General features: G+C 32.8%; 71 protein-coding genes (1 of these 71 only partly in view). 61 read left to right on the forward strand and 10 right to left on the reverse strand.

Annotated features, from left to right (window positions below; translation table 11 throughout):
• On the forward strand, positions 1–1,823 hold the 3' portion of the coding sequence (htpG, locus tag Q0783_RS07755; RefSeq protein WP_298894335.1) for a molecular chaperone HtpG. The gene continues 67 nt to the left of window position 1, outside the view; only the last 1,823 of its 1,890 coding nucleotides appear in the window; its start codon lies beyond the left edge, outside the window; it ends in the stop codon at positions 1,821–1,823.
• Between the two features lie 83 nt (positions 1,824–1,906).
• Here htpG and Q0783_RS07760 read toward each other — a convergent pair whose 3' ends face one another.
• Positions 1,907–2,263, reverse strand: coding sequence for a hypothetical protein (locus Q0783_RS07760; RefSeq protein WP_230936365.1), 357 nt, complete (start codon positions 2,261–2,263; stop codon positions 1,907–1,909).
• 352 nt (positions 2,264–2,615) lie between these two features.
• Here Q0783_RS07760 and Q0783_RS07765 point away from each other — a divergent pair, with 352 nt between their 5' ends.
• Together Q0783_RS07765 and Q0783_RS07770 are read left to right on the forward strand one after the other, a co-directional pair.
• Entirely contained in the window at positions 2,616–3,200 is a 585-nt protein-coding gene (locus Q0783_RS07765) for a Crp/Fnr family transcriptional regulator (protein WP_298894336.1), read from the forward strand.
• A gap of 186 nt (positions 3,201–3,386) precedes the next feature.
• Complete coding sequence (locus Q0783_RS07770) at positions 3,387–4,568, forward strand: NAD-dependent epimerase/dehydratase family protein (RefSeq protein ID WP_298894337.1); 1,182 nt, start codon at positions 3,387–3,389, stop codon at positions 4,566–4,568.
• 79 nt (positions 4,569–4,647) lie between these two features.
• On the opposite strand, the gene Q0783_RS07775 is transcribed toward Q0783_RS07770, so the two are convergent.
• The gene (locus Q0783_RS07775; protein ID WP_298894338.1) at positions 4,648–5,031 is read right to left on the reverse strand and encodes a hypothetical protein; all 384 of its coding nucleotides are present in this window, start codon (positions 5,029–5,031) and stop codon (positions 4,648–4,650) included.
• A 120-nt stretch (positions 5,032–5,151) separates the two neighbouring features.
• Here Q0783_RS07775 and Q0783_RS07780 point away from each other — a divergent pair, with 120 nt between their 5' ends.
• The 12 genes from Q0783_RS07780 to Q0783_RS07835 all read left to right on the forward strand — a co-directional run bounded on the left by Q0783_RS07780 (position 5,152) and on the right by Q0783_RS07835 (position 13,206).
• Entirely contained in the window at positions 5,152–5,829 is a 678-nt protein-coding gene (locus Q0783_RS07780) for an RNA polymerase sigma factor (protein WP_298894339.1), read from the forward strand.
• Positions 5,830–5,908: 79 nt separating this feature from the next.
• A complete protein-coding gene (locus tag Q0783_RS07785) occupies positions 5,909–6,286 on the forward strand; it encodes a VOC family protein (RefSeq protein ID WP_298894340.1) in 378 nt (125 codons plus the stop codon).
• A gap of 73 nt (positions 6,287–6,359) precedes the next feature.
• Positions 6,360–7,052, forward strand: coding sequence for a YafY family protein (locus Q0783_RS07790; protein WP_298894341.1), 693 nt, complete (start codon positions 6,360–6,362; stop codon positions 7,050–7,052).
• A 67-nt stretch (positions 7,053–7,119) separates the two neighbouring features.
• Positions 7,120–7,479: a DoxX family protein gene (locus Q0783_RS07795; RefSeq protein ID WP_298894342.1), complete on the forward strand. Its 360-nt coding sequence runs from the start codon at positions 7,120–7,122 to the stop codon at positions 7,477–7,479.
• A gap of 65 nt (positions 7,480–7,544) precedes the next feature.
• Positions 7,545–8,315, forward strand: coding sequence for a hypothetical protein (locus Q0783_RS07800; RefSeq protein ID WP_298894343.1), 771 nt, complete (start codon positions 7,545–7,547; stop codon positions 8,313–8,315).
• A gap of 8 nt (positions 8,316–8,323) precedes the next feature.
• Positions 8,324–8,851 carry a nuclear transport factor 2 family protein gene (locus Q0783_RS07805; protein WP_298894344.1) on the forward strand — a complete coding sequence of 176 codons (528 nt, stop codon included), beginning with the start codon at positions 8,324–8,326 and terminating at the stop codon, positions 8,849–8,851.
• A gap of 5 nt (positions 8,852–8,856) precedes the next feature.
• Entirely contained in the window at positions 8,857–9,489 is a 633-nt protein-coding gene (locus tag Q0783_RS07810; protein WP_298894345.1) for an MOSC domain-containing protein, read from the forward strand.
• Positions 9,490–9,594: 105 nt separating this feature from the next.
• Positions 9,595–10,830: a DEAD/DEAH box helicase gene (locus tag Q0783_RS07815; RefSeq protein ID WP_298894346.1), complete on the forward strand. Its 1,236-nt coding sequence runs from the start codon at positions 9,595–9,597 to the stop codon at positions 10,828–10,830.
• A gap of 12 nt (positions 10,831–10,842) precedes the next feature.
• The gene (locus Q0783_RS07820; protein ID WP_298894347.1) at positions 10,843–11,898 is read left to right on the forward strand and encodes an AraC family transcriptional regulator; all 1,056 of its coding nucleotides are present in this window, start codon (positions 10,843–10,845) and stop codon (positions 11,896–11,898) included.
• 75 nt (positions 11,899–11,973) lie between these two features.
• Entirely contained in the window at positions 11,974–12,327 is a 354-nt protein-coding gene (locus tag Q0783_RS07825) for a hypothetical protein (RefSeq protein ID WP_230936352.1), read from the forward strand.
• A 28-nt stretch (positions 12,328–12,355) separates the two neighbouring features.
• A complete protein-coding gene (locus tag Q0783_RS07830) occupies positions 12,356–12,820 on the forward strand; it encodes a YHS domain-containing (seleno)protein (protein WP_298758233.1) in 465 nt (154 codons plus the stop codon).
• A 29-nt stretch (positions 12,821–12,849) separates the two neighbouring features.
• The gene (locus Q0783_RS07835) at positions 12,850–13,206 is read left to right on the forward strand and encodes a hypothetical protein (RefSeq protein WP_298758236.1); all 357 of its coding nucleotides are present in this window, start codon (positions 12,850–12,852) and stop codon (positions 13,204–13,206) included.
• A 70-nt stretch (positions 13,207–13,276) separates the two neighbouring features.
• Here Q0783_RS07835 and Q0783_RS07840 read toward each other — a convergent pair whose 3' ends face one another.
• Genes Q0783_RS07840 through Q0783_RS07855 form a run of 4 tightly spaced genes read right to left on the reverse strand, consistent with a single transcriptional unit; the run spans position 13,277 to position 16,137 of the window.
• The gene (locus tag Q0783_RS07840; RefSeq protein ID WP_298894348.1) at positions 13,277–13,894 is read right to left on the reverse strand and encodes a hypothetical protein; all 618 of its coding nucleotides are present in this window, start codon (positions 13,892–13,894) and stop codon (positions 13,277–13,279) included.
• 6 nt (positions 13,895–13,900) lie between these two features.
• Positions 13,901–15,079 (reverse strand): hypothetical protein, encoded by a 1,179-nt coding sequence (locus Q0783_RS07845; protein ID WP_298894349.1) that lies wholly within the window; start codon positions 15,077–15,079, stop codon positions 13,901–13,903.
• On the reverse strand, positions 15,060–15,605 hold the full coding sequence (locus Q0783_RS07850) for a hypothetical protein (protein ID WP_298894350.1): 546 nt from the start codon (positions 15,603–15,605) through the stop codon (positions 15,060–15,062). Before Q0783_RS07850 ends, Q0783_RS07845 begins: the two co-directional genes overlap by 20 nt.
• Positions 15,589–16,137, reverse strand: a complete 549-nt coding sequence (locus tag Q0783_RS07855) for an RNA polymerase sigma factor (protein ID WP_298894351.1) — start codon at positions 16,135–16,137, stop codon at positions 15,589–15,591. Before Q0783_RS07855 ends, Q0783_RS07850 begins: the two co-directional genes overlap by 17 nt.
• Positions 16,138–16,247: 110 nt before the next feature.
• Between Q0783_RS07855 and Q0783_RS07860 the strand changes: the two genes are divergently transcribed.
• Complete coding sequence (locus Q0783_RS07860; protein WP_298894352.1) at positions 16,248–17,567, forward strand: hypothetical protein; 1,320 nt, start codon at positions 16,248–16,250, stop codon at positions 17,565–17,567.
• On the opposite strand, the gene Q0783_RS07865 is transcribed toward Q0783_RS07860, so the two are convergent.
• Together Q0783_RS07865 and Q0783_RS07870 are read right to left on the reverse strand one after the other, a co-directional pair.
• Positions 17,564–17,977 (reverse strand): hypothetical protein, encoded by a 414-nt coding sequence (locus Q0783_RS07865; RefSeq protein ID WP_298894353.1) that lies wholly within the window; start codon positions 17,975–17,977, stop codon positions 17,564–17,566. The two genes, Q0783_RS07860 and Q0783_RS07865, sit on opposite strands and share 4 nt — an antisense overlap.
• Positions 17,958–18,548, reverse strand: a complete 591-nt coding sequence (locus Q0783_RS07870; RefSeq protein WP_298894354.1) for a sigma-70 family RNA polymerase sigma factor — start codon at positions 18,546–18,548, stop codon at positions 17,958–17,960. Before Q0783_RS07870 ends, Q0783_RS07865 begins: the two co-directional genes overlap by 20 nt.
• Before the next feature lie 140 nt (positions 18,549–18,688).
• Here Q0783_RS07870 and Q0783_RS07875 point away from each other — a divergent pair, with 140 nt between their 5' ends.
• The 5 genes from Q0783_RS07875 (at position 18,689) to Q0783_RS07895 (ending at position 21,808) form a co-directional block, all read left to right on the forward strand.
• On the forward strand, positions 18,689–19,033 hold the full coding sequence (locus tag Q0783_RS07875; protein ID WP_298894355.1) for a DUF6249 domain-containing protein: 345 nt from the start codon (positions 18,689–18,691) through the stop codon (positions 19,031–19,033).
• A gap of 115 nt (positions 19,034–19,148) precedes the next feature.
• Positions 19,149–20,129, forward strand: a complete 981-nt coding sequence (locus Q0783_RS07880; protein WP_298894357.1) for a hypothetical protein — start codon at positions 19,149–19,151, stop codon at positions 20,127–20,129.
• The gene (locus tag Q0783_RS07885; protein ID WP_298894358.1) at positions 20,122–20,475 is read left to right on the forward strand and encodes a MauE/DoxX family redox-associated membrane protein; all 354 of its coding nucleotides are present in this window, start codon (positions 20,122–20,124) and stop codon (positions 20,473–20,475) included. The genes Q0783_RS07880 and Q0783_RS07885 overlap by 8 nt, the downstream gene beginning before the upstream one ends.
• A 186-nt stretch (positions 20,476–20,661) precedes the next feature.
• Entirely contained in the window at positions 20,662–20,949 is a 288-nt protein-coding gene (locus Q0783_RS07890; protein ID WP_298894359.1) for a hypothetical protein, read from the forward strand.
• A gap of 154 nt (positions 20,950–21,103) precedes the next feature.
• Entirely contained in the window at positions 21,104–21,808 is a 705-nt protein-coding gene (locus tag Q0783_RS07895; protein ID WP_298894360.1) for a DUF2971 domain-containing protein, read from the forward strand.
• Positions 21,809–22,081: 273 nt separating this feature from the next.
• Here the strand turns inward: Q0783_RS07895 and Q0783_RS07900 are convergent, their stop codons facing one another.
• On the reverse strand, positions 22,082–22,990 hold the full coding sequence (locus tag Q0783_RS07900) for a phosphatase PAP2 family protein (protein WP_366915435.1): 909 nt from the start codon (positions 22,988–22,990) through the stop codon (positions 22,082–22,084).
• Between the two features lie 253 nt (positions 22,991–23,243).
• Here Q0783_RS07900 and Q0783_RS07905 point away from each other — a divergent pair, with 253 nt between their 5' ends.
• The 34 genes from Q0783_RS07905 (at position 23,244) to Q0783_RS08070 (ending at position 48,843) form a co-directional block, all read left to right on the forward strand.
• Positions 23,244–23,717, forward strand: a complete 474-nt coding sequence (locus tag Q0783_RS07905) for a hypothetical protein (protein ID WP_298894362.1) — start codon at positions 23,244–23,246, stop codon at positions 23,715–23,717.
• 168 nt (positions 23,718–23,885) lie between these two features.
• Positions 23,886–24,422 carry a GNAT family N-acetyltransferase gene (locus Q0783_RS07910; protein ID WP_298894363.1) on the forward strand — a complete coding sequence of 179 codons (537 nt, stop codon included), beginning with the start codon at positions 23,886–23,888 and terminating at the stop codon, positions 24,420–24,422.
• 91 nt (positions 24,423–24,513) lie between these two features.
• Positions 24,514–24,861, forward strand: a complete 348-nt coding sequence (locus tag Q0783_RS07915) for a hypothetical protein (RefSeq protein ID WP_298894364.1) — start codon at positions 24,514–24,516, stop codon at positions 24,859–24,861.
• 74 nt (positions 24,862–24,935) lie between these two features.
• Entirely contained in the window at positions 24,936–25,358 is a 423-nt protein-coding gene (locus tag Q0783_RS07920; RefSeq protein ID WP_298894365.1) for a VOC family protein, read from the forward strand.
• Between the two features lie 223 nt (positions 25,359–25,581).
• On the forward strand, positions 25,582–26,157 hold the full coding sequence (locus tag Q0783_RS07925) for a Crp/Fnr family transcriptional regulator (RefSeq protein WP_298894366.1): 576 nt from the start codon (positions 25,582–25,584) through the stop codon (positions 26,155–26,157).
• Between the two features lie 199 nt (positions 26,158–26,356).
• Positions 26,357–27,436, forward strand: a complete 1,080-nt coding sequence (locus Q0783_RS07930; RefSeq protein ID WP_298894367.1) for an alcohol dehydrogenase catalytic domain-containing protein — start codon at positions 26,357–26,359, stop codon at positions 27,434–27,436.
• An 82-nt stretch (positions 27,437–27,518) separates the two neighbouring features.
• Positions 27,519–27,908: a nuclear transport factor 2 family protein gene (locus Q0783_RS07935; protein WP_298894368.1), complete on the forward strand. Its 390-nt coding sequence runs from the start codon at positions 27,519–27,521 to the stop codon at positions 27,906–27,908.
• A 42-nt stretch (positions 27,909–27,950) separates the two neighbouring features.
• Positions 27,951–28,625 (forward strand): ZIP family metal transporter, encoded by a 675-nt coding sequence (locus Q0783_RS07940; RefSeq protein ID WP_298894369.1) that lies wholly within the window; start codon positions 27,951–27,953, stop codon positions 28,623–28,625.
• A gap of 284 nt (positions 28,626–28,909) precedes the next feature.
• Positions 28,910–30,388, forward strand: coding sequence for a serine hydrolase domain-containing protein (locus Q0783_RS07945; RefSeq protein WP_298894370.1), 1,479 nt, complete (start codon positions 28,910–28,912; stop codon positions 30,386–30,388).
• A 255-nt stretch (positions 30,389–30,643) separates the two neighbouring features.
• On the forward strand, positions 30,644–31,057 hold the full coding sequence (locus tag Q0783_RS07950) for a nuclear transport factor 2 family protein (RefSeq protein WP_298894371.1): 414 nt from the start codon (positions 30,644–30,646) through the stop codon (positions 31,055–31,057).
• A 144-nt stretch (positions 31,058–31,201) separates the two neighbouring features.
• Entirely contained in the window at positions 31,202–31,615 is a 414-nt protein-coding gene (locus Q0783_RS07955) for a VOC family protein (RefSeq protein WP_298894372.1), read from the forward strand.
• A 62-nt stretch (positions 31,616–31,677) separates the two neighbouring features.
• Positions 31,678–31,941: a DUF1905 domain-containing protein gene (locus tag Q0783_RS07960; protein ID WP_298894373.1), complete on the forward strand. Its 264-nt coding sequence runs from the start codon at positions 31,678–31,680 to the stop codon at positions 31,939–31,941.
• 146 nt (positions 31,942–32,087) lie between these two features.
• Entirely contained in the window at positions 32,088–32,477 is a 390-nt protein-coding gene (locus Q0783_RS07965) for a hypothetical protein (protein ID WP_298894374.1), read from the forward strand.
• A 159-nt stretch (positions 32,478–32,636) separates the two neighbouring features.
• The gene (locus tag Q0783_RS07970) at positions 32,637–33,245 is read left to right on the forward strand and encodes a hypothetical protein (RefSeq protein WP_298894375.1); all 609 of its coding nucleotides are present in this window, start codon (positions 32,637–32,639) and stop codon (positions 33,243–33,245) included.
• A 124-nt stretch (positions 33,246–33,369) separates the two neighbouring features.
• A complete protein-coding gene (locus Q0783_RS07975; RefSeq protein WP_298894376.1) occupies positions 33,370–33,813 on the forward strand; it encodes a GNAT family N-acetyltransferase in 444 nt (147 codons plus the stop codon).
• 158 nt (positions 33,814–33,971) lie between these two features.
• Positions 33,972–34,727 (forward strand): hypothetical protein, encoded by a 756-nt coding sequence (locus Q0783_RS07980; RefSeq protein ID WP_298894377.1) that lies wholly within the window; start codon positions 33,972–33,974, stop codon positions 34,725–34,727.
• A gap of 169 nt (positions 34,728–34,896) precedes the next feature.
• Positions 34,897–36,024: an alpha/beta hydrolase-fold protein gene (locus Q0783_RS07985; protein WP_298894378.1), complete on the forward strand. Its 1,128-nt coding sequence runs from the start codon at positions 34,897–34,899 to the stop codon at positions 36,022–36,024.
• A 148-nt stretch (positions 36,025–36,172) separates the two neighbouring features.
• Positions 36,173–37,027, forward strand: coding sequence for an AraC family transcriptional regulator (locus Q0783_RS07990; RefSeq protein ID WP_298894379.1), 855 nt, complete (start codon positions 36,173–36,175; stop codon positions 37,025–37,027).
• Positions 37,028–37,119: 92 nt separating this feature from the next.
• A complete protein-coding gene (locus Q0783_RS07995) occupies positions 37,120–37,524 on the forward strand; it encodes a DUF5367 family protein (RefSeq protein ID WP_298894380.1) in 405 nt (134 codons plus the stop codon).
• Between the two features lies 1 nt (position 37,525).
• A complete protein-coding gene (locus Q0783_RS08000) occupies positions 37,526–38,029 on the forward strand; it encodes a DUF1772 domain-containing protein (RefSeq protein ID WP_298894381.1) in 504 nt (167 codons plus the stop codon).
• A gap of 28 nt (positions 38,030–38,057) precedes the next feature.
• Positions 38,058–38,900, forward strand: coding sequence for an NmrA family NAD(P)-binding protein (locus tag Q0783_RS08005; RefSeq protein WP_298894382.1), 843 nt, complete (start codon positions 38,058–38,060; stop codon positions 38,898–38,900).
• Positions 38,901–39,117: 217 nt separating this feature from the next.
• A complete protein-coding gene (gene mltG, locus Q0783_RS08010; RefSeq protein WP_298894383.1) occupies positions 39,118–40,167 on the forward strand; it encodes an endolytic transglycosylase MltG in 1,050 nt (349 codons plus the stop codon).
• Positions 40,168–40,241: 74 nt separating this feature from the next.
• The gene (locus tag Q0783_RS08015; protein WP_298894384.1) at positions 40,242–40,559 is read left to right on the forward strand and encodes a hypothetical protein; all 318 of its coding nucleotides are present in this window, start codon (positions 40,242–40,244) and stop codon (positions 40,557–40,559) included.
• Positions 40,560–40,709: 150 nt separating this feature from the next.
• Positions 40,710–41,792, forward strand: coding sequence for a glycosyl hydrolase 53 family protein (locus tag Q0783_RS08020; protein ID WP_298894385.1), 1,083 nt, complete (start codon positions 40,710–40,712; stop codon positions 41,790–41,792).
• A gap of 144 nt (positions 41,793–41,936) precedes the next feature.
• Positions 41,937–42,815 (forward strand): formylglycine-generating enzyme family protein, encoded by an 879-nt coding sequence (locus Q0783_RS08025; protein ID WP_298758322.1) that lies wholly within the window; start codon positions 41,937–41,939, stop codon positions 42,813–42,815.
• Positions 42,812–43,456, forward strand: coding sequence for a hypothetical protein (locus tag Q0783_RS08030; protein WP_298894386.1), 645 nt, complete (start codon positions 42,812–42,814; stop codon positions 43,454–43,456). The genes Q0783_RS08025 and Q0783_RS08030 overlap by 4 nt, the downstream gene beginning before the upstream one ends.
• A gap of 196 nt (positions 43,457–43,652) precedes the next feature.
• Positions 43,653–44,030, forward strand: a complete 378-nt coding sequence (locus Q0783_RS08035; protein WP_298894387.1) for a DUF2200 domain-containing protein — start codon at positions 43,653–43,655, stop codon at positions 44,028–44,030.
• Between the two features lie 40 nt (positions 44,031–44,070).
• Positions 44,071–44,421, forward strand: a complete 351-nt coding sequence (locus Q0783_RS08040; RefSeq protein ID WP_298894388.1) for a VOC family protein — start codon at positions 44,071–44,073, stop codon at positions 44,419–44,421.
• Positions 44,422–44,442: 21 nt separating this feature from the next.
• Positions 44,443–44,967, forward strand: coding sequence for a GNAT family protein (locus tag Q0783_RS08045; protein ID WP_298894389.1), 525 nt, complete (start codon positions 44,443–44,445; stop codon positions 44,965–44,967).
• A 72-nt stretch (positions 44,968–45,039) separates the two neighbouring features.
• Positions 45,040–45,639, forward strand: coding sequence for a DUF6624 domain-containing protein (locus tag Q0783_RS08050; RefSeq protein WP_298894390.1), 600 nt, complete (start codon positions 45,040–45,042; stop codon positions 45,637–45,639).
• 88 nt (positions 45,640–45,727) lie between these two features.
• Positions 45,728–46,168, forward strand: a complete 441-nt coding sequence (locus Q0783_RS08055) for a MarR family transcriptional regulator (protein WP_298894391.1) — start codon at positions 45,728–45,730, stop codon at positions 46,166–46,168.
• A 4-nt stretch (positions 46,169–46,172) separates the two neighbouring features.
• A complete protein-coding gene (locus tag Q0783_RS08060) occupies positions 46,173–47,510 on the forward strand; it encodes a S41 family peptidase (RefSeq protein WP_298894392.1) in 1,338 nt (445 codons plus the stop codon).
• Positions 47,511–47,833: 323 nt separating this feature from the next.
• A complete protein-coding gene (locus Q0783_RS08065) occupies positions 47,834–48,289 on the forward strand; it encodes an ester cyclase (RefSeq protein ID WP_298894393.1) in 456 nt (151 codons plus the stop codon).
• Between the two features lie 47 nt (positions 48,290–48,336).
• Positions 48,337–48,843: a cupin domain-containing protein gene (locus tag Q0783_RS08070; RefSeq protein WP_298894394.1), complete on the forward strand. Its 507-nt coding sequence runs from the start codon at positions 48,337–48,339 to the stop codon at positions 48,841–48,843.
• Positions 48,844–48,849: 6 nt separating this feature from the next.
• Here the strand turns inward: Q0783_RS08070 and Q0783_RS08075 are convergent, their stop codons facing one another.
• Positions 48,850–50,328, reverse strand: a complete 1,479-nt coding sequence (locus Q0783_RS08075; protein WP_298894395.1) for an aminopeptidase P N-terminal domain-containing protein — start codon at positions 50,326–50,328, stop codon at positions 48,850–48,852.
• Positions 50,329–50,507: 179 nt separating this feature from the next.
• Here Q0783_RS08075 and gcvT point away from each other — a divergent pair, with 179 nt between their 5' ends.
• The 6 genes from gcvT (at position 50,508) to Q0783_RS08105 (ending at position 56,777) form a co-directional block, all read left to right on the forward strand.
• Positions 50,508–51,578, forward strand: coding sequence for a glycine cleavage system aminomethyltransferase GcvT (gene gcvT / locus Q0783_RS08080; RefSeq protein ID WP_298894396.1), 1,071 nt, complete (start codon positions 50,508–50,510; stop codon positions 51,576–51,578).
• A gap of 22 nt (positions 51,579–51,600) precedes the next feature.
• Positions 51,601–52,434, forward strand: a complete 834-nt coding sequence (locus Q0783_RS08085; protein ID WP_298894397.1) for a sugar nucleotide-binding protein — start codon at positions 51,601–51,603, stop codon at positions 52,432–52,434.
• Positions 52,435–52,549: 115 nt separating this feature from the next.
• Positions 52,550–52,840 (forward strand): 4a-hydroxytetrahydrobiopterin dehydratase, encoded by a 291-nt coding sequence (locus Q0783_RS08090; protein ID WP_298894398.1) that lies wholly within the window; start codon positions 52,550–52,552, stop codon positions 52,838–52,840.
• A gap of 47 nt (positions 52,841–52,887) precedes the next feature.
• A complete protein-coding gene (locus Q0783_RS08095) occupies positions 52,888–54,945 on the forward strand; it encodes a carboxy terminal-processing peptidase (RefSeq protein WP_298894399.1) in 2,058 nt (685 codons plus the stop codon).
• Between the two features lie 2 nt (positions 54,946–54,947).
• The gene (locus Q0783_RS08100; RefSeq protein ID WP_298894400.1) at positions 54,948–55,982 is read left to right on the forward strand and encodes a hypothetical protein; all 1,035 of its coding nucleotides are present in this window, start codon (positions 54,948–54,950) and stop codon (positions 55,980–55,982) included.
• 72 nt (positions 55,983–56,054) lie between these two features.
• Positions 56,055–56,777 (forward strand): YebC/PmpR family DNA-binding transcriptional regulator, encoded by a 723-nt coding sequence (locus Q0783_RS08105; protein ID WP_230936318.1) that lies wholly within the window; start codon positions 56,055–56,057, stop codon positions 56,775–56,777.
• Positions 56,778–56,821: the final 44 nt, after the last annotated feature.

The following is a 56,821-nucleotide window of genomic DNA, read 5'->3' on the forward strand; positions in this document are numbered from 1 at the left end:
GCGACCACGAAATCTTTTTACGTGAGTTGATAAGTAATGCTACAGATGCTACACTTAAGCTAAAACATCTCACCAGTATTGGTGATTCGAAAAGTGAATATGGGAATCCGCAAATTGAAGTTAAAATCGATAAGGATGCTAAAAAACTTCATATTATAGATCAAGGTTTAGGAATGACAGCAGAAGAGGTTGAGAAATACATCAACCAAGTAGCATTTTCTGGAGCCGAAGAATTCTTAGACAAGTATAAAGATGCTGCTAAGGACTCTGGAATTATTGGTCATTTCGGTCTCGGGTTCTACTCGGCCTTTATGGTTGCTGAAAAAGTAGAGATTATTACTAAGTCGCATAAAGATGAGCCTGCTGCACATTGGACTTGCGATGGATCTCCTGAATTTACTTTAGAGGAATCGGATAAAACCGAAAGAGGAACTGAGATCATCCTTCATATTGCCGAAGACTCTACAGAGTTTTTAGAAGAAGGTCGCATTGGTGAACTACTGTCAAAGTATAATAAGTTTATGCCTATTCCGATCAAATTTGGAATGAAAACTGAAACACTTCCAAAACCAGAAGATGCAAAAGAGGAAGACCCAGCGCCAACTCAAGAAGTAGACAACATCATCAATAATCCAAATCCAGCTTGGACAAAACAACCAACAGATTTAGAAGAAGATGATTACAAAAATTTCTACAGAGAGTTGTATCCAATGCAATTTGAAGAGCCTTTATTTAACATTCATCTTAATGTTGATTATCCGTTCAACTTAACAGGGATTTTATATTTCCCTAAAATGACTAACGATCTAAACATTCAAAAAGATCGTATTCAGTTATATCAAAATCAAGTATTTGTTACCGATAATGTTGAAGGTATCGTTCCTGAGTTTTTAACCATGCTTCGAGGTGTAATCGATTCACCAGACATTCCGTTAAATGTTTCTCGTAGTTATTTACAAGCTGATGGTGCAGTAAAGAAAATTTCATCATATATCACACGTAAAGTGGCAGATAAGCTGAAATCTTTATTCAATGCTAATCGTGAAGATTTCGAGAAGAAATGGGATGATATCAAAATCGTTATTGAATACGGAATGCTTTCCGAAGAAAAATTCTTTGATAAAGCCGATGCATTTGCTTTATATCCAACAGTTGATGGCACGTACTATACTTATGAAGAATTATATAATAAGATCAAAGCCAAACAAACCAATAAAGATGATAAATTGGTAATCTTATATGCGTCTGATACAGATGCACAACATTCTTACATTGAAGCTGCAAAAGCTAAAGGTTATGAAGTGTTATTATTAGATTCGCCAATTGTATCACATTTAATTCAGAAATTAGAAACGACAAAAGAGAATATTTCTTTTGCGCGTGTCGATGGAGATCATATAGATAACTTAATCAAGAAAGAAGACACGTCTATTTCAAAATTATCTGAGGAAGAAAAAACGAAATTGGATGAGTTATTAAAAGAAGTTATTCCAGCAGAAAAATTTTCTATACAATTAGAAGCAATGGACAGTGATGCTTCTCCATTTATCATTACACAACCCGAGTTTATGCGTCGTATGAAAGAGATGCAACAAACTGGCGGAGGCGGTGGTATGTTTGGTATGGGTAATATGCCAGAGATGTATAATCTTGTGGTCAATACCAACTCAGAATTAGTTGGTGACATACTTAATACCAAAACCAAAAAGAAACAAGAACGCTTGATTAATCAAAGTTTAGACTTAGCACGTTTATCTCAAGGATTACTTAAAGGTGAAGAATTGACAAACTTTATCAAGCGTAGCTATGATATGATTAAGTAAACTTTATGATTACTTAAAAATTTATAATTAAAAAAGCCAAAACATTCGTTTTGGCTTTTTCGTGCAAATACTCCAAAGTTATATTAACCAACTTTAGATTTAACATAGTCTTCAACTTGATCTGATGGTATTTCTTTTACATCAACTATAAAATCACCATTAGCACCAGAGATGACAATCTTTGGAGTAAACTGTCCTGGAAATGAGCCTTTAACTTTGTAAGGTGTTGTTCCTTGTCCTAATGGGCCAGTCCATCCCATAGAGTCTATTTTTAATCCTCCTACAAAGTGAGCATCTCGTGTTAAACTAAATCCATATGAATAGTTTTGTGCGTCACCTTCTACTTCAATAACAAAAATTCCAGGTGTACGTAAACCAGTCCATAAATACGTCGCTGTTGTCTTACTTGCATCAACAGGTTGTTTCTTATAAAATCCCATAATATAATATTTTAGAGTTACCTACTCTTTTCTGTTGGCTTTTCGGTTTGCGCCAGTATTACATGATAAAAGCATCAATGAATACAATTCAAATTTCTGGAATTAACACAATACCTTTTAGAGCGCAATCACCTCTTTTTTAAACAAGTACAAACACCTAGACTTTAAAAATATACGTGGTTAGTATTTGAAAACCGCTTGTCTTTTAATGAATAGACAATACGTATTAATCCTGTTTAAAAGAGTTTTTCTTGTTAATAATTGTCAATCATCCGATTTTTTTAGAGAATACCGAAGCTTAAGTCTATTTTCAAAAAGTTTACTTAACTTAATAATACCAATTAAACTCTAAATGCGCTCTGACAACTCTAAAATAAAGGAGATTTTTAAAGATCTTACATTTTCTAAAACAGAAATTAAGATTATAGAATCTGTATTTCACAAAGTGGAACACAGCAAAGGAACAGTGCTTCTAAGAGCAGATGATATAGTAGATAAGCAATATTACATTTATAGTGGTTGTCTTAGGTCATATCACATAGATACACACGGAAAAGAGCACACAGTACAGTTTGCTATTAAAGACTGGTGGATAAGTGATTATACAGCTTACTTTTCTACGTCTAAATCCATTATGAATATTGAAGTCCTTCGAGATGCAGTACTATATCGACTATCTAAAGATGATAAAGAATATTTATATGCTCAAATCCCACATATAGAATCTTTTTTTAGGAAAAAATTAGAACGTGCATTTGCTGCTTTCCAAAAACGAATTTTATCTAACCTCTCTCAAACAGCAGCAGAACGTTATACGTCTTTTATTAATACCTATCCCAATATTGAAAAAAGTGTAAAAAATTATCATATTGCTTCTTACCTTGGTATTACTACTGAAAGCTTAAGCCGAATTAGAAAAGAATTATCCGCTATCTAAAATTTATTACCATACATCAATTTTTTTATTGATTTATCATCATACTTTTGCGCCTAATAGTAAGATTGACATAACACTATTGTAAATCCCTATGATTAATAGCTATGAAAGCGCAGGTATAATATACTTGCGCTTTTTTCATACCTTTAATTGCCTCAAATTGACAACACTGTAAAACCGGCTAAAATGAAAATATCAAAATCAAGACGACTATTTATTAAAAAAGGGGCTCTAGCTAGTATCGCTATTCCGGTATTAGGTATTAACTTGCTAAACTGCAATCCTGAAAAGAAAAAAGAGGTAGAAACATCTAAAGAATCACCAAAAAAACTGAGTATTTTAATACTTGGAGGCACAAGTTTTTTAGGCCCTCATCAAATAGCTTATGCTATCTCACGTGGGCATGAGGTATCAACATTTACCCGAGGAAAAACAATACCAACAGTGCATAGAGATGTGTTTAAAAATGTAGAGCAACTTATTGGAGATCGTGAAGACAATCTTAAAGCCCTTGAAAATAGAAAATGGGACGTGGTTATTGATAATTCTGGTCGTAAAGTACAATGGACTAAGGATACTGCTAATCTTTTAAAAGACAATGTAGGCATATACATGTACACCTCTTCTACTGGTGTTTATTATCCATACAAAGGCAGCAATATAACAGAAGACACCAAACTCGTTTTAGACATGCCAGAAGGTCTTACTGAAGATCAAAAATATGAACAAGATTATGGTATTATGAAAGGAAATTCTGAGCTAGAAGCCATTAAAGCCTTTGGCAAAGAACGCACTATCATTGTGAGACCTACCTATATGATTGGACCTGCAGATAGAACTAATCGTTTTGTACATTGGCCTATACGACTTGCTAAAGGAGGTGCCACTTTAGTTCCAGGAAAACAAGAAGATCTAGTGCAGTATGTTGACGTACGAGATGTTGCCGAGTGGTATATTCGTTTAGCTGAAAACAAACAACACGGCACCTATAACGCTGTTGGACCAAAAGACACACAAACAGTAATGCAGTTCATAGATGAAGCAGCAAACACCTTTGACGTGAAGTCATCGTTTATATATGTAGACGATTATGAATTTCTAAAAGAAAACAATATCTATTATCAAATACCTTGGGTAATGCCCGAAGGTGATCATTATGGTTCGGCAAGAATCGCTCATCAAAAAGCTATGAATGCTGGATTAACCTATAGAGATTTAAAAGTAACTGTAAAAGATACCCATGACTGGTGGTATTCTGATGCTGTTACCGAAGAAAGAAGACAGCAATATAACAATGATTCCAATATGCTAATATCTAAAGAAAAAGACATTGTTTCTAAATGGAAACAACGATTAGTAAAAGACTAATACAATCTTTAATAAAAAGAAATTAAAAACCACCTAGTAAAACGCATAGGTGGTTTTTTACTTAATACTAACTAATATATCAAGCTCTGGAGTTTTCTATCTTATCTTCTGAAAGTTTAGCTAATGAAAAAGCACCTACGGCCATGACTAAATCTCTTACTGCCACATCTATATAATGCCCACTAAAAACTAATGTTAGTGCAATAGCAATAAGCCAAGCCATAACCACAAATGCTCCTATTTTAGGTTTTAAAAACACCAGTCCACCTGCAACAATTTCAATAATTCCAACAACAATCATAAACGTACCTGCTTCAAAAGGTAATAATTCTGAAAACCCAGCAGAGATATATTGACTCCAATCGGTTAATAGATTTGTAAACTTATCAAACCCTGCTATAATTGGCACCAAACCAAAAGTGTATTTTAATAGAGTTTTTACTAACTGAACATTTGAATTCATAACTTCTCGATTTAATTATTTTTAAATTTGTTTCAGACTTTAGATAAGTGATCATAAAAAAGGTTACAAAATTTTGTAACTATTTCTTTAAATATCTATCTAAAGAAAAAGGGCAATTCTATGGAAATCATCAAGATTAATGATTTTAATAATCATACTTTATCAGAATCTGACATCATAAAACGAATCCTTTCAGGAGAAAAAGAACTCTATGAAATTTTACTAAGACGAAACAACCAAAAACTATATAGAGTCATACGAAGCTATATAAGTAATACTGCTGAGATAGAAGACATCATGCAAAACACGTATTTAAAATCTTATGAAAAACTATATCAGTTTAAGCATCATTCTAGTTACTCGACTTGGCTTATTAGGATTGGAATTAATGAAGCTCTTGCTCGATTAAAAACAAAATCTAAAGTACTTCATTTAAATACTGCTCAAAACTTGAACAGCAACTCCATTTTAGAAAGACCAGACACTTCACAACTAAATCCTGAAAGCAAAATCATTAGAAAAGAAGCTAAACAGCTCTTAGAGAAGACTATTGATAGTCTTGACACTAAATACAAAACTGTTTATATTTTAAAAGAAGTTGAAGAAATGAGTATAAAAGACATTGCCAACTGTTTAAATATTTCAACTGCTAATACAAAAGTTAGGCTTCATAGAGCTAAACATATGCTCAAAGAAAAACTCTTTGAGATAACTACAAATGTCGATATTTTTGAATTTGGTTTCAGTAAATGTGACGATCTAACCGAAAAAATCATGTCAATTATTTTAAAAGATTAAAAGAAAAAACACCCTTGACATAATCTGTCACTAGCTCAAATATCTTTGCATTACGTTTAACAATTAAATCAATTATAAAATGAAAAATGCAGTGAACTGGTTTGAAATTCCAGTAAAAGATTACGACAGAGCTAAGCAATTTTATGCTACAGTTATGGGTTCTAAAATCACCGATCTTCCGATGCCTGAAGATAATATGAAGTATGGCGTATTTGAGTATGATGAAGACAACAATGGTGTAGGTGGAGCTATTATTGAAGGTGAAGGTCAAAACCCAACAACAGATGGGGCAACTATTTATTTGAATGGTGGTGAGAATCTAGACATCGCCTTAAATAAGGTCGAAGCTAATGGCGGAAAAATAATGATGCCAAAAACCGACATTGGTCAATTTGGTTTCATTGCTCAGTTTTTAGATACAGAGGGAAATCGTGTAGCTTTACATTCTATTCTGTAAACCTGTAGTTAGCTTAATCAATCAAAAAACAAAGTGATAGCGGATTGCAATGCGGTTCGCTATCTTTGTGCTTATGTCTCAATTATCAAGACTCATATCAATATTAACACTGTTACGATCCAAGCGATTGTTAACGGCTAGTGAACTTGCTGATAAGTTTAACGTTAGTGTGAGAACCATCTACAGAGACATAAGAAAACTAGAAGAAGCTGGTGTACCTGTTATGACCATTGAAGGTAAAGGTTATTCGCTTATGGAAGGTTATACTATTGCTCCTGTTCAATTTACCGAAAAACAAGCCAATGCTTTAATCACTGCCGAACATTTAGTCAATCAAAGTAATGATTCGTCATTTACAAAAGACTTTAAGGAAGCGCTCACCAAAATCAAATCTGTATTTAGAACCTCAATTCAAGAAAAAAGCGAACTGCTTAACAGTAAGATATATGTTTTTGATTCTAACTATGAAAACATCTCTAGTAATGCACTTTCTGAAATTCAACTTGCCATTACCAATTTCAACTATGTAGAGATCTACTATCGTAAAGCAGACGACCCTAATATCACGTTCAGAAAAATAGAACCTTACGCTTTCTATGTCACCCAAAACAAATGGATTTTAATTGCATGGTGCCACTTGCGCAATGATTATCGTGCCTTTAGAGTAGATCGCGTACAAAATTTTAAAATTCTAACCGAAACCTTCGAGGATCGTAAATTTGATATATTGAGCTATTTTCAGTCATGCCCTTATGATGCGAAATAGTCAATCACGTTATTCATTTAATATAAAACCATTACATTAGTTAGATTAATAGTATTGCAATACACTTATGAAAATCACCTACTGGATTACAACACTTACACTGTCACTGTTTCTATTATGGAGCAGCTATAGTTATATATTTAGCTCATCTGCCATAAAAGGTGTAAAAGATTTAGGGTTTCCTGATTTTTTCAGAATCCAATTGGCCATCTTAAAATTACTGGCTGTATTAATCATTCTTATTCCAGTTATATCACTTCAGATTAAACAATGGGCTTATGTTGGTATTATTCTATTCTTTATCACTGCTTTTATAGCGCATATGGCACATAAAGATCCAATAATCATCAATTTGGTCAATTTAGTTTTAATTGGTCTCACCATAACCTCTTATATTTATTTACATAAAATTATTTCATTAGATTAAGACGTAGATTTATACCTCAAATAAAATTAAAGCTTTAAATTAGATGAGTATTAATCCAAATTAAAATGGGGCGAATTCATCTATTCGAATTTGAAGATCAACAATGGTTTCCTACATTTCTAAGAAATTATGGAACAGATTTTTTACAGTTCTTATCAAACAAAGCAAAAATTTACAAACCCATTATTCCAGTACTTGAAAAAGGAATAAAAGCTAATTCAACACATCAAATTATAGATTTAGCTTCGGGAGGAGGAGGCAGTTTATTATGGTTGAATTCTGAATTAAAGAAAAGTTTACCTGATCTTAGGATTATTCTAACAGACTATTATCCAAATATTCCTGCTTTTGAGTATACCAAAAAAAAAGCCGATAATATCGATTATATCGCTACATCTATAGACACTAAGAATGTTCCTAAATCTTTGGATGGCTTAAGAACTCAGTTTTTGTCATTACATCATTTTAGACCGAAAGAGGCTTTACAAATTTTACAAAATGCTGTAGACGATAAAAATGCCATTGCTATTTTCGAAGCTCAGGAACGAAGTGTCCCAAGTATTTTAGCTATGCTTTTTTCTCCAATAAGTGTTTGGTTAACGACTCCTTTTATTCGTCCGTTTAAAATTGGACGAATTATTTTCACATATCTTATTCCTATTGTTCCATTATTTGTAATTTGGGATGGTATTGTGTCCTGCTTAAGAACCTATTCGGTTAAAGAAATGGAAACACTAGTTAGCCAATTACAAGATAAAGAACGGTTCAATTGGGATATCAATAAAGTAAAATCAGGTCCTGGAGTAGTACTTTATCTTCTGGGTACACCTAAATAATAATCATCATGAAAAAAAAATCACTACTCTTAATCATCTTTTTACTAGTCTCGGTACTACAAACCAAAGCACAAACTATCGATAATCTTAAAGAGATCAACTTAGTTTGGGAAAAATTCTATCAAGCATTTGATTCGCTAGATTACAAATTGATGGCAGAGATTCACTCTAAAGAACTTGTTAGAATTTCTGGAGGAAACCGCATTATCGATTATGAAACGTACATTAATAATTATAAATCAGGGTTTAAAAGAGACGCTAACAATGGAGACACCAGTAACATTTCATTACGCTTTTTTGAGCGCATTAATAATGAATCTCAAGCAAGTGAAAGAGGCGTCTATAAATTGATAAGAAATAAAAACAAACCCAATGAACAAGCTTATTACGGACAGTTTCATGTGATATTCGCCAAAGAAAACGGTGTATGGAAAATCACCATGGATTATGATTCAAATGAGTCTAACACCATTGATGAAAAAGCTTATCAAAAAGCTCATCCTATTGATGACTTTGAGAAGTTTTTAAAAGAATAAATAGTATGAAAATTATTTCAACCAATATAGCAAAGCCAACCACATTTGTCTGGAATGGGCAAAACGTGACAACAGGCATCTACAAAAAACCAATCTCACAACCCATTTTCTTGGGAAAAGAAGACGTAAAAGGCGATGAAGTTTCCGATAGAAAAGTGCATGGTGGTGTTTTTAAAGCTTGCTATTTGTTTTCAGCAGATCATTATCCGTATTGGAAAAATCTATATCCACATTTAGAATGGACTTATGGAATGCTTGGCGAAAATCTCACTGTTAAAGGTTTGGATGAAAAAGAACTTCACATAGGTGATATTTATAAAGTAGGTAACGCTTTGGTTCAAATCACTCAACCTAGAGAGCCCTGTTTTAAATTTGCCGCAAAGTTTAAATCATCGGAGGTTCTAAATCAATTCATATCACATGGCTACCCAGGAACTTATGTAAGCGTTCTTGAAGAAGGCACTGTAACGATTAACGATACATTTGAACTGATAAAAAAAGCAAAAAATAGTATTTCAATTTATGACTTTTTTCAGCTACTATATGCAGAAAATAAAAACAAAGCGCATATCAAGTCTATAATAGATAATGATGCATTACCTCAACGAAAAAGAGAGCGTTTGAAACGCTTTTTATAATACGTTGAAGCAAATTTATGATACCCTTAGTGTTCTTAATAAATGGAAATTACTGAAAAAAGATACCATTAAAATAATATCTACCTTTGCATCAAATTTTAATGCATGTCGTTTAAAGACTTAAAACTAAACAAACCTATTCTTAGAGCCATTGCCGAAGCTGGTTACGATGACCCAACTCTAGTGCAAGAGAGAACAATTCCAGCGGTTTTAGAACGCAAAGATGTGATTACCTCTGCTCAAACTGGAACAGGTAAAACTGCAGCATTTGCGTTACCTATTTTACAATTATTGTTTGACAAACAAGATGCGCCTAAAAAGGGAAAAAAAATAAAAGCATTGGTGGTTAGTCCAACACGTGAATTAGCCATTCAAATTTCTAAAAACTTCACAACCTACGCTACATATACCAATTTGAGGTCTGCAGTAATTTTTGGTGGTACATCCATCGAGCCACAAAAAGACATTTTAGCAAAAGGCATTGATATTTTAGTTGCGACTCCAGGGCGTTTACTAGATCTTCATAAACAAGACCTTCTAAATCTGGATTATGTAGAAACATTTGTTTTAGATGAAGCAGATCTTATGTTGGATATGGGCTTTATTGATGATGTTAAAAAAATAGAACGACTGTGTCCTGAAAACAAACAAACATTATTGTTCTCTGCAACAATGCCATTTAAAGTAGAGCAATTAGCAAATTTGATACTAAAAGCACCCGAACGTATTGAAGTTACACCCACATCTTCCGCAGCAAAAAACGTGAGCCAGGTATTGTATTACGTTCCAAAACGTAATAAGATAGAATTGTGCTTACATTTATTACGAAATGAGATCAAAGGAAGTATTCTCATATTTAGGCGTACTAAATTTGGAGTTGACAAACTACATCAAACACTTACAAAAAATGGCTACAAAGCTGAGCGTTTGCATGGAGATAGAAGTCAGAATGAACGTCAGAATGCATTAGCCGATTTTAAACGTGGTAAGGTTAATATTCTAATTGCGACAGATGTAGCAGCAAGAGGTATAGATATCAACGAATTGGATGCTGTGATTAATTTTGACCTTCCTAATGTTCCTGAAACCTATGTACATCGTATTGGTCGAACAGGACGTGCTGGACATATGGGACATGCATATTCGCTTTGCTCTGCAGATGAAAAAACGTACATCAAAACGATTCAACAACTGATTAATGTACAAATTCCTATTGAAGAGCATCATCCCTATCCTCTAGACCCCAAAGCAAAGCCTATCGTTCATAAAAAGAAAGGAAGTAAATACAAAAAAGGTCGTAAAAGTGAAGCGTCTAAAAAGAAAAAGAAGCGCTGGTATTAAAGAGTCTTAACATTGAAAGTTGAAAAATTCAATCCTGAAATCAACAAAGTATACTTTATAGAAAGTCATACACTCATTCATATTTTATCTGGTAAAGGAAGTATTCAGGTTGATTTTAAAAACTATTTCGATTGGCAGGAGAAAGCCATCTTTTTAGAAAAAGGGCAATACATCAAATTTCTTTCAGGTGATTTTACAGTAAGGCGAATTGAGTTTTCAAATGATTCCAAATTTCATGATCCAGAAGTTCGCGTATTATTTAAGCATCTCATTTCTTTGGGATATATAGATCTTTTAGAATGTGGCGACTGTGAAACATTTTTATCTGAATCAGTTCTAGCAGACAATTCTGCAGATATTATAGATATTTCATCAAAACAATGGTTTTGGCAAAATCCATTTCAAGCTAGTAAAGAGGAGTATCAAGTTATATTTGACACCAAGGCTATTATTGACAAAGAATATGCAAATCAACTTACTACTAACGACCTCGTAAGTTTGATTAATGATCGTGGTTATAACGCGCAGGCTTTGGTAAAAAATAAAGTTGGTTTATCTGTTAAAAACCTTATGAGTTCTAAGCGACACAAGGAGAGTTTAAAAGAAGTAGCTTTTACAGATAAAACAATTCAAGAGATTTCTTATGATTTAGGCTTTAAAGACGATGCTTATTTTAATCGTGTGTTTAAAACAACTGTTGGACAAACACCTAAGGAATTTAGAGCTAATTTCGATTTTCAAAACCGAGATCTATTCACTCAAGACCTCTTAGAACTTTTAAGTAAATATCACACCCAAGAAAGAGCATTAGGGTTTTATGCTGATAAAATGAATGTTTCAATAAAAACCTTATCAAAAAAAGTGCAATCCAAAATGAACATCTCGCTTGGGCAACTCATCAGGTTAGAACTCATAAACACTGCTAAATTGATGATTCTTGATAATGAATCGATAACATCAATTTCAAACCGATTAGGCTTTGAAGAACCCAATCACTTTTCTAGATTCTTTAAACATTATTCTGGGCAAACTCCAACCGATTTCAAATTAAAAAAGTACAATTCTTAGTCTGTTTTTTGTAGCAAGCTAACTCGCATTTCACTTCATCTTTGCAGTGTATTAATTCACTAAAAAACAAAAAAGATGAATATTAAAAATCAAGTAACAAAAATGGATGCAATAGTTAGCCAAGGCGCTATTGTGGATGCTGTACAACAATTCTTCGCAGAAGATGCTACAACATCAGATTATGGAAATGGTGGTACCAATGGTAAACCAGAAATGATAGCTAAAATGCAAGGATTTGCAGGAGCTATTGCTAAGGTTAATGGAATAACACACCACCACTCCATTGTAGACGGAAATGTTTCGGCTTCAGAATTTACATTCGATTTCGACATGAAAGATGGCAGTAAAATTTACTGGCACGAGATTATTCGTAGAGTATGGAATGAACAAGGACAAGTCATTCAAGAGGAATACTTTAACGCAGCATAATAACACTAATAATTAAAACAAAAACAAAATGAAAACTTTAAAAACACTTATAGCAGTATTATTAATTTCAACCACGCTATCTGCACAAGATAAGATGGGAAACAACATCGACAACAGTAACATCGCACTTCAAGGTTATAGCCCTGTGTCGTATTTAGATCTTGGTCTTGCTCAAAAGGGTAACAAAGACTATAAATCTGAATACAAAAAAGTGGCATATTACTTTACTTCTCAAGAGCAAAAAACCACTTTTGATAAAAACCCAAGTAAATATTTACCTCAATATGGTGGGTTTTGTGCTTTTGGAACTTATGCAGGAGCAAAGTTTAGAGTAGATCCAAATAAATTTATTGTAAAAGATAATAAGTACTATTTATTCTTAAACAATGTAGAATTAGACGCTAAACAATTATGGTTAGCAGAAAAAAACCATGGAAAGTTAAAAAGTACTGCAGACAAAAATTGGAGTAAACTAAGAAAGACTCACAATTAATTAGAGACCACAATTTAATATTAAGAATCATGAAATTTATAACAAAACGCATACATGCTTATTTGGATTATCCAGTAGCAGTAGCACTAATCGGCCTTCCTTTTTTGCTCAGTTTAGGCAGCTCTAATGCACTAGCCTTGCAATTGTCTGTAGCAACAGGAATAGCCGCATTGATCTTAACATTACTCACAGATCATCACTTAGGTGTGTTTCGTGTAATTCCATACAAGTACCATCTTATTGTCGACTTTCTAGTTGCAATAGTATTTATCACAGCGCCTTTTATTTTTTCGTTTAAGGGCATTGATGCCTACTATTATTGGATTAATGGAATCGCAGTCATAACTGTAGTAAGTTTACATAAACCTGAGTATTTCAAAGATTAATGATTCAAATCGAATACACGCGAAAAGCACAAGTAATTTTTACTTGTGCTTTTTTATTTATCTGAAATAGCTATTCAAAAACAATTTCAATCAAGTAGTAGTTTGGGATATCAAAAACGGTTCCCCAATCTTCTGGTTTGTGTTTACTTCCAGTGACATCACAGTACTTTTTCCAACCCGTTTCCTTATCTATGTATGGTAAAAAGTAACCCATTATTAACGTTTTTGTCTCTAATGCAATAGGCATTGGATCACTGGTTTTTAAGAAATCATGCAATGCATATTTATCTTTCGCAGCTTTAATATCATACATTTTTGGCGTTGAAAAACGTTCGAACATAAAGTTCATTTTAATCGTATTATCGATTTGTGTTTTGACATAATACTTAAATTCAAATACCGAATCATTGATAGCTGGTATATAGTCATATTTAGCACTATCCATAATAGTATCTGTTCTTGCCAAACTGCCATTGGTATACTCTTTTACAAAAAGCTTATAGTTTTTACCTTTTAGATCGTTACCAGTAAATGTTAATCGTATGGTTTCAATATCCTGAAATCTCAACATATCTTGTAAATCCTTATGATCTGATCCATATTTGGTTTGCAGTTTGATGTCGTTTTTTTGCGCGTTTAGTGTGCTGAAGCAAATTAATGCCACAGCTAAAATGATAAAATGTTTCATGTTATTTTATTGTTTTGGTTTGATGAATGTGTCGTTTGCAGTATAAATAATGCCGTGTACAATATCGAAGTTTATAGCTCCTGAAAAATGCCCTTCACCTTTAGCTTTTCGTTCTACCATATTGAATTTTTCACCATTTTTTGTGGGTTGCATGGTCACTGCAATATTGTCAAAATGATTTACGGTATTGTTCCCTATAAATTTCATACTAAAATCATAGGTTTCTGGATAGAAAAAGTGAATCTTAGAATATTCTGAAAGCAAGTCAAAGCGTTTAAAATCTTTACTCCAATTGTAAAACCAGTATTCACTATTAAAGTCAGTGATATAGGCCTTCTCACGAATCTCTCCTATTTCAAATTTAGAAAATTCGGATGTAATCTTCACCTCTTGAATGCTACCTATTAAACCTTTACTTACATTGTTAAATTCATAATTTCCTCCTACTATAGCTTCAGATTTAAAATTAGCATCGTTGATTTTAAATGAATTGTAACCATTCAATAACTCTTTTGCATTAAAACTTCCTCTTTTAAGCTCTACAGATATTTCATTGATCGCATTTTCCAGCATGTTGATTTGAGCGTTTTTGCCATTAATCTTCAATTTTAAAAATGATGGAACTCTAATCACAAAATGGTTTCGCATGATCTTCACATCGCCTTTTCTAATTTTCCTTAGTTTACCATCTTTATCTCTTACTTTGAAACGATTATCAACATATTGCATCGCATTGGTAAATTTCCCAAACCTACCATTGAATCGTATTTCTCTAATAATTGAATCCTTTGATTTTCTAATTATTGAGTCTTTTGATTTTGAAAACCCCTCATATTCGAGGACTAATTCATTAACGTCATATGCATAAGTGACATTAGACAACTGCGATTCACTTTTAGCCACTAAAGTTATATGGTTGTCAAACATTATAGCTCTAATGTCAAGCTCATCCAATTTGTTTTGAATATCTTTTTTAGAATACCCATCAAACTCTAAGGTGTAATCAAAATGAATTTTACCATCTCTAGATTCTTCAATAGCTACTGTTGTATTTTCGAGATTAAATATTGTCGTTGTATGTTTATCTACGTCAAAGCTTTGTGAATACACCGTTTTTCTTTGAGCGTATATGTTTACCGATGTGATGAGCATCAGCATACATATCTTAAATGTTGATCGTTTCATATTGTTCTGTTTTTTGATTTAATAGGTTGATATGTTGTTGAATATCTTTTAAAAGCTGAAGACGTATTTTGAGATTATCTACTAAAGCTTCAATGATCAAGATATTATTGTTATCGGCCTTAAACTGTTTTGAAATTTCTTGATAATCCTTATCTAAGTTGTCTAATTTAACTTCATATCGTTTGACTAATTTTTCATCGGTAGCAACACTTATAAAGTTTTGCCATTCTTTGTCGATACTTGCTAAATATTCCTTTTCAATCAGTTCAATTTGGGTTTTGATAGATGACTCTTCAACCACTTCATTTGTCACTGTAGTAGTTGCCGTTCTAAGCACGACAAACGTCATTGCCAAAAATAGAATTGCGATTGCAGCAATCCTAAGTAAGTAGTTACGCTTAAATCCCGATTTTCGTCTAGGTCTAGAGGCTTTTAGTTTATCATAAAACTCTTGTCGGTGATTGTCGGGTAAGGTGTGATCTGAAACCTCATCTTTTCCAAATAAATCTCTAATATCCTGTTTCATTGTAATATGTTTTTAAAAGTTTTTGAAGCTGTAGCTTACCGCGTCGCAAATGTGTTCTTGATGTTTTAATCGGAATATCAATGATGTTAGATATTTCCTCATGATCATAACCTTCAATGAGATAGAGTTTAACCACAACCTGATGTTTACTCGGCAATTTTTCAATAGCATCAAGTATTTGTTGTTTTGTTATTTCCGAATCAAAATCCCAGTTGTTGTCATCGCCTTCAATTGATAAATCGCTAATCTCCGATGCTACAAATTCTAATCGTTTCTTTTTTAATTGGTCAATACACTGATTAATAACAATGCGTTTTAACCATGAGCCAAACGTATATCGTTCTGTAAAACTCTCAAGCTTTGCAAATGCCTTTAAAAAGCTGTCTTGCATCGCATCTTTAGCATCTTCTTCATTTAAGTATCTACAAGCAATCTGGTACATGGCATCACAATAGAGATCATAAATGCGCATCATTGCCTTTTCATCTCCTTTTTTACAGCGATTAATTAAAATGGTATGCGCTTTAGACATTTAGTTTTGGTTAGTGTTCAGTATTAAAAACGAAAGAAATACCTTAGGGTTTCAAAATTCTTAAAAAATTTTTATAAAAGTCTGTATATTTAAACTCTAAACCCAACCAAATGAGTCAAGATTACAATAATCCTGCATTTAAAAAATTACTTCAAAAGCTTCAAGAAGAGAGTTGGCAATTAGAACTCATTATTTCTGGTTTCGCCATTTTTGGTTTATTTACTATCTACGAACCACTAACGCAAAGCTTGGCAGATGCTCAAAATAATCAATTGTTGTACAAATTGATTCTGTCTTTGGTTGCTGTGATGTCTTGTGCCATACTAATTTTTAACTTGGTGTTACATGTATTACTTAGAGGACTTTGGATTGGTGCTCTTGGTTTGCGATATGTTTCGGGCGAAATAGAATACGACAAATTAAAGTACAGTGAAAAATTCACCAGGCATCTAAAAAAGAAGGTCGGTTCTTTTGATAAGTATATCGCAACACTTGAAAATTATTGTAGCATCATCTTTGCGATTTCTTTTTTGCTCATATTCTATGTATTGGCGATTACGTTTACCATTCTATCAATAGCATTTATTGCAACTTATATATTGTCTAGTGATTGGCTTCCAGGTTGGATTTCTAAAGGCATTGGTATACCGTTAATGGTGTTCGTGTGCTTTGGTATGATCATCACGTTTATAGATTTTGCCACATTAGGCTGGTTGAAAAAGAAAAGATGGATCTCTAAAATATATTTCCCTATCTATTGGTTATTTAGCTTTATTACGCTTTCCTTTTTGTATCGTCCTTTAGTTTATAATTTCTTAGATCATAAATTTGGAAGACGTTTGAGTCTAATCTTGGTTCCGTTTTATATTTTGGTCTTAGTATTGTCGTCTTTTTATTACCAAAGTTCAAACTACATTCACAGTAATATTAATTCTAGTGATATCATGGCTAACGTAGAGAATTATGAAGACCAGCTCAAAGATTCAGACAAGTTTGTTGGTAATGCTATGATACCTTCAAAAGTAATCACCGATTCATATTTAAAAGTGTTTATACCTTATACTGAATCTATAGAAAATCGTGTGTTTTATTTCAATCCGTCATTAAAACCTGATGAAGATGTTAGAGGAATGCGAAATAATATTATTAGAATAAATAATTCTTCAAGTTCTAAGCGCGATAGTTTAAGACGAGAATATTTAAAGATGTTCAATTATATCTATTCGGTTAAAATTGACTCTACAACGTACACTTCCGAATTTATTTTAGCTGAAAACTTTAAGGAAGAGCTAGGTTTCGAAACCTATCTAAATTTAGACAGTATTGCCGAAGGTAAACATTTACTGCATGTGGACCGTTTACGAGTTAGAAATGGAGATACGATTAAATGGATCGTGAGTAGAATCCCATTTTGGTACTTTAAGGATTAAGCTTCATAGCGTTTATCGAAATGCCGTTTTAATATTGGAATTTGCACACACAACATGATAACAAATAAGAGCACTGCATAAATAAGCGTTTGCGAAAACTCTATCGATGCTAGAGGATTGTTAATCTCGATAGTTGTAAAACGTTCTAATCCTAGATTAGAGAATACCGTATCTTCTGAATCGGAAGTTCCAAAAATCGCATACCCAATAATGCCAACACATACGATAGCAATAATTGACCATATACGTTTAGATATTAAAGGCACATAGGTCGTCACCTTAGAGGTACTCAAGCCTTTAATATGAGACATCACGTCTTGGGTAAAATCTAACGACGGACGTTCAATCGCGGATTTACCTATCACTTTTCGTGATAGATGGTCTAAATGTTTATCTGCGTTCTCGTTCATAATGTTCAATTATTTCTGGTTCTAATTGCGACTTTAATATCGTGGCTAACTTTTTTCGGCATCGAAACAACTTCACTTTAATAGAATTTGCTGTGATACCTACAATCTTAGAAATTTCATCTAAAGATAAGTCATCAAAATAATATAAGGTCAATAAAAAGCTATCTTCGCTAGGTAACTTATCAATACACCGCTGTATTGCTTCTTCTCGCTCTTTAGCTTCAATCTTATCTAATGCATTATCAATGGTTTTCACTTGATGCGCTGTAAACTCATTTATTTCAACGTCATTTAAGTGCTTTTTATTCTTTTTAATCTGATCCAAACAAGTGTTGTAAGCCACTCTATAGATCCAGGTCGAAAACTTAGAATCCCCTTTAAACTTGTCCAGAGACTTGTAGGTCTTTATAAACGTGTCCTGAGCGACTTCTTCTGCTTCTTCCCTATTTTTAAGCATTCGCAATGCTAATGTAAACACCAAATCTTTATACATATCTACCAATGTCGCAAAGGCATTCGTATCGCCATCGATGATTTGATTGATGAGTATTTGATCGTTGTTGGTGGTCATTTTTTTATTAAGACGACATCATTAACCTTAAGGTTACAATTTCCGAAGAAAAAAAAATTAAAAAAATGTGTAACCTAAATTCGAAACCTATCGTCATAAGCTCAGAACATTTAAAATTAATCAATTAAAAACGAAACACTATGGAAGCCATTTTAATCCCAATCTCTTTATTTATAGCATTATTTGGTGTTGCTTACCTATACCTATCTACTAGAAACAAAGAGCGTTTAGCACTTATCGAAAAAGGTGCAGATGCAACAATATTTATGAAAGGTAAACGACACACCGCTCCAATTTGGAAAGTACTCATTCTTAACCTTGCATTATTGCTCATGGGCATTGGTATCGGTATTTTTATTGCGTCTCTTCTACATTATAATCTAGGTGTTGAAGAAGAAGTAGCATTCCCAGGTACTATTTTCCTAATGGCAGGTGTAGGACTATTTGTAGGATTTACAATGACCAAAAATTTAGATAAAGAATAAATAACATCTAACCAATCAATCTTAAACCACTGTTAATGCGCAGTGGTTTTTTTTATTTGCATCGACTTAATGTGTATATTTAGCCATAATGAACTCAATTCTACACATAAAACATATGAAATACGTATTATGCAACCTACTGCTTTTCGCTATTGTTTTTTCTAGTCATTCGCAAACCAAGATTATCGATGAGGAAACCAAATACCCTGTGTCCTATGCGACCGTATCCTTTGGAAATGGGCAAGGTTTATTTGCCGATGATGATGGCATGTTTATTTTCACTAAGAAACTCTATCCAGATGTTGATTCGCTGTACATTTCGGCTTTAGGCTATAAAGATTTATCATTAGCGACTAAAGATTTACCTCAGACTATTACGATGCAGATAGAAGCTGATAAATTGGATGAAGTGGTTGTAAATGCAAAAATTAGCAGGAAATTTAAAAAGGAGACCATAAAGCCCTATCTCGATGACGACTATTACAAATGTTGGTTGCCAACTATAGAAAGTGAGATCGCCGTGTTTTTTCCTAACGGAAATGAGAAGCTTAAGAAAATCACGTCTGTCCTATTTCCTATTACGCTAGAATCGCGAGATTGGAAAAAACGCAAACGTGCCAATGCAGATAAACGGAAGTTCTCGACACTATTTAAAGTGAAATTCTATAAAAACGATAATGGCTTTCCAGGTGAGGTGATGACCTATACCAATATTGTATTTAGAGCAACCGAAAAAAATGGCGATGAATTTGAACTTGATGTTTCAGAGCACAACCTGTTTATGCCAGATAATGGCTTCTTTGTCTCTATACAAGTACTAGGTTATACTGATCAAAACGGAAAACTTCTGCCAAACAAAAAGTACAAAGAAATAAAAGGAAAAAACGGAACCGTTAAAATACCAACTAACTTTAGGCCACTACTTCCATTTACAGACCAAATTGATACGCATAACACCTTTATTAGACGTGTGTTTATAAGCGGAAACAATTGGGTACAATTTAAAAAAGGGAATGGTATCGAGTCTAGTTTATTACGTACCAATCTCAATAATTATGGTGTTGGTATTAACTACAATGCCTATAAAGATGAATAGCCCTTGGCATCTCTATCTTATGGCTGGCATGTATAGTGTTGCTGGCATTATGCATTTTGTAAAACCAAAGCTATATATGCGTATCATGCCGCGTTATTTACCAAACCACAAGCAATTGGTATATCTAAGTGGTCTTGCAGAAATCGCGCTTGGTATTGGCTTGTGCATTCCTGTATTGAAAACTTTCGCTATTTATGGTATCATTGCTATGCTCGTGGTCTTTTTACTCGTCCATTTTTATATGCTCTCTAGTGATAAAGCTGCAGCAGGATTCCCAAAATGGGTATTGGTATTGCGATTGCCATTGCAATTTGGATTGATGTATTGGGCTTGGTGGTATTTGTGAAATCAGTTAACGGTTGTCGGGAACATAGAACCTAAAAACGCGTATATTTATTTTCATATAACCAGTTGTGTGTAATTTGAGAAAACAGAAATGGAAAGATAATTTATGGGAATATTTGATTTTCTAAAAAAAACAACGATTAACTTCTCTGATGAAAACGTTTCGGAACTGTCCCAAAAATAGGACTTGCTCGGACAAACATTAATTGACAATGGACACGGATTCTATGTTGATTATTTATCTCAAATTCGACTTTCCGCAGACAATAAAAATGAAATTGAATTTAAAAAACTAGTGATTAGTAATGAATTATTCGGAAGTGCTGGTGCTCTTTGGGAAATTCATATTGAAAATCCGTCTGAACACAAAAAATTCAACAAGCAATTTACTGAATATGTTGATCTACTTACTCGAATGGGAATAAAAAATGGACGAGTTAGACAAATTCGGAAAACAATGCTAAAACTGAACTAAAATAAAAACTACACACAACAACGTGTATAATTAATTACTTCTGAATTTCCTCAGCGGAAATTCCTCGGAATTAATTAACTTGTGTACTCATCGGAAAATCGTAACCGATTTCCCGCAACTAACCATACACGTACACGTTGGCAGTAATTTGAGAATGGAGCAAAAAAGAATAAAAAACCCAGATAAACTATATAGATATCGTCCATTAGGAAATTCGTGGGCTAACACTTTGATAGAAATTACAGGAATGTTGTGGTTTTCAAAAGCTGAAGGACTTAATGATCCATTTGATGGCCTTGGATATGCATTAAAACACAATGACAAATACCAAATGAAAGATCATATCTTATCGTTAGATCGGATTTGGAGTGTAATTTGTTTGACAACGAAATGGGACAATCCAACAATGTGGGCACACTATGCAAACAATTATTCAGGACTTTGTTTCGGATATGAAAAAAAAGAGCTTATTAAGCACGTAAATCATGTTAATGCTAATGCACATGATCCTGCTTATGCTATTAAAGGAGCTTTCTTGGAACCGATGAATTATGAAACAAACATTCCACAAACTTTTAAATCTCTAAAAGAACCATTAACTATAAAAACAGAGCATTGGACATACGAAGATGAATGGAGATTTGGTTTATTAAAATCTTATGGTCCTGGAGATAAAAAGCAAGGTGCTCGTCATGGCATAATGAATGCGTTGTCAGAAATTATATATACAGACAAGTTGAAAATGAATGAGTTGTTGACAATAAAAAAAATAGTCAAAGAATCTAACCTAAATATAAAGTTTTACAAAATTAATATTGAGAAAGGAATGCGAGTTATGCAAAGAGAAGAAGTAAATTAAAAAACTGCTTACAACAACGTGTATAGTCAATTGCTTGGTCTGTGTGTACTCGGACACGAGCGAAGCGAACTGGCGCAAGCAAAATCCTACGGATTTTCCTCTAGTTCGTTTTCTTTTACTAATTTAGACCTAGCCAACGCAACAACTATTAAAGCTAGTAGATTTTTGTTCGGCATTTTAGGAAAATGACGTTCACAAAAACGAACTAGGGAAAATAATCACCGAAGGTAAACCATACACAAACAAGTTGTAACACATTTGAATTTTCAAGTATCAATTACTATAAAAATTCAATTTCCTCAATATAACAAATGAAACTAAAAAAGGAGGACCTGTTTGTAAAAATGTAGTTACTAAATCTGCCATTTGTGTATCTTCCCAATTAATGGCTTTTATTATGTAGTTTAATATTAGATACATCACTAAAGATAGTATAACAGCAATAAAAATACGTGCGACACGTAACCAAGTTTTTCCGGAATCCGAATTTTGTCCAATCTGATTAATTATGAAATAAGCCACAATTAGTCCCAAAAGTCGTCCTATATTATCCGCATCTAAAAGTCCAATAAATGGAGTTAATAAAACTAGTGGAATTACAAAATATGATATTCGTGAAAAAGCAGGTGGTTTTAACTTTTTATAGCTATTAATTTCTAATGATTTAAAGAGAAATACAGCAATTAAAACAGCTAGTCCACCTACAAGTACTCCACCAATAACATCTGCAATAAAATGCCTACCTAAGTACATTCTCGATAATGCCATAAGAATAACCCAACAAACCGAAAATATAAGTAATCCTTTTTTACGATAGAAAAATAAAAGTCCTAGTAAAAAAGCTGTAGCTGCACTAACATGTCCCGAAGGTAACCCATAACTCCAATTAGTTTGATTTTTAACAGCTACAATAGCCTCTTTAGTAGGTAAAGACCAAAAACTATTGGCTCCACCAAAATCTACTAAACGTCCAGAGGGCTGTTGTCCTGGTTCTATAACACGAACATCTATATCACTTGGACGTGGTAATTTTAATCCTCTTTTTAGACCATCAGTCATTATTCCTCCAATGGCTAAAATCATGAAAATCGCTAGGCCTTTCCGTAAATTTATTCCAAATGTTATTACTGATATTAATATGCCATATACCATAGAATATCCAAGTAAAGAAACTGTTGACATAAACCAAGTTAAAAAGGGTGACTCAAAAGATTGGAGCCAGATGATTGGATCTACTTGAAACATTTGATATAAAAATTAATTATCTAATTTAGCATTTTTAAAAACAGAAAACAAAACGTGTCTCAACAACGCGTATAGCTCATTGCTCTTAAATTCCTATTGGAATTTCTGTCGCTTCTGAACAATGGGTTCCTGTTTATTTACTAACTTAGTGCAGACGCAACAAACCATACACGAACACGTTGTGAGTCATATGAAGAACTTTCTAGAAAATATTGATGATTTGTTGCGTGTGAATTGCGCAATATCTGATTATTATGTTGAGTTTACACTAAATAATTTAAATCCAGACGAAAAATTGAGAAGTGTTCAATTAGATGTAATGCTTCCCATGTTTAAAAGCTATAGAGTTGATTCTGAAAAATATCACTCCGAAGGAAAGCTCAAAAAATTGCAGTCAATCTATAATGGAATTGAAAAGGAAGCATCAGAAAATATAATGCTCGAACAATATGTATTTGAGAAAATAGGCATAAAATTGGGTATGCGAGAGCGCTACAACCGAAAATTGAATAAAATAATTGAACGTGGGAAACTCAAAAATGAAAACGAATACCATATGATTATGGATCAAATCAATATTTTATGTCAGCTTAAAGATAGAGATGACGAAGTGATTGATAATTTGAATACGTTAATCATTGATTTTGAAAAGAAATACGCATAACATACTGTAAAAAATGGCGCGCGATTACACTTAAGAGAAGTGCCACTGTTCCTAGAGTAAAACCCTACGGATTTTCCTCTGGTTCGTTTTCTTTTGCTAACTTAGTCCTAGCATACGCAACGAAACCTTACACGAACACGTTGTAAATTATTAGAAACCGAACAAAAAATGAACACAAAATTTCCAATTCTAGAATCTGAAAGAGTCATCTTAAGACAATTTGTTGATTCTGATTTAGAAAATGTTTTTAAAGGACTTTCCCACCCTGATATTATAAAATATTATGGAATTAGTTTCGATAGTTTAGAAGCAACGAAAGAACAAATGATTTGGTTTGCTGACCTCGAAAAAAATGAAAATGGAATTTGGTGGGCTATTTGTTCAAAAGATGATGGGAGATTTCTTGGAGCGGGAGGATTAAACGATTTGAGTAAAGAAAATAAAAAGGCGGAAATTGGTTTTTGGCTGTTGCCAGAAAATTGGGGAAAAGGATTTATGACCGAAACAATGCCACTTATCTTTAATTACGCATTTGATAGTATTGGACTACATAGAATTGAAGGATTTGTAGAAACAGAAAACGTGAATTGTAAAAAAGCTCTTGCAAAACTGAAATTCAATTTGGAAGGAACCATGCAAGACTGTGAAGTTAAAAATGGAGAGTTTATTAGTTTAGATATTTACTCAAAAATAGCTAATAAGTAAAACGCCTTACAACACTGTATATAGTAATATACAAACACCTACCAAATCATTGATTTGGCTTTTAATAAGAAATAAATCAAAAACAAAATACATGAAAACTCTTAAATTAATTTTCGCACTATTGACCATTACTTGCTTCATTAATTGTAGCTCTTCTAAACAAGCAACTGCTTACGAAAATGATTATAAATTAGACACGATTGAATATAATGTCAAGGATAGTAGCATTAAAGATTTATTGTACTCTCATATGGATAAAACGAAATTTAAAAAGGGACAATCAATAAATGAATCAACTTTTATTAAAGAGAGAAAACGGATTGTGAAATTGATACGTAAAAATAAAAACCCAGATTTTTCCATTGATAATGTAAGTTTTGAAATTGACACAACTTTATCAAAAAATAAATTCTCAGTGACTACTATAGTCAAACAATGATCAAATTATTCTGACTTTAAAATTAAAACCATACACGAACACGTTGTAGCCAATTTGAAAAACGCACTGACAGAATGAAACAATCAATAATTCATATAGCTTTAGTTGTTAAAGATTATGATGAGGCAATTGAATTTTATACTGAAAAGCTAAATTTTGATTTGATTGAAGACACCTATCAACCTGAACAGGATAAAAGATGGGTTGTAATATCGCCTCCAAATTCTACTGGAACAACAATTTTACTGGCAAGAGCTTCAAAAAAAGAACAAGAAAATTTTATTGGAAACCAAGCTGGTGGAAGAGTCTTTCTATTCCTAAATACAGATAATTTTTGGAGAGATTATAATGAAATGACCGCAAAAGGAATTGATTTCGTAAGAGCGCCAAAAAAGGCAGATTATGGAACGGTTGCTGTATTTAAAGATTTGTATGGAAACTTATGGGACTTATTGGAATTGAATTCTGATCATCCTATTGTTAAAAGAATGAATTGAGTCTTAAACTGGCGCAACAACTTGTATAATTAATTGCTGTAGCTGTTTAAGACAGCATCTTTGTGTGCTTTTCACTATATTGTTATTGCGGAAAATAAAGCGTGTACTTTTACGCAACGAAATCATACACAAACATGTTGTAGGTAATTTAAAAACATGAACAATGATGGAGAATCATCTAATTATTAAAAACTATTAGTGTTGGCAAAAACAATATAAATCGATGACTATATACAAGGGAATATTGGATCACATATCCAGATATGTTGAATTATCAGACAGTGAAATAAAAGAGTTTATTTCAATATTAAAAACCACTAGAGTAAAGAAAAGACAATTTATTGTTCAACCTGGGTTTGTTTCTGAATATCGAAACTATATTGTAGAAGGTGCTGTTAGAGTTTACTATTTAGATGACTTAGGAAAAGAACATACTATAATTATTGCAATAGAAGATTGGTTTTTCACAGACTTTTACAGTTATTTAAATAGAACTCCTGCAGAATATTATGCCGAAGCACTTGAGGATTCTTTAATCCTACAAATGAAATATGAAGATGTCGAAGAACTTTGTAGTAAAATACATTCTTTATCTCAATATTTTAGATTATTTACTGAAAGGTCCATGGCTCATTCTTATAAAAGAACCATTTCTAATATTAGCAAAACCTCAGAAGAGCGATATTGGGAATATGTTAATAAATACCCACAAATAGCAAACAGAGTTCCACAGTACGTCTTAGCATCATACTTAGGTATTTCTCCAGAATCAATAAGTAGATTTCGCTCGCGGTCATAATTAAAAATTGATATAAATCAATTTTTCTCCTTGATAAAGGTCAAGCCTTTTTCTTAATATATATCATATATAATTATTCAATTATGGGGCAACTTTGTCATGTCAATAATTGACAAATACTAGTTTAAGTTTTATTTGACAATAGCTCATTAAAACTAGGCTGTATTCTTTTTAAAACAAAAAAAGTAAATAATTTATTATGAAAGCAGTAGTATATAAAGAACGAGCAAAAATTGAAGTCGTAGATATACCAAAACCACGATTATTAAAAGATGATGATGTCATTGTACGTATTACACTTGCAGGTGTTTGCGGTGCAGATCTAGAATTTACCCAAAATGGACCAGAAATGGGTTTATTTGAAGGAATGCGAATCGGCCATGAGTTTGTTGGTGTAGTAGACCAAGTAGGTGAAAGAATACATACTCTAAAAGTTGGAGATCGTGTTGTAGCTTCCGCCATGTTTGTCGACGGTGATTGCTATTATTGTAAGCGAGATTTACCTTCGGCATGTGATCATGGAGGACTTTTTGGAACCCCACTTTTTGCACAACATGGAGGTGATGATATCCAAGGAGGCCAAGCAGAGTACATACGTGTTCCTTACGGTAATTCTTCGTTATTTAAACTTCCTGAAGGTTTAACTGGAAATGAACATGACACAAAAGTTCTTCCATTAGGAGATAATTTTGCTACCGGTTACCATGGCGCATTAAATGCGAATATTAAAACAGGAGAAACTGTTGTTGTTATTGGAGATGGTGCAGTAGGTTTAAGTGCTGTAATGGCTGCTACATTATTTGGTCCATCTACTATTATTTTGGTAGGGCGTCACGATAGTCGATTAGAATTAGCTAAAACTATAGGAGCAACACATGTTGTGAATTCCAAAAATGAAGATGCAGTTGAATTTGTAAAATCTCTTACCGAAGGTCGAGGTGCAAATTCTGTTATTGACTCAGTTGGTAATAAAACAGCTATTGAACAAGGTATGAAAATGACTCAAGCTGGAGCATCAATAAGTGTTCTAGGGTTTGGTCATCTTTATGAGCCTGTAGAACAACCTTATTCATCAGCTTTATTTAGAAATATTACTATTCATACTGGTGTTGTAAATGTAGCTGCTTATATGAATAAACTACTTCCTATTGTAGAAAGAGGAGTTATTGATCCAAGTAAAATCTTTACTGATATATTACCATTATCAGAGGCAGAAAAAGGGTATGCGTTGATGCGTGATCGTACATCAGGTACGCTTAAAGTGGCTTTACGTCCGTAATACTAATTCCGAATCAAAAATTTTAAATAAATAATTTATCATGAAAAAAATATATTTCATATTCATCTTAAACACAATTATAATGACACAAGTACAAGCACAAGCACAAAATAACGACCTACAATTTATTGAAGAAACGATTAATTATTACTTCGATGGAATGACTACGCACAATGCAAAGTCTTTTGAAAAAGCATTCCATCCCAGTGCTACTATGAAATGGATAGACAAAAAATATGAGGAAGTAAATGCGATTGAAGCATTAAGCGAGTATGTTAACTCAAATGATACCGTAGAAACAAAAACCTATATTATGGCTATAAATATAGCTGGAGATGCAACCAACGCTCAGTTAGAACTAGAATATGACACCTTCTCTTACATTGATTTTATGCATCTGCTAAAAATCGACGGTAAGTGGAAAATTGTTAGTAAAACGTATTCTACTAGAACGAAGGGTAATAATAAATAGAAAAAAACAGAATAGACCCAGGTAATTTTTGCAGATATAATTATGAATACGTATTTACTTCCAGTTTTTGCCATTGTTATAGGCGTTGTTATTGCTTTTGTAACTAAAAAACAAAAGTCAATAGGCACTAAACTCTTATTATCATTCAGTGGCGCATTTCTATTAGCATTAACACTTTTTGATTTATTGCCAGAAGTTTATCATCATTTAGAAGCCAAACAAACTGGATTCTTTATAATGTGCGGTATCTTATTGCAAATTATTTTAGAGTTTTTATCACAAGGAGTAGAACATGGTCATGAACATACACATAAAGAAGATAAAAAATTTCCCTGGGTACTATTTACAAGCCTTTGTATTCATAGCTTTTTAGAAGGATTTCCAATTCATCATCACAACGATATGGTATATGGTGTATTAATTCATAAAATCCCGATAGCAACATTAATAACTATTTTTTTATTACAATCTAACTATAGCAAAATACAAATTATTGGTTTCTTAGTTGTATTTGCGCTAATGACACCTTTAGGCACCTATATATCTAATAACATGACCTTAGTAACTGAATATACAGATTATGCTAATGCCATAGTAATTGGTATATTTTTACATATCTCTACAACTATTTTATTTGAAACTGGTGAAGATCATAAGTTTAATTTATCCAAGCTGGTAGTGATATGTTTCGGTGTATTCATTGCTAATTTGATCTAAAAGTTCTTAATAGAATAATCAAGGTAATTATTGATACTAATGATAAAAAGGGTTAAATCAAATAGTTGTTGAAAGTAAGAGAAACAAAAGAATCATTTTTCGAAAAAATGCTACTTAAAATAAAAACTATCAACAACAACGTGTATAATTAATAGTATTTAAAGATGGTTCGGGAAATTATGCCGAATTTCCGCGCTCTTCATTCTTTTTTGCTAACTTACTGCTTCAACACTACAAACCATACGCGAACACGTTACGAACAATTATAAGAACCCAAGTAACAAATGAAATTAACATTGAAATTTATCATTCTTTTCTTATTAATTTCAAGTTGTTATAAAAAGGAAGAGACTCAAAATAAACAATCAGAAAAATTCACTTTAGAACTTTTGGAATTAAAGGAATTTTTTCAAATTCCTGGACTGGCTATTTCAATTGAAAAAAATGGTGAGACTATTTATCGAAATTATTTAGGAAAATCTGACTTAGAAAAGTCAAACACCTTAGATTCTACAACTCTTTTTCCAATTGCTTCTATAACAAAAGTATTTTCTGGTGTTCTGATTATGAAACTTGTTGAACAAGAAAAACTCTCTCTTGAAGAACCAATTAATACGTTCTTACCAAAACCTATACTAGGAGATTCAATTCTAATAAAACATGTTTTATCCCATACCTCACAAGGAAATGTTGGAAAGAATTTCTATTACAGTTCAAGATTTGGACTATTAACAAATGTAATTGAACAGGCTTCAGGTAAGTCTTTTAAATATGTATTAGACGAAGAAATTTTAATTCCTTTGAAGCTTAGTAATACCTTTTTACTGAGAGATTCTACTCAAGTGGTCAAAGAAAAGCGAAAAATTGCAAAACCATATATTCTAGATAATGGCATTGAAAATGGGTTTATAGATTTTGGATATTCTACTTCAGCAGGAATTGTCTCTAATCTAGAAGATTTAGCAATTTTTAATAGAGCTTTGGACAATGATTTACTCATATCAAAAAAATCCAAAGACTTGATGTTTTCGTCATTTAATTCTAATTTACCATATGGATATGGAGTTTTCAATCAACAATTTGAAAATCTAAACATCGTTTGGGCTTATGGTCAATATGACTGTTACTCTAGTCTATTATTGAAAATACCTTCTGAGAATATATCTTTAACACTACTTGCTAATAATAATCTTTTGAGTGATCCAGCTAGACTAATTTATGGAGATGTTACTTCTTCCCTCTTTGCTATGAGTTTCTTAAAAAATTATATCTTCAAACTTGACAAAATGCAGTTGTTTGAAAAGCAAGACTCTAGATATATGAATAGCTTTTCAAATAAAGACTTTTACAGGAAAAAGCTATTAGCTCAAGCATTAGCAGAATCATATATGGCTCGGTTTGATCCTGAAAAATTACATTCAAGCGCAGAACTATTAAATACAGTTTTCACCAAATACCCTGAGTATTTAGAATATGCTGATTTAAACCTACTGCATAATCTTTCATTCTTAAAAGATGTAGCATTTTACATGGAGCTTGGCGAATTCAATAATTTTGACATTCAGATAGTAAATATTGGAGAAAAGTTGTTGAAAGAAGAACCAGAAAATCCATATGTGAATTCATATATGGGAACATACTATGACAGAAAAGGAAATAAACAAAAAGCTAAACATCATTTTGAAATTATTCTAAAGGCCAAGAACTTTTCTAGAAACTGGTATACTAATGAAGCGCAAAACTGGTTAAACGAGAACAAGTAACTGCTTATATCAACGTGTATAGTAAACCCTACGGACTTCCTTTAGGTTCGTTTTCTATTTGCTAACCTAGTTCTCATCAATGCAACATCTATTAAAGCTAGTGATTTTTGTTTGGCATTAATAAAAAATGACACTAACAAAAATGACCTAGGAAAAACAATCACCCAAGGTAAACCATACACGAACATGTTGTGTGTAAATTCACAAACTATTTGACGACTAAAAAATCAATTAATAATTTAAAATAGTAACGTTATGGAGCAAAAATTTCCTCTTCCACCATTTAATAAAGAAAGTGCAATTGAAAAAATACAAAAAGCAGAAGATGCTTGGAACTCTAAAAATCCTGAAAATATATCCAAAGCATATTCCGCAGACAGTGAATGGAGAAATAGAAACATGTTTATTAACGGAAGGAAAGAAATTATCGAGTTTTTAACTCGGAAATGGGAAAATGAACTTAGCTATAAACTTAAAAAAGAATATTGGGCTCATACAGACAATCGAATTGCTGTTAGATTTGAATATGAATATCAGACAAATGAAGGAGATTGGTTTAGAGCCTATGGAAATGAAAATTGGGAATTTGATGAAAATGGGCTAATGAAAAAGAGATTTGCTAGCATCAATGATTTGGCCATAACAGAAAGTGACCGAAAATTAAAATAAGCTATATACGACAACAGCTACAACTAATTTTTGCACAGCTTGCACTCGAACACGAGCATAGCGAACTGGCGCAAGTAATATCCAGCAGATTTCCCTTATGGTTTGTTCCTTTTTATTACCTTAGAGACAAATAATCCATAAATCATGACAACACATAAAGCATGTATTATTCCTGTAATACAATATAAAAATGCAAAAGCAGCTATCGAATGGATATGTGAATCATTCGGATTTGAAAAGCACCTTGTAGTCGAAGGAGAAGAAAATACAATTATACATGCTCAACTAACATATGGTAATTCGATGATTATGTTAAGTTCCGAAAACAATAACGATTACGGGAAATTGATAAAAACACCTAATAGTTTGAACGGAATAAACACCCAAGCGCCTTATATAATTGTTGAAAAAATCGATGATCACTACAAAAATGCTGTTGCCAAAGGCGCAAAAACACTCATAGAAATTAAGGATGAAGAGTATGGTGGACGTGGCTATACATGTAAGGATATTGAAGGCCATATTTGGAGTTTTGGTTCATATAATCCTTGGAATTAATACAAATAGAAAAGCTAACACGTATATTGGAAAGTAAAATAAAATATCAATTTTCAGGAAAATTGTGGAGAGACAATTCCGATAATGGCTGGTACTTTATTACCGTTCCTGATCATTTTTCCAAGGAAATCAGAAGTAATTTACAATGGCAAGAAGAAGGATGGGGACGCATGAAAGCAACAGCAGTTATAAAAGATTTGAATTGGAATACTTCAATTTGGTACGATACTAAAGCTAAAAACTATATTCTTCCTGTGAAATCAGAAATAAGAAAAAAACTATCTCTTCAAGAAAATGATTTACTTTCCATTAGTATATTAGTCTAATAGTATTAGATGGTCATACTTACGATGTGAAACCTAAATCCTACAAACTCCCTTCTAATTCGTTTTCTTTTGCTAACTTACCTCCTAACCAAGGTAACAAAATCATATACAAATACCTTGTGTACACTATTCACTAAACGCTGAAAATGAAAAAAATACTGATTCTAATATTGACCTTTTTACCTATGACTTTATTCGGGCAACACTTAAAATGTTGCCAATCGGAAAAGGAAGTAAAATCATATTTAAGCGGAAAGTGGAAAGAAAGAAATACTGAATCAAACATGGTTTATGAATATTGGTTTGAAAATGGAAAAGGTCATGTATCGGAAATAGAAATTGCTGAAAATGGTGATGAATTAATTGAACTTGAAATCCAACCTTTTGTAGAAATTATTAAATACGATCAAGGATTTAAAATTAAATTCACTTATCCTTATGAAAATTGGATTTCGGAATTGAAGTACTTGAATTCTAATAAACTGATTTTGGTAACCAACGGAAAAGAAACCGAATATTATAAATACAACAAATAAAAATACAATACACCGTAACATATAGCGCATTGCGGCTATAAGTCCTCGTTGGAAATTCATTCTAATTAATTAACTTTAGGCTATTGTAGAAAATGATTCGCGTCTTTTCTCGCAACTAACTATATACGAAACCATTAGACACAATTAAACCAATCAACAATGTTATCAAATAATGATATAAAAACTCAACTCAGAATTGAACTGGATAAAGCAATCTTAGAATTTAAATCCTCACCGCTTCATGAAAGCTTGCAAAGTGGGTATGATAACTTAATGAGTTATGATTTTGATTCCTATAAAGCTAATTTAGAAAAAGAGATAAAGACAAATCTAACTTCGGTATGGACAAATGTAGAAAATGGAATAAATCCAGAGCAAAAATTAGATGCCATTTTATTTGAATACTATATACCAAATGAGTTGAATTTGGAAGCCATCTCATATGGAATAATTGATTGGGAAGAAAGAGATGTGAATCATGTCGATGTAGATATGGGATTTAGTTATGACTTTGCCGATGGACTAGAGCAAGAAGAAGGGATTACTCTTGATTTTTTTAATCCATATGTTGAAATTATCAATAATGAATCAATAGATGATTACAAATTAGCACATTGTTATAGATTAAAAGGACTTATCGCTATTCATGAAGTTTTCTTTAATCTGCACAAACAAAATGCGTTTGAAAAGATCAATACGAATAATGAATTCTACTTTTTAGTTGGTGAACATGACTCTTATTGTTATGCTGTATTATCTAATCATTAAAAGTGTCTAACAATGTTTTTCATTAATTGCTTGATTAGTGCCTACTCGAACACGAACTTAACGAACTTGCTAGGTAAACTGTACAGGAACACGTTGTACATTATTTAACTCACTCTAAAGCATAATGAAAATAATAAGAACAAATTCTCAAAATTCAGAATTCAAAAGACTAGTACAATTACTAAATTCAGATCTTGCGGGAAGAGATGGTAAGGCTCATCCTTTATCTCAATTTAATGACATCTCAAATTTAAATCATGTTGTTTTAGCATTGAAAGATGATAAAGCAATTGGTTGTGGCTCAATCTCTGAGTACAATTTCGATTCTATGGAGATTAAACGAATGTATGTCTCACCAGAAACAAGGGGTCAAAGAATTGGAGAGAAGATTTTATCTGAATTAGAAAACTGGTCTAAAGAATTAGGGTATTCAAGATGTATACTATTTATGGGATCAAAACAACCTGAAGCTGGTAAACTTTATCAAAGAAACAATTATATTTTTATAGAGAAATACGGAATACTAAAGGATATTCCAGATAGTTTGTGTCTTGCAAAGAATTTATAAATACAAAACAGACGCACAATAATGTATAAAATTTATTACTCAAAACACGTAGCTGGTCATAGGCAAACATCTAAGAGAAATGTCTCTTCCTCTTTTAAAGTGTAACAATTTGGTTTTAAAATACTCTTATATTTAATCAACCTATTAAATATAAAGACATGAATTCTTCAATCAAAAAAATCAAATCGAATTCTTACTCAAATCTATTTCTTCTATTATTTTTTATTTTTTTATCAAGTAATGTTTTCGCACAAAAAGAAGAACTTTGGTTCGGAACTTATACAGATGACAGCGGAAAAGTACATCAAGGAAGGTATAACATCATTAAAAATGGTAGAGCTTTGACCAGCATAATTCTTGCTCCTTATGGAAAACCTGCGATGGAATTTACGATAATAAAAAATGATACTATTCAACGATTTGTTGAAGTTTCATGGCCAAATAAACCTAATAGAATTGCAACTTTAATTCAATACACAGATGGGTACTATGCTGGTAATTTTGAGGATGGCACTAAAATACTTCCAATGGTTATAAAAGAATTTAATTTTCAAGATGCCCAATTACAAGGGAACTGGTTTAAACCAAGTCAAATTGAGGTTAAAATAATTGAGAACACTATCAAACTACTTAATTCTAATGATACTTGGAATAAAAACGACAATCGAATATGCAATGATTCGAACACTAATAGTTTATTCTGCGCAATATATAAATCCTCAATCGAAATTGATGGAGAATATCGTCACTTGCGACCTGCTGTGAAGTTTATTCGAGATGCAATCCAAGAAAAGTATCCTAAAAAATATGATCATGTTTTAGTAGACTTTAATAACGCAGAAGAGATTACTTTAAAAGAATTACACGAAATTTTAAAATTGGCTAAAGAAAATCTCATTAGAGCTATAAAATAGTGGTATAAAATTAATTATTTCTGTGTGTTCTTGGACACAAGCACCGCGAAATAGCGCAAGCAAAACTCTACAAATTTTCCTCTGGTTCGTTTTCTTTTGCTAACTTAGTTCCAAGCCAACGTAACCATACAGAACAACGTTGCAAAACATTGATACAGGATCTAAAATCATGAGGCTACTATACGTTTTTATTACTTGCTCTTTTCTAACTACAATATGTCTAGCGCAAGAAAACAATTCTCAAATTACTATTGGGATTAATCATATTATTAAATCATCCAACTTAAATGAAGAAAGAGTAATTCAGGTCTACACACCAGATGGATACTCAGAATCCGAGCAAAACTATCCTGTGCTTTACATATTGGATGGACAACAGTACTTCTTAAGTGGTGTTAGCATTCAAGAAGCCTTACGCACACCTCGTGAAATCCCTAAAATGATTGTCGTAGGTATTGCAGATAACGAATCATCAAGATGGACATGGTTTGGAGATGAAAAAGAGAAATTTTCAAATTTTTTGATTGACGAGCTTCTCCCTTTTATCAACTCTAACTACAAAACAAATAAAGAGCATATCATTTTTGGTTGGGAAGGTGCTGCTTATTATGCTAGTGAATTGATTTTAAAGCATCCTGAGGTTTTCAATGGAGCAATTATAAGTAATGGTGGATATGCTTCTAAAGAAATAGTCAAAGATTTCAACACAACCAAAGCTACTTATCTATATATGGCTAACTCAAAAAAGGATATTTATAATATAGGTTATACCGAAGAATTCCATAAGGTTTTGAAAGAACACAATCCCAAAAACCTTATTTGGAAATATGATTTGCATAATGATGAAATTCATGAAAGTTTGGCGCACTTGGCACTATACAAGGGATTAAAGTTTTATTATCATAACTATAATTCACTTGCTTTTGAAAGCATACAACAGTATATCGAATTGGGTGGAATGGATTACTTGAATACATATTTTAGTGAACGAGCGAAACGATTTGGTGGTAACGGAACTATAGACAATAGCACAAAAAATGGACTTATTTGGTTGGCATGGAACAGAGATAATTTTGAATATTTTAATCTGTTTATGACCGAATTCAAAGATGTGTTGACCACAAAAAGATATGACTCTGCCTATTGGCAAAATCGTTTTGGACAATTCTATCTAAAACATAAAGACTACCAAAACGCTATTAAATATTTTAACACAGGACTCACTAAATACCCAAGCTCAAGATTTGAAAAACAAATGAAAAAGGGGCTTATCGATGCAAAAAGCAGGAAAGATTAAGTTAAATTAAATCGTAACGTGCGAGTAATATGAACTGGCACAAGTAAAACTCTACAAATTTCCATTCGTTTCGTTTTCTTTTGCTAACTTAGTTTAACAAACATAACTTGCTATATTCAAACACCTTGGCAACAATTGACTTATTCTAATGACACGAGATATTATTGATATCAATGACTTTACAATTCTAGTTGAGACTGCCTTTTCCAAGGAAGTCATGAAAGACTCTTGTAAATTTGATGAACCCGTTATTGCGATTGCATTTTATGGCTCTGGTAATGTAGATCTAGAAATGAGTTATCCCAATGGAAAACGTGAATTTAATTATACCAAAGGCTTAGCTCTGTCCTTTTTCGCCGATGAACATGTTGATTGTATTCATACTGTTTCACAAGACAATCCACTTGAATGTATTGTTATAGCAACTGCAACCAGAAACTTACAAAATCTTCCCAATCAAGAAGGCGAAATATTTTCAGAACTTCTAGATAAATTGGTTAATCCTAAAGATCACTATGTTGAAGGCCCAAGTTTTTATATGACTCCTGAAATGCATCAAATCGTCGATAGTCTTTTCAATATTGAATACGAGGGTAAAACTAAAATGATGTTTTTTAGAAGCCAAATCACTGCATTGTTATCACACTTCTTCGGGCAATTGGCATTAAATCATACGCAAGGATTTAAATCCGTAGATAAAAAACGTTTGGAAATGGCTAAAGAGATTTTATCAAATAATCTTGATAATCCGCCTTCATTAACTGAGCTTTCCAAAGAGCTAGGTTTAAATACTACCAAACTTAAAAAAGAATTTAAAGAGGTTTTCGGACTTCCTGTGTTCAAATATCTTCAGAATGAAAGACTAAAAACAGCTCATGGCCTTATTAGTAAAAAACAAGCTACTGTACAAGAAGCTGCTTGGCATGTAGGTTATGATAGTTTAAGCTCTTTCTCTAACGCTTTTGCAAAAAAATTTGGATACAGACCTAGCCAAATTAAATAGCTCGTCTTTTCAAACAAATCATACTTCTTTTGGAATAAGTAATCTGCTTTAGGTTGGGCTAGTTTTGTCTTGTAATCAAAAAATTATAAGACGTGAAAACTATCAAAGCAATTATAATCGGTATAGGAATTTGGATATTAGCAGTAAGTTTCTATACGCTATCATTTCAATTTCAAATCTTTGAAGATGCAAATCAACAAGCTAATATGGTCCTGTTTAGCGTTATTATACCACTTGTGTGGTTGGGATCATATCTATACTACAAAAAAGGCAGTAAAATCCATGGCTATTTTGTAGGCCAAATATTCTTACTTGTTGCAGCATTTTTAGATGCGTTAATTACGGTCCCGCTTTTCGTTATTCCTAATGGCGGAAGTCACTACTCCTTTTTTACTGATTTCGGATTCTGGACTATCGCACTAGAGATCTTAGTAATAACCATACTATACTACTATACCATAGTGTATCCGAAAACAAAATCTTTAAAGCCTAATTAAAATGGAATTCAATTTAGAAACATCATTGGTATTAATAACCATAACATTAACCGGTCTAACTGCAGGTTTATGTTTTACCTGGACAAATGCCATAACTCCAGGTATAGGACAACTAAATGACATAGGTTATTTGCAAGCATTCCAGCAAATGAATAAAGCGATTATTAACCCAACATTTATAATCATTTTCTTTGGACCATTCGTCAGTAATATGATCCTGATTTATCTTAAATATCAAAATCTAGATAAGTCATTCTGGCTCTTCGTAGTGGCAGCAGCACTATTTATTCTCGGTGTAGCTTTTGTAACAGTATTCAAAAATATTCCATTAAACGAAATCCTAGATAAGACAGATTTAGCATCTGCCACAACAGAAGAACTTAAGGTACTTCGCCAAAAATTTGAGACCCCATGGAAGCAATGGCATTTAGTTAGAACAATAAGTTCTATCACATCTTTTGTACTGCTCTTAATTGGACTCTTATTAACCAATCAATCATCATAAATAATTATAAACAATAAAAACAAAAATCATGAAACAAAACATTTTAGTTATTGGAGGAACCGGGAAAACCGGAAAACGAATTGTAAACTTATTAAACAAATTAGGTCACAATGTAAGAGTTGGATCAAGAACGGCAAATCCTGCATTCGATTGGCATAATCCTGATGGATGGCCAGCTGCTCTTGAAGGAATGAACGCCGTATACATTACCTATCAACCAGACTTGGCCGTACCTGGAGCCTTGGAAGCGATAGAAGAACTGGTAAAAGTTGCCAAAAGAAGTCATATAAAAAAGCTCGTATTACTTTCAGGAAAGGGAGAACGAGAAGCACAATTATGCGAGCAAGTTGTGATTCACTCAGGTTTAGATCATACAATTGTAAGGGCTAATTGGTTCAATCAGAATTTTAGCGAGAACTTTTTGGTTGAAGGCGTACTAAAAGGTCATGTTGCCTTACCATTTGCAGAGATGAAGATTCCATTTGTTGATGCTAATGATATTGCTGAAGTAGCTGTTAAAGCATTGACAGAAGACGAACATAATGGTAAGATATATGAGCTTACTGGACCTGAAGGACTAACCTTCGAGGAAGCTATTTCTCTAATTTCCAAAACAAGTGGAAAAGACATCCAATTCACTGGAGTAAGTATAGACACTTATGTAGCTGCTTTGAGAGCAGAAAATTTACCTGAAGATTTTGTTTGGCTAATTGAGTATTTGTTCACAGAAGTACTTGGAAATCCAAGCAACTCGGAAATCACGAATGATATTGAGAAAGTACTCAACAGAAAACCTATTAACTTTAAAGAATATGTAGAAAAAACATCTTCCACAGGAGTTTGGAACGTTATTGTTGAGCAATCCATCTAACCAATATTATCCAAGGGTAGTATAAAGATAAAACTACCCTTGGTTATTTTGTATTTAAAAATACATAAACAATTGCTCAGTTTGGATATGCTTGGAAATTTTGCCGAATTTTCACACTCTTCGTTCCTTTTTACTAACTTAGTTCCTAGCCAACACAAATTACCATACACGAACACGCTGGTGGTTATTACTAGGACAGCAAAATAAACAAAATTAAATGCTAAAAAAGTTAATATTGGGAATACTAGTTATTAGTATAATAGGTGGTGTTTTTGCTTATTATAAATACACAAGAATAATGTCGCCTAATGTTCCAGATATATTAGAAAATAATATTGTTTTTATTCCAACCAACTCATCATTTAGTGACTTAGTTGAAATTCTCCATGTCAATAATCAAATAATAGATACGGTGTCATTCCGAGAAGTATCAGAAATGATGAACTTCAAAAGTAACAAAGTGAAAGCTGGTAGATACAAAATCACCCCGTCTTGGAGCAACCGTTCTTTAATCAGTCATCTTAGAGCTGGAAAACAAGAACCCGTAAACTTAGTTTTAAATCATGGATGGTTATTAGAAGATGTTGCTGCCAAAGCATCTCATTTTATCGAAACAGATTCTACTGATTTAATTAATCTGTTTTATAACGAAAATTTTATAAAGAAATCTGGATACACTACCGAAACCCTGATGAGTCTCTTCATTCCAAATACCTATGAATTTTATTGGAATACTAATGAAAAAGCCTTTTTCGAAAGAATGGTTAAAGAACATAATAGTTTTTGGAATTCCAATGATAGACTTTCAAAGGCTGAAAAATTAGGATTAACAACCAATGAAGTATACACCTTAGCTTCAATTGTTGAACGAGAGATATCAAAAAATGATGAAAAAAAACGAGTAGCCGGATTGTACCTAAATCGAATTAGAGTAGGCATGAAATTAGATGCAGACCCAACAGCAAAATTTGCTACAAGAGACTTCAAAGCGACAAGAATTTTATACAAACATATTCGTTTCGATTCTCCATATAACACTTATTTACACAAAGGGCTTCCTCCGGGACCAATAAGTATGGCTTCTATTAAAAGTATTGATGCAGTTTTGGATTCGGAAGAGCATAATTTTTATTATATGTGTGTAGAACCAGATAATCCAGGTTATCATGTTTTTGCAGAAACTATAACCGAACATAATAGAAATGCTAGAAAGTATCATCGCTGGTTAGATAGTATAGAGAAGAAAGTTAAAAATAACAACCGCTAACAAAAATGGTCTAAGAAAATAGTCATCGAAGCTAAACTATAGGCGAACACCTTAAGTATCATTTAAAATTAATTATGGGAATCCCGAAAAAAGGAAGTAGAAAAATAGTAATTGACAATCATCAATACCGTTATATTGTATCAGGTAACGATGGGCATATAGATCTAATTGTTGAATCTGATGAAACTAATGGACAAAGACTTGTTGTAAGCTTTGATTATGAACCCAAAGGAATCGGGTTTAGTCAAAGTCATAGCACACAAATCACTCCTGAAACAGTAAGAAAAACAATTGTGTATTCTCTTAAAAATAATTGGAATCCGAAACTGAAAGGAAAAATTCATAGAATTAATTTAAGCGGAAGAAAAGAAGTTATAGAAAACATCACCTAAAAACATATATGCTATTACTAGTTCTCACCTAATTACAAAATCTTAAGGAGTTTCCTACTGGTTCATTTTCTTTTACTAACTTAGTTCACAATCAATACAAGGAAATTTTATAGCTGAGATCATTCCCACTAATTTAGAATTAAGACAGATATGCCGAATAAATTTTATACCATTCTACTTGTTATCTCTTTTTCTTTATTGAGCTGTGCTAAAGATGATTCACCTTCTATTCCAACAAGTAGGAGTTTTAAAATGGGATTTACGACTTGGAGTTTCGGACCTAATCTTCAGGATGTAAATACTACCTATTCGTTTATCGAAAACAATGCCGATATCTATACCGAGCATATTGATAATAAAATTCCTTGGAATGCATGGATAAACGATTTGACTTTACCTACAGAGTTTACAAATGAAATTACAGGTAGAGCAAACAAAAGAATAAACAATAAAGAATTACTGCTTTCGGTCAGCCTATTAAATTTAAACAGAGATGATCTTGCTGAAGATTTTGATGGCACAATTCCTTCATATACTAATCTAAATGATATTGAAATTGAAGATGCCTATTTTAAACATATTAATTACTTAGTAAGCCAATTAATGCCTGATTATTTAGTTATAGCTATTGAAGTCAACGAATTAAGATTGAGAGCTGAAAGTAAGTGGGAATCGTATAAATTATTGATCCAAAACGTGAAGTCAAGAATTGAGCAATTATATCCAAGCTTAAATATTTCAGAATCAATATCATTACATAACTTATATCAACCTGATATCCCAAATCCAACAGAGTATATTGATGATATTTTAGATTATATGAATCAAATGGATTTTGTAGCAATTAGCTTTTATCCTTTTTTCAAAAACCTACACTCAAGAAATGAATTTCAAGAAGTACTCGATTTTTTGCATGATAACATCAATAAATCAATTGCTTTTGTAGAAACCAGTCATATCGCAGAACATTTAGTTGTACCTAACTTAAACTTGTCTATTGATGGAACTGAAATTGAACAAAACATATATTTGGAAACTTTATTTGAAAATGCTCAAGAACATAATTACGAGTTTATAATTTGGTGGGCACATAGAGATTATGATGCACTTTGGGAAACATTTCCTGTTGAATTATTGGATGTTGGACAATTATGGAGAGATACAGGTCTGTTAGATGAAAGTGGAAATGAAAGGTTATCAAAAGTGACCTGGAGTCATTTTTTAAATAATTAACCATTATCAATATTAAGTATAGCTCATTACAGCTGAATTCCTAATCGAAATTCAATACAATTTTTTATCTTTCGATTACATGGAAAAGTCCTTTGTACATTTTTCGTTACTAGCCATGCGCATACAAATTATAAGTCATTAGTCATGAATGTTCTAAAAACAGGTATTTCCTTCTTTTTAATTTGTTCTCTTTTTTCATGCAAAAAAGAAATTGATCCATTTTCTGATTCAAAAAACCAGATGATTGCAATTACTGGAGGAGCATTTAATATGGGAGACGAATTTGATTCTTTAAATGTATCTGCCCAGCCTATTCATAACGTTATTATCCAAGATTTTGAGATTAGTCGTTATGAAATTTCCGTTCAAGATTTCATGCTTTTTGTTAATGCAACTGGATACAAAACTGAGGCCGAAACAGAAGAATGGGCATATAGTTATTTGTACGTTAACGATTCTGTTAGAAAATGGGAAAAGAAAAACATTAACTGGAAAAACCCGGGATTTAAACAAAGTGAGGAACATCCTGTCACTTGTGTGAGTTGGAATGATGCTAAAGCCTATTGCGAATGGATATCAAAAAAAACAAAGTCATTGTATAGACTTCCATTAGAACAAGAATGGGAGTATATTTCTAGAAATAAAGGTGAATCTATAAAATACCCTTGGGGAAATAATCTACCCGATAGTAAAAATGCAAATTTTGCTGATGTTAGCACACCATATCCATGGGCCAATAAATCAATTAATGATAATTATGCGTTCACATCTCCAACTGGAAGTTATTCACCAAACGAAGCTGGTATTTATGACTTAGCTGGCAACGTATGGGAATGGTGCGAAAACACCATAAAATCGTATAAAAATGAAGATATTAAAAATTACGAAAATGCAAAATCTATGAGAGGAGGTTCATTTCATAATAAAGAAAATGCAATGCGAACCGCATGGAGAAATTATGATTATCCAAATAGCCGATACTTTAATTTGGGATTTAGAATAGTGAAAGAAATAAGAAAATGACAACTACTATTAAAATATCGTCTTTTATTTTGCTAATCTTAACCATTTTTAGTTGCCATAATGCGGAACAAAAACCAATAAAAACAATCAAAAAAGATTATGGTCTTTTCAAAAATGAAAACGATAGTCTTGGAGTTGAATTAAAGTTAAACGAATTTAATAACTGGAAAGACCTACTTAAACGAACAGAAACGATTGTCTGCAATGACAGTTTACCAAAACTAACTTTAAAATCTGATAAGGGACTTAAAACTGTATATTTTAGAAATCCGTGTTGGGAAGATTTTGGTTGTATTTTAATAAAACAAAAAAATACAATCCAAATACATAATGACACCATTAATAAATCTGACCAATTTTTCTATCCCTTAGATAGCTTAGCAAATGTTTTGAGAAGAGATTTTGAAAATAATGGAAAAATTCCATCATTGAGTGCTAATTCAGAAAAGCTACTAATTTTCATTTCATATGATAATGGTAAAATAGAAACATTCCCAAAAACATTACGAAAAGTAATTAATACATACGAAAAAATTACAGACAGTATTGTTTTGAAAATATGGTTGAATGAAAAGATTGATGTTGCACCTCCACCTCCACCACCTGAAGATTGGCAAGCAGAAATAGAATCATTACATTAAGATAAAGTGCTTGCTACAACAACGCCTATAACACATTGCTCGTTTTGTGACGATGAGGAAAATTCTACTGATTCTCCTTTGATTAATTTTCTTTTACTAACTTACCTTCTAGTCTGCCCAACTAAACATGTATGAACAGCTTAATAATACAACTAGTGTTATAAAATTAAATCATAAAAACTAAAAAAGTATATAAATGAAAGTTACCGCTGAAAAAAATGAAAAAGTTGCAAAAATGATATTTGCATCTATTTATCCGCTTTACCTAAATAGGTTAGAGAAAAATGGAAGAACCAAGGAAGAACTAAACCAAGTCTTAGAATGGTTAACCGGATTTAACGAAGATAAATTGCAGGAACTTATTGATGATAAAGTGACATTTGAAACGTTTTTTCAGAAGGCTAACTTACATCCTAACGCTCATCTAATTAAAGGCGTGGTTTGCGGTTATCGAATTGAAGAAATAGAGGATGAATTTGAAGTGTATAAAAAATGTAGGCAAATGGAAAAGCTGATTGATGAATTGGCAAGAGGTCGTAAAATGGAGAAAATTTTACGACAAGAAAAGAAATAAAAACTAGTACTAATGATTTTACAAAATTAAAAATGAAAGTATGTTAACAGAAATACATCCGAAGTTACCAATGCGTGATAAATCGATTACAAGGCAGTATTACATAAACCAATTAGGTTTTCAAGAAATAGGTGATTATGATGGGTATTTAATGGTTAAAAAAGATAAAATAGAAATTCATTTCTTTGAATTTAAAGAATTGGACTCTAAAGAAAATTACGGACAAGTATATATTAGAACTAACGATATCGATGCTTTGTACAAGTCTATGCTTGATAATAAAACTAAAATTCACCCGAACGGACATTTAGGAATAAGACCTTGGGGACAAAAGGAATTTTCTTTATTAGATCCAGATAGTAACTTACTCACTTTTGGGCAAAATAGTTGAAAGACATTACTAATAAGTATCATGTACATTCAAATTCGAAAGCTTCTTCCAAGCGAATCTAAATCTTACAGGGAAATTCGACTTCAATGTTTGAAACATTATCCAGAATATTTTACTACGAATTATCAAGATGAAAAAACAAAGGAGAAACTATTCTTTCAACCGTATATTGAACAATCACATAAAAATAATTTCGTGATTGGAGCTTTTCACAACAATAGCCTTATTGGTATTTCAGGATTTAAAAGGCATGAAAGAAAAAAAGTAAATCATGCAGGTAGTATAATTCAAGTATACGTAAACCCTAAGTTTCAAGGCAAAAACATTGGTACAGATCTTATAAAATATACCTTAGATGAGGCGTTTAAAATTGATGGTATCGAACAAGTTGAAATAGGTGTAATAGCGATAAATGAAAAAGCCGAAAAACTATACAAAAATATAGGCTTTGAAATGTTTGGATTACATAAGAATTTTTTAAAAATCGAGAACGTATATTACGACCATAAAATGATGATGATTTTCAAGAACAACTATATTAAATAGTAAAACTTAGAGTGATTACTGTCTGTGCATATTTAAACATCTTGCAGTACTATTAAACAATGTAAATTAAAAATGAATTATAAAGACATCGCTAAACGAATAATTGATCTGAAAAATGCAGATTTAACGCTTCGAAACAAACTTATTCAAAATGGACAATTGGGAAAAGGTTACAACGAAGAAATGAAGACATTACATAACCAAAATGCGAAAACACTAGATGAGATCATAGACATGATTGGATATCCTACAATTGATAAGGTAGGAAAAGAGGCAAATGAAGCAACTTGGCTTATCATACAACATTCAATAGAACAACCAGAATTTATGAAGAAATGTCAAATTCTATTGGAAAAAGCAGTTAACGAGAAAAAAGCATCCCAAATAAGTTTAGCTTATCTAACTGACCGAATAGCAGTATTTGAAGACAAACCTCAACATTATGGAACTCAATTTGATTGGGATAAAAATGGAGAATTAAGCCCATACCCTTTTGATAGTTTGAGCAAGGTAAACCAAAGACGAAAAGAATTAGGACTTAACACACTTGATGAACAGATACAAATCATGAGAGCACAAGCTAAAAATGAAAACGAATCTGCTCCAGCCGATTTTGAAAAGAGGAAACAAGAAATTGAACATTGGAAAAAAACAGTGGGCTGGATACAGTAATGTATGGCTTTAGATCAATCTAAATTAAAAGTTAATTTTTTTACATATAATTGATATATCAATTATATTTGTATCAAATAAATTTCAAATGAACCTATCTCTTCCATCTGAAACCATATTTCATGCCATCGAAAGTACTATTAAAGACTATCGAAAATTTGCACAGAAAAACATTTCAGAAAAAATAAAAGACATGACCATCGACCAAGGCATGGTACTTCTCTTTCTAAATGAACACCCAGAACTAACACAAAAAGAAATTGCCGAATTGGTCTTTAAAGACAATGCATCTATGACGCGAATGATCAATACAATGGTTGAGAAGAAACACTTAAAACGCTCTATAAACTCAAAAGACAGAAGGCGTTATATAATTGAAATTACCGATAAAGGGAAGGACGTCTTGAAAACCCTACCTCCAATCATTCATCAAAATAGAAATTCATCATTAAAAGGAATCACAAAAAACGAACTCAATCAATTGGAAATCATTCTTAATAAAATAAGAACCAATTGTGCAAAAACATGATATTATGAAAATCACAATCAAACTTACCTTAATCACAATTATAGGTTTAATGCTACTCGCCTCACCAATGCGCGCACAGCAAAGAACAGAACCATTAACACTTAAAGAACAGCAAACAGTTGTCGATTCTATAAGTAGTAAATTAAACAATAATTATATCTTTCCAGATGTGGCCATGAAAATGGCCACACATATCGAATCAAAACTTAAAAACGGAAACTACAAATCCATCCAAGACCCTCAAGAATTTGCCTCTACTTTAACAAAAGATCTTCAAGCAATTAGTAAGGATAAACATTTAAGAGTTTCTTTTGCTCCAGAGCAAATAACCGAACGACAACAAACGGTTACTGCCGAAGATAGCATCGCTTTTTTAAATCGTTATATCAGCAACCTGAAACGTAATAATTTTGGCTTTAAGGAGGTAAAAATTATGGCTGGTAATATTGGCTATTTAGATCTTCGAAGCTTTTCTAATGTAGAATACGCTGGAGAAACTGCTGTGTCTGCTATGAATTTTTTAAGTAATACCGATGCTATTATTATTGACCTCAGAAATAACGGAGGCGGAAGTCCAGCAATGATTCAACTCATAACAAGCTATCTCTTTGAAAGCGCTCCTGTGCATTTAAATAATTTCTATTGGCGTCCGAGAGACCAAAATTCTCAAACTTGGACTTTACCACATGTAAGTGGAAAACGCAGTCCTGATACTCCAGTTTATGTATTAACCAGTGGTAGCACATTTTCTGCAGCTGAAGAGTTTAGCTATAATTTAAAGCATTTAGAACGTGCAACACTTGTTGGTCAAACTACTGGTGGTGGAGCACATCCAGGCGGTTCGGTTGTAGCAACAGATCGATTTATGGTCTGGGTGCCAACTGGTAGAGCTATTAACCCTATTACCAATACCAATTGGGAAGGCACTGGTGTTAGTCCGCATATTGAGACACCTGCTGCAGATGCCTTGGATATTGCTTATAAGAATGCTTTGGAAACGCTCATGAAAAATAACAAAGACAAAGGTCTACAGGCTTTCTATGAATGGCCACTTGCAGAATTACGTTTAAAGACCAATCCGATAACTTTAGACGCCAAAACTTTAAAAGCCTATGCTGGAGTTTATGGCCCAAGAGTTGTAACCTTCGATACTGGTAAATTATTCTACCAGAGAGGAAAAGGAACAAAATATGAATTGATTCCTTATACTGAGAATGAGTTTATGCTAAACGGTCTCGATAGCTTTAGAATACGCTTTTTGAGCGAAGGAGGTACTACAACTGCTCTGCAAGGCTTATATGACAATGGTCGCACAGATAAAAATATAAAACAGAACGATTAACTTTTCTTCATTTGACTTACTAATAACCCTAAAAGGGGGTCACTTTATGTGATCCCTTTTTTATGTTAAAGATCTATGCATAGCAGCAGAATTATTCGTATCCATTAACATCTTCAATTTTATATTATAAAACCCCAACGATTAGAATTAGGTTGCTTATGATTTGCTATCTTAGTAGGCATAAAAGATATAAACAAACTACTGGATCTTAATCTAATGGACAGTTTAACTCATTGCAAAGTGTGTAACGTATGAAATAAAAAAGTAATACATGATAACACCATTAACAAGTGTCTCTAATTGAAGAACAAGACAAACAACTTATGAAAACACCTCCTCGAGATACAACAAAAAACACTCCCAAAACATTGGTATTAGATTTTTTTGAACGCGTATGGCATCATCCTCATGACCTAGATGCTATTGATGAATTAATGACTGAAGATTACTGTATTACAACAGCTGGAAAAATGGTAAAAGGACGTGAACTCTTCAAATCCTGGGTTGGAGAATTTCAAAAACAACTCCTAGATGCAAAAACTGAAAACGTCACTTTGTTTTACAATGAAGAGAAAGACAGTGTTGTATCACGATGGGTATGTTCTGGCAGAAATAATGGCCTTTTCGGACTTGAACCTGATAAACGCTTTATTTCATTTACAGGCATTGCTATTTGGACAATTAGAGATAACCGTCTTTCAGAATGTTGGGTAGAACGAAGTGCATACGAACTCTATCAAGATCTCACATCAAAACAAAAAGATCAGGATTTTGTATAACCATCACAGATTCAATAATTAAAACATTTACATTTACTATACGACACATGAACAACAAGATTGAACAAATAATAAAACAACTAGAGTTACAGCCACATCCTGAAGGCGGTTATTTTAAAGAAACTTATAGAAGTTCTGGTGAAATTAAAAATGATAGTTTAGGAGACAATTATATAGGACAACGTAATTATTCAACCTGCATTTACTTTCTTCTCACTTCTGATAATTTTTCGGCATTACATAGAATTAAACAAGATGAGATTTGGCATTTTTATGATGGTTCTCCTATTCGTTTACATGTCATTTCCGAATCGGGAATACATACAGAACACCTTATTGGCAACGACCTAAATAAAGGCGAAGTCCCTCAATATATTGTTCCTGGTGGTTGCTGGTTTGCAGCAGAAGTTATAGACAAAAACGCCTATTCATTAGTTGGTTGCACTGTATCCCCTGGTTTTAGTTTTGAAGATTTTGAACTTAAATCCAGAACGGAGCTGATAGCTCTATTTCCAGATAAGGAAACTATTATCACTCGACTAACACATCATTAAACGACATCAATCCAACTTAGGTAATTTCAATTGCCCCAAGACACTTTTTTCTTTCATCAACTTCTCGATGTCGCGAGACGTTCTTGGCGCTTCAGCAGAAAGATTAACAGGTCCATTTTCAGTAATTAAAATATCATCCTCAATTCGAACAGCAATGCCATACCATTTTGGATCACAATCACTTCCATCAGGAATATAAATTCCAGGCTCTACTGTAATAACCATATTAGCTTCAAGCATGCCATAAAGACCTGGGTCATGCACATCCAAACCAATATGGTGTGAAGTCCCATGAGGAAAATACTGTCGCGCGTCGGTTTCATCCTTAGCGATTCCTAAATCAATCAACCCTTTATAAACAACTTGTCTAGCTGCTGCATCGGGAGATTGCATATAATTCCCAATAACAGTCGCAGCAATTCCTGCTTCTTGTGCTTCATAAACGATATCATAGATAAGTTTCTGTTCTTTACTAAATTTTCCGTTGGCAGGTATCGTTCTGGTAACATCTGCTGTATAGCCATGATATTCTGCACCTAAGTCCATAAGCACAAGATCATTTTCCACTTTCATTTTGTTATTTTCGATGTAATGTAGAACGCATCCATTATTTCCTGCACCCACGATACTAGGATAGCCTTCATATTCGCTACCATATTTTTTATAGATATATTCGTGTACACCTTGCACTTCCGTTTCAGACATTCCAGGATGCATCGCTTTCATAATCTCTCGTTGTCCCATAGCCGAAATACGAACTGCTTTTTTTAGCAACACCATTTCTTCAGGTGTTTTAACCTCACGTAATCCAGCCATTAATCGCGATAAGGTCCTTGTGTCTCTCTTTACACTTTCAGCCTCAATTTTAGCATTTGCATCGACTTCAATGTCATCTGTTTTATTTTCTATTTTATAGTTATTTATAAGTTTAATTTGCGATTTAAACGATTGTATCAAATCATACAAATCGGCACTATTTCGTGTATCCCTATAATCGTCTTTAAAACTGAAATACATAACAGTATCAAAAGTCGTAAAATCAATACCAGAATTTAAAAAATCACGTCCAACAAAGACATTTTCAAAACCCAATTTTTCTATAGCACCTTCAACACCCAATCGACGTCCTGTCCACTGCTCTGCTCTAGCATTACGTTCTTGTACATACAATCTCTCGTTGTAAGTGTTTCCATTAACATCTGTTTGATTATCAGAAAAAATGACTAAAACAGCATGAGGCTCTTTGTATCCTGTGAGATAATAAAAATTAGGATCTTGATGATATATATACTCTACATCATTGGCTCGATTACGAACTGGATTTGAAAAAAATACGGCCACGCTATTGGCTGGCATGTTTTTTCGCAACGCCTCTCTCCTACCTTTATGAAATTCTTTACTAAGGTAATCTTCTGGCAATCCATCCTGTGCAAATGTCATCAGACAGGCAAGAAATGATAAAACAAATGCAAATTGAGCTTTCATAATGATGATGTTTAATGTTTCTGAAAATTAATAATTATTCACTTCTTCAGAAGAAAAGACTTTAATATTAACATATTTTTAATGCTATTTTCTTCGGAATCTAAACTTAAGAAACAGATATTTTTCGATACATTTGCCTGTACAAAAAAAGAACACTAACGACTAATCATTGCTGAAAAATGAAAAACACAGCCTTAACTGAAACTCACGAAGCTCTTGGTGCTAAAATGGTTCCTTTTGCAGGATATAATATGCCTGTTCAATACGACGGAGTAAATGTAGAACACGAAGCCGTAAGAACTGGAGTTGGCGTATTTGATGTCTCTCATATGGGTGAATTTTTAATCGAAGGACCTAACGCATTGGCTTTAATTCAGAAAGTGTGTAGCAACGATGCATCTAAGTTAACAGTTGGAAAGGCACAATATAGTTGCTTACCAAATGATGATGGAGGTATTGTTGACGATTTAATTGTCTACCGAGTAAAAGAAGAAACCTATTTACTAGTCGTTAATGCAAGTAATATTGAGAAGGACTGGAATTGGATCTCAGCAAAGAATGATGTTGGTGCCGAAATGCGAGACTTAAGTGAAGCATATTCATTACTTGCTATTCAAGGTCCAAAGGCTGTTGAAGCGATGCAGAGTTTATCAAGTCATGATCTTTCAGAAATTAAATTCTATAACTTTGTTGTTGGTGATTTTGCAGGTATTGAGCACGTGATTATTTCTGCAACTGGTTATACTGGAAGTGGCGGATTTGAAATTTACTGTAAGAATAGTGAGGTAAAGCAAATCTGGGATAAAGTGGTTGCGGCTGGCGCAAAACCAATAGGATTAGCCGCTCGTGACACGCTGCGTTTGGAAATGGGATATTGTCTTTACGGAAATGATATCGACGACACAACATCACCTATTGAAGCTGGATTAGGATGGATCACAAAATTCACCAAAGAATTTACTAACTCTGAGGCTTTAGAAGATGAAAAGCGTCGTGGAGCAGAACGTAAGTTAGTGGCTTTCGAATTAGACGAACGTGGTATTCCGCGTCAAGGTTATGACATTGTTGACTCAAGTGGTAAAACTATAGGGAATGTAACATCTGGCACCATGTCTCCTAGCTTAGGAAAAGGTATAGGCTTGGGTTATGTACCAACAATCTTCACCAAAATTGGTAGTAAAATCAATATACAAATTCGTAAAAACGCAGTACCAGCTACTGTAGTAAAGTTACCTTTTTATAAAGGATAGTTTATATATTGAAGAGGGATTAATGAAGGAATTTGAGAGTAAACATCGTATTTTAGTTTTAGGTGCTAGTGGCTTTATAGGTAATGCTATCTATAAAGAACTATGTGCGTATTTTAAAACTTTTGGAACCTATCGTGTCCCAAAGAAAATGTACGAAGATAATCATCATTTCTTTCCATATAATGTCGAAGAAGATGATGTTTATGAGATCTTAGAGGCTACAAAACCTTCCATTATAATATCTTGCCTACGTGGCGATTTTAGAGCACAAACTATTGCGCATCAGCATATGACAGAATATCTTAGAGATAACGATTGTAGAATTATCTTCTTATCGTCTGCTAATGTCTTTGATGCCTACAGTAAGTATCCCAGCTACGAACTTGATAAGACCCTAAGTGATAGTATTTATGGTCACTTTAAAATAAAGATAGAAAATATGCTTTTACGGCTACCAAAGAAAAAAGTAGCTATCGTTAGACTACCAATGGTACTTGGTTCTCAATCGCCTAGATTAAAGGAGTTAAAACAGCACTTACAAGAAAAAACTGCTATTGAGATTTTTCCAAACATCATTATGAACGTAACAACAGACTCCAAAGTAACACAACAAATTCATTATATAATCAACCGAAATAAGTATGGTGTTTTTCACTTAGGAAGTACAGATCTTGTGCATCATGACGAATATATTAAAGACATTATCAACCAATTATCTTCTAAAAATGGAGTTATCTACAAGCATGTTTATACCACAAATGAAGATCGTTATCTCGCTGTTTTACCTAAATTCAATAAACTGCCAAAACACCTAGAAATTACTAGCTCTGAGGTTTTAAAAGAGCTATTAAAGTAATAAAAATTACAGTTTAAAGTAAAAAGTATTCGCTTCGTCTTTTTTTATAGCTTCTACCGCTTATTCCTCTTATTTTAGATCAAATTATAGTACCTTTAATTAAATAATCTACACTATGAGTTTGATGAAAGATGAGAATATTGAAAAAAGATTACTTCGTTTTCCTGATTGGGAACACAGAAATAATGCATTATATGCCGAATTTGAGTTTGATAATTTCAAAGATTGTTTTAGTGCAATGAGCAGAATAGCATTTGAGTGTGAAATTCAAAACCATCATCCTGAATGGACAAATGTCTATAATGTTCTAAAAATCTCGTTATCAACTCATGACGAAAATGGTGTTACCGAAAAAGATTTCAAATTAGCTGAAGCTATCGAAGCTATTGTTGAAGTCCAAGAGTAATATTTGGTTCGGTTTTTGATTCATTTTTTCCTGTCAAAACACGGTTTATGCATAAACATATATCTACATTTTTAATCTTGCTCGTTTGCTGTTTTGGTTTTAGCCAAGATAAAAACCTGTTTTGCGATCAATTACAAGCATTGAAAAACGTAGTTAAAAACAATCATTATGCTCCTAAAGTAATAAATGATAGTTTATCGGCTAATGTGTTTGATTTATTTCTCCACAGTTTGGACGAAGACAAACGTTTATTCACTTACAATGATGTAAACACCTTTGAAGAAGATCGTTACAACCTAGACGATTATATTAACAATAGCACATGTGGTTTCATTGATAAATACGTGACCATCTTAACCCAACGTATTGAAAACTCAAAACAGGTTATTCGCGCTTTAGAAAATGAAGTCTTCGATTATTCTGGTAAAGATACACTACGATTTAAATCCGAAGCCACCTATAAGTATTTTAAAAATGATTTGGCCATACAAAAATATTGGAGTAAGCGAATGCGCTATAACATTCTCTACGCATTGGTAGAAAATGATTCGGTTTTAGAACACCTTCAGAGCAACTTCAAAACTTTTGAATCCGAGTTTAAGTCCAAATTCATTCAAAAAGAAATCTGTCAACTTGAAGAATTAAAAAACAGGTTAGGCAACGTCGATAATTTTGTCAAAGAAGCATTTTTAAATGCCTACCTTCAATATCATGACCCCAATTCGTTATTTTTTACACCTACCGAAAAAGATATCTATGAAAACTCTTTGTCAAGTAATCAATTATCTTTTGGAATAATTACTGCTAAGAATGACAATGGAGATATTATTATCGCGCACATCACACCAGGAAGTGCCGCTTTTAACAATGGGAGTTTTGAAGTTAACGATATTATCAAATCAATTAAATCTGATACAAAAACTCTAGAGACATACTGTATTTCAAACGAAGATGTTCTGGCGTTTACAAGTCATGAAGATCATCATACGGCTACATTTAAAATCAAAAAACAAAATGGAATTGTAAAAGATGTTGAACTCACAAAAACAGAAACCAAAATTGAAGAAAACACAGTAGACGGTTTCATTATTGAAAGCACATCAAAATTGGGCTACATCAATATTCCGAGTTTCTATTCCGATTTTGAATCACCTAACGGTTTAGGACTTGCCAATGATGTTGCCAAAGAGTTGTACAAACTTCAAAAAGATAAAATTGAAGGCCTAATCATAGACCTTAGGTTTAATGGAGGTGGTTCTATGAAAGAAGCTGCTGATCTCTCGGGAATGTTTATTAATAGAGGCCCTATTTCTATTTTAAAATATAACAATGGTGAAACCTATACCATTAGAGATATTAATCGTGGCTCTTTGTTCACAAAACCAATTATCATCTTGGTGAACAATTATAGTGCTTCTGCTTCAGAGTTTTTTGCAGCAACAATGCAAGATTATAACAGAGCCATCATCGTTGGAGCTACGACACATGGAAAGGCCTCGGCTCAATCAATTTTACCATTAGGAAATGATGAGTCTTTAGGCTATTCTAAGCTAACTGTAGAAAAATTTTATCGAGTTACTGGTAAAAGCCATCAGTCTGTTGGTGTCATTCCAGATATTATTCTACCAAGCATCTATGACGGTTTTGGAACTCAAGAGCAATATGAAGCTTTTGCGCTTCAAAATGATTCTATTGCCGCAGTAAAAAAATTCTCGAAATTAAAACCACTCCCTATTGAGGAACTAAGAAAAAAGAGTCTCTTGAGGGTTGCCAATGATGCTCCTTTTAAATCTGTTAAAGACCTTAATAAGCTAATTATTGACAACTATTTTAATTTAGATACTGAATATCTCCTTACTCTTGAGAATGTACACAGAGAAATGACAAATTATCGTACACAATGGGAAATTATCAATAAACCTATCGATGCAAACGACTCTGATTTTACAGTTAAAAATTCGAAATTCACCAAAGAATTAGTAAATTATACCGATACTCAAAAAGCAATAAATGAATCAATTATAAAAGATATTAAACAAGATATTTATATTGAAGAAGCCCATGCTATACTTCAAGATTTACTTGATTTAAACCCTCTAAACTAACCATGAAATCCCTCTCCCTAAAACTAACAATTATATTGTTATTGGTTATTACAACTGTCTCTGCTCAAAACTTTAAAAACGCTTCAGACTATTTAGAGTTTGTTGCCAAAGAACAAAAAACAATCACCCAAAGTATGTGGCGCTACACAAAAGCTGTGGCACATAATAAAAACGACAGAAGCATTAATAACAAAAGGAAAAACCTTATAAAATCAATTGATAGAGCTATTCTAAGAATTAAAAAAGCGAAGAGTTATGATGGCGATAGTTACAAAAACCAAGTCTTAGAACATCTGAATTTTAATAAAAATTTACTTAATCAAGACTACGCAAAAATTATTGATATGAAAGCTGTTGCCGAGCAATCATACGATCTAATGGAAGCCTACATTTTGGCACAAGAGTTTGCCAACAAAAAAATGGAAGAATCGCAGAAAAACTATGAACGTAACTTTCATGATTATGCTACTAAACATCGTATTGAGATTATCGAAAACGAGTCTGATCTTGGTAAAAAAATCGACATATCTAATGACGTTTTTACGCACTACAATGATTTGTATCTTATATATTTCAAAGTATACATCAACGAAGTATATCTGTGGGAAGCAGTTAAAGTCAATGATGTAAGCGCTATTCAACAGAATGCAAATGCGCTAAACATGGCAGCAAAAGAAGGTCTAGATATCTTAAAGACAATACATAGCTACAAAAACGATAACTCCATTCTTTTGGCTACACAAAAGGTATTTGAATTTTTTATTGATGAAAGCAAACATCAAGTTCCAGTAATAACAGAGTTCTTAATTTTAAATGAAGACTTCGAAAGAATTAAAGTCTTGCTAGATCAAACACCAGAGCATACTAGAACTCAGGTGCAAATTGACAATTACAATAAAAAAGTAAAAGACATCAATAAGGCTGCAGATCACTACAATAAAGTGAATACCAATTTAAATGAGCAACGTCAAAAAATAATTAATGATTTGTATGCGACGAATGCCAACTTTTTATCTAAGCATATTCCCAAAGACTAATATCTGGTATTGTCAAATCGATATAATTTCGATAATTTTGGACTTCAATAATTTTTTTAAAACAACATAATAATGGGAAGAGCTTTTGAATTTCGTAAAGCAAGGAAAATGAAACGATGGTCTGCAATGAGCAAAGCCTTTACTCGTATTGGTAAAGACATTGTAATGGCTGTAAAAGAAGGAGGACCTGATCCCGATTCCAATTCCCGTTTACGTGCTGTAATTCAAAATGCGAAAGCTGTAAACATGCCTAAAGATAATATTGAACGCGCCATAAAGCGTGCGTCCGATAAAAGTCAAGGCGAATATAAAGAAGTCGTTTTTGAAGGGTATGCGCCCCATGGTATTGCTATTTTAGTTGAAACAGCAACCGATAATAATACACGTACTGTTGCAAACGTTCGTAGTTATTTCAATAAATGTGATGGTAGTTTGGGTACCTCGGGCTCTGTGGTATTTATGTTTGATCATACCTGTAATTTTAGAATTAATGCAGAAGGTCTAGATCCAGAAGAAATCGAACTCGAATTTATCGATTATGGTGCCGAAGAAGTGTTTGCAGATGACGATGGTATATTGATCTATGCACCTTTTGAAAGCTTTGGAGCTATTCAAGCCGAATTAGAATCGAGAGATATCGAAATCTTGTCCTCTGGTTTTGAGCGTATTCCGCAGGTAACGAAAAAACTAACACCTGAACAAGCTGCTGATGTTGAAAAACTTTTAGAAAAAATTGAAGAAGATGATGATGTACAAAACGTCTACCATACAATGGAAGAGTCTACTGATGACTAGAAATAAATAAAACATAATGACCCGAACTTGTTTCGGGTTTTTTT

It is taken from the genome of uncultured Psychroserpens sp., assembly GCF_947500255.1.
Taxonomy (GTDB): Bacteria; Bacteroidota; Bacteroidia; order Flavobacteriales; family Flavobacteriaceae; genus Psychroserpens.

Bases quoted from the DNA above. Each gene is read 5' to 3' on its own strand.
- Q0783_RS07760 (WP_230936365.1), bottom strand. From the start codon at position 2,263: ATGGGATTTTATAAGAAACAACCTGTTGATGCAAGTAAGACAACAGCG.
- Q0783_RS07765 (WP_298894336.1), top strand. From the start codon at position 2,616: ATGCGCTCTGACAACTCTAAAATAAAGGAGATTTTTAAAGATCTTACA.
- Q0783_RS07770 (WP_298894337.1), top strand. From the start codon at position 3,387: ATGAAAATATCAAAATCAAGACGACTATTTATTAAAAAAGGGGCTCTA.
- Q0783_RS07775 (WP_298894338.1), bottom strand. From the start codon at position 5,031: ATGAATTCAAATGTTCAGTTAGTAAAAACTCTATTAAAATACACTTTT.
- Q0783_RS07780 (WP_298894339.1), top strand. From the start codon at position 5,152: ATGGAAATCATCAAGATTAATGATTTTAATAATCATACTTTATCAGAA.
- Q0783_RS07785 (WP_298894340.1), top strand. From the start codon at position 5,909: ATGAAAAATGCAGTGAACTGGTTTGAAATTCCAGTAAAAGATTACGAC.
- Q0783_RS07790 (WP_298894341.1), top strand. From the start codon at position 6,360: ATGTCTCAATTATCAAGACTCATATCAATATTAACACTGTTACGATCC.
- Q0783_RS07795 (WP_298894342.1), top strand. From the start codon at position 7,120: ATGAAAATCACCTACTGGATTACAACACTTACACTGTCACTGTTTCTA.
- Q0783_RS07800 (WP_298894343.1), top strand. From the start codon at position 7,545: ATGGGGCGAATTCATCTATTCGAATTTGAAGATCAACAATGGTTTCCT.
- Q0783_RS07805 (WP_298894344.1), top strand. From the start codon at position 8,324: ATGAAAAAAAAATCACTACTCTTAATCATCTTTTTACTAGTCTCGGTA.
- Q0783_RS07810 (WP_298894345.1), top strand. From the start codon at position 8,857: ATGAAAATTATTTCAACCAATATAGCAAAGCCAACCACATTTGTCTGG.
- Q0783_RS07815 (WP_298894346.1), top strand. From the start codon at position 9,595: ATGTCGTTTAAAGACTTAAAACTAAACAAACCTATTCTTAGAGCCATT.
- Q0783_RS07825 (WP_230936352.1), top strand. From the start codon at position 11,974: ATGAATATTAAAAATCAAGTAACAAAAATGGATGCAATAGTTAGCCAA.
- Q0783_RS07830 (WP_298758233.1), top strand. From the start codon at position 12,356: ATGAAAACTTTAAAAACACTTATAGCAGTATTATTAATTTCAACCACG.
- Q0783_RS07835 (WP_298758236.1), top strand. From the start codon at position 12,850: ATGAAATTTATAACAAAACGCATACATGCTTATTTGGATTATCCAGTA.
- Q0783_RS07840 (WP_298894348.1), bottom strand. From the start codon at position 13,894: ATGAAACATTTTATCATTTTAGCTGTGGCATTAATTTGCTTCAGCACA.
- Q0783_RS07845 (WP_298894349.1), bottom strand. From the start codon at position 15,079: ATGAAACGATCAACATTTAAGATATGTATGCTGATGCTCATCACATCG.
- Q0783_RS07850 (WP_298894350.1), bottom strand. From the start codon at position 15,605: ATGAAACAGGATATTAGAGATTTATTTGGAAAAGATGAGGTTTCAGAT.
- Q0783_RS07855 (WP_298894351.1), bottom strand. From the start codon at position 16,137: ATGTCTAAAGCGCATACCATTTTAATTAATCGCTGTAAAAAAGGAGAT.
- Q0783_RS07860 (WP_298894352.1), top strand. From the start codon at position 16,248: ATGAGTCAAGATTACAATAATCCTGCATTTAAAAAATTACTTCAAAAG.
- Q0783_RS07865 (WP_298894353.1), bottom strand. From the start codon at position 17,977: ATGAACGAGAACGCAGATAAACATTTAGACCATCTATCACGAAAAGTG.
- Q0783_RS07870 (WP_298894354.1), bottom strand. From the start codon at position 18,548: ATGACCACCAACAACGATCAAATACTCATCAATCAAATCATCGATGGC.
- Q0783_RS07875 (WP_298894355.1), top strand. From the start codon at position 18,689: ATGGAAGCCATTTTAATCCCAATCTCTTTATTTATAGCATTATTTGGT.
- Q0783_RS07880 (WP_298894357.1), top strand. From the start codon at position 19,149: ATGAAATACGTATTATGCAACCTACTGCTTTTCGCTATTGTTTTTTCT.
- Q0783_RS07885 (WP_298894358.1), top strand. From the start codon at position 20,122: ATGAATAGCCCTTGGCATCTCTATCTTATGGCTGGCATGTATAGTGTT.
- Q0783_RS07895 (WP_298894360.1), top strand. From the start codon at position 21,104: ATGGAGCAAAAAAGAATAAAAAACCCAGATAAACTATATAGATATCGT.
- Q0783_RS07900 (WP_366915435.1), bottom strand. From the start codon at position 22,990: ATGTCAACAGTTTCTTTACTTGGATATTCTATGGTATATGGCATATTA.
- Q0783_RS07905 (WP_298894362.1), top strand. From the start codon at position 23,244: ATGAAGAACTTTCTAGAAAATATTGATGATTTGTTGCGTGTGAATTGC.
- Q0783_RS07910 (WP_298894363.1), top strand. From the start codon at position 23,886: ATGAACACAAAATTTCCAATTCTAGAATCTGAAAGAGTCATCTTAAGA.
- Q0783_RS07915 (WP_298894364.1), top strand. From the start codon at position 24,514: ATGAAAACTCTTAAATTAATTTTCGCACTATTGACCATTACTTGCTTC.
- Q0783_RS07920 (WP_298894365.1), top strand. From the start codon at position 24,936: ATGAAACAATCAATAATTCATATAGCTTTAGTTGTTAAAGATTATGAT.
- Q0783_RS07925 (WP_298894366.1), top strand. From the start codon at position 25,582: ATGACTATATACAAGGGAATATTGGATCACATATCCAGATATGTTGAA.
- Q0783_RS07930 (WP_298894367.1), top strand. From the start codon at position 26,357: ATGAAAGCAGTAGTATATAAAGAACGAGCAAAAATTGAAGTCGTAGAT.
- Q0783_RS07935 (WP_298894368.1), top strand. From the start codon at position 27,519: ATGACACAAGTACAAGCACAAGCACAAAATAACGACCTACAATTTATT.
- Q0783_RS07940 (WP_298894369.1), top strand. From the start codon at position 27,951: ATGAATACGTATTTACTTCCAGTTTTTGCCATTGTTATAGGCGTTGTT.
- Q0783_RS07945 (WP_298894370.1), top strand. From the start codon at position 28,910: ATGAAATTAACATTGAAATTTATCATTCTTTTCTTATTAATTTCAAGT.
- Q0783_RS07950 (WP_298894371.1), top strand. From the start codon at position 30,644: ATGGAGCAAAAATTTCCTCTTCCACCATTTAATAAAGAAAGTGCAATT.
- Q0783_RS07955 (WP_298894372.1), top strand. From the start codon at position 31,202: ATGACAACACATAAAGCATGTATTATTCCTGTAATACAATATAAAAAT.
- Q0783_RS07965 (WP_298894374.1), top strand. From the start codon at position 32,088: ATGAAAAAAATACTGATTCTAATATTGACCTTTTTACCTATGACTTTA.
- Q0783_RS07970 (WP_298894375.1), top strand. From the start codon at position 32,637: ATGTTATCAAATAATGATATAAAAACTCAACTCAGAATTGAACTGGAT.
- Q0783_RS07975 (WP_298894376.1), top strand. From the start codon at position 33,370: ATGAAAATAATAAGAACAAATTCTCAAAATTCAGAATTCAAAAGACTA.
- Q0783_RS07980 (WP_298894377.1), top strand. From the start codon at position 33,972: ATGAATTCTTCAATCAAAAAAATCAAATCGAATTCTTACTCAAATCTA.
- Q0783_RS07985 (WP_298894378.1), top strand. From the start codon at position 34,897: ATGAGGCTACTATACGTTTTTATTACTTGCTCTTTTCTAACTACAATA.
- Q0783_RS07990 (WP_298894379.1), top strand. From the start codon at position 36,173: ATGACACGAGATATTATTGATATCAATGACTTTACAATTCTAGTTGAG.
- Q0783_RS08000 (WP_298894381.1), top strand. From the start codon at position 37,526: ATGGAATTCAATTTAGAAACATCATTGGTATTAATAACCATAACATTA.
- Q0783_RS08005 (WP_298894382.1), top strand. From the start codon at position 38,058: ATGAAACAAAACATTTTAGTTATTGGAGGAACCGGGAAAACCGGAAAA.
- mltG (WP_298894383.1), top strand. From the start codon at position 39,118: ATGCTAAAAAAGTTAATATTGGGAATACTAGTTATTAGTATAATAGGT.
- Q0783_RS08015 (WP_298894384.1), top strand. From the start codon at position 40,242: ATGGGAATCCCGAAAAAAGGAAGTAGAAAAATAGTAATTGACAATCAT.
- Q0783_RS08020 (WP_298894385.1), top strand. From the start codon at position 40,710: ATGCCGAATAAATTTTATACCATTCTACTTGTTATCTCTTTTTCTTTA.
- Q0783_RS08025 (WP_298758322.1), top strand. From the start codon at position 41,937: ATGAATGTTCTAAAAACAGGTATTTCCTTCTTTTTAATTTGTTCTCTT.
- Q0783_RS08030 (WP_298894386.1), top strand. From the start codon at position 42,812: ATGACAACTACTATTAAAATATCGTCTTTTATTTTGCTAATCTTAACC.
- Q0783_RS08035 (WP_298894387.1), top strand. From the start codon at position 43,653: ATGAAAGTTACCGCTGAAAAAAATGAAAAAGTTGCAAAAATGATATTT.
- Q0783_RS08040 (WP_298894388.1), top strand. From the start codon at position 44,071: ATGTTAACAGAAATACATCCGAAGTTACCAATGCGTGATAAATCGATT.
- Q0783_RS08045 (WP_298894389.1), top strand. From the start codon at position 44,443: ATGTACATTCAAATTCGAAAGCTTCTTCCAAGCGAATCTAAATCTTAC.
- Q0783_RS08050 (WP_298894390.1), top strand. From the start codon at position 45,040: ATGAATTATAAAGACATCGCTAAACGAATAATTGATCTGAAAAATGCA.
- Q0783_RS08055 (WP_298894391.1), top strand. From the start codon at position 45,728: ATGAACCTATCTCTTCCATCTGAAACCATATTTCATGCCATCGAAAGT.
- Q0783_RS08060 (WP_298894392.1), top strand. From the start codon at position 46,173: ATGAAAATCACAATCAAACTTACCTTAATCACAATTATAGGTTTAATG.
- Q0783_RS08065 (WP_298894393.1), top strand. From the start codon at position 47,834: ATGAAAACACCTCCTCGAGATACAACAAAAAACACTCCCAAAACATTG.
- Q0783_RS08070 (WP_298894394.1), top strand. From the start codon at position 48,337: ATGAACAACAAGATTGAACAAATAATAAAACAACTAGAGTTACAGCCA.
- Q0783_RS08075 (WP_298894395.1), bottom strand. From the start codon at position 50,328: ATGAAAGCTCAATTTGCATTTGTTTTATCATTTCTTGCCTGTCTGATG.
- gcvT (WP_298894396.1), top strand. From the start codon at position 50,508: ATGAAAAACACAGCCTTAACTGAAACTCACGAAGCTCTTGGTGCTAAA.
- Q0783_RS08085 (WP_298894397.1), top strand. From the start codon at position 51,601: ATGAAGGAATTTGAGAGTAAACATCGTATTTTAGTTTTAGGTGCTAGT.
- Q0783_RS08090 (WP_298894398.1), top strand. From the start codon at position 52,550: ATGAGTTTGATGAAAGATGAGAATATTGAAAAAAGATTACTTCGTTTT.
- Q0783_RS08095 (WP_298894399.1), top strand. From the start codon at position 52,888: ATGCATAAACATATATCTACATTTTTAATCTTGCTCGTTTGCTGTTTT.
- Q0783_RS08100 (WP_298894400.1), top strand. From the start codon at position 54,948: ATGAAATCCCTCTCCCTAAAACTAACAATTATATTGTTATTGGTTATT.
- Q0783_RS08105 (WP_230936318.1), top strand. From the start codon at position 56,055: ATGGGAAGAGCTTTTGAATTTCGTAAAGCAAGGAAAATGAAACGATGG.